Origin of the sequence: Amphritea balenae (assembly GCF_003858655.1) — a bacterium.
Lineage (GTDB): Bacteria > Pseudomonadota > Gammaproteobacteria > Pseudomonadales > Balneatricaceae > Amphritea > Amphritea balenae.
In genome coordinates this window covers 57,672-115,342 of record NZ_RQXV01000010.1, presented here as the reverse complement: position 1 = coordinate 115,342, position 57,671 = coordinate 57,672, and the positions used below count along the sequence as shown (strand labels likewise).

The following is a 57,671-nucleotide window of genomic DNA, read 5'->3' as shown; positions in this document are numbered from 1 at the left end:
CAGGTGAGTCGCAGTATCCTGTCCGTGGGATTCAAGCTGGTTGAGTAGCATTGCTTTGGAACTGTCGGACATCAGATACACCGTTCCCGATACCAGTCCTATGAGGACGGCTAACACGGCGGCCATTAACTGATTTACGATAGACATGCTTGATTCCTCATTACTATTTTTTCAGGATTAGTAATCCTGATTTACCATTCTTGATTGCAGTTGCACCCAGGGCTTAAGCTGATCAGATGTACCTACCAGGGTGCTACGTTTGCCTTTTTTCGAAAGCCACAGGTTGTCGGCATTAAAGCTGTATACGTGTTGTAGATCGGTTCGGCGGTTAGCGGGTTTTATTTCACCTATCAGGTTGTCTAAAACCAGTGGTGTAGCGCTTGGTTTAGGGTAATAGGTTAGTACCATATGCGCCTGATTGAGCCTTAGGGCTTTTACGTAGGCGATGCTCAGCTTCTCGATGGGGATGCCGACCTGACGCAGGGTGTAGTACTTGGCAATGGAGAAGTCCTCGCAATCGCCGCCGTTGGTAATTAAAAATTCAACCGGGCTGGCCCAGTAGTCTTTTTTGCCCCAGTGTTTAATATCGTCAACAAAAAGTAACTGATTAAAAAATTTGTTTACCCGGTGAAGCTTCTCGTCCTCATCAAAGTGTTGGATGTCCTGAATAAGATTCTGCCAGGCTCTTAAACGTCGTTCTGCCATCGCGCCATACTTCTTGCCCAGTTTGACTATCTGAGCTTCAGACATTTTCACACTTAAGCCGGGAGCAGCAACAATAGAGACCGCAAGGCTGGCCGTTGCAATAAACAATAACACTCCCAGGCTGTTAGCTGTACGGCCTGTGCTTAAAGGGTGTCGTTTAATTGATCTGGCTTTTGTCAAAGTAGCAGTTTGATTGATAATGATTACTAGTCATTGTTTCATAGCCATATCGGCTCTGCTTTTATTCATTACCCAAAATGGTGCTAACTTTGGGTTAAGTTAACGAATACCTGAATTGTTTTGTTAGATTGCGGTAATCAGGAAGGCGGGCTGGGAATTAGCGTTTAGGCATTAATCCACACTGGCGTAGTAAGTTCTGCCAGGCTTTAGTGTGCTGGTTTCGCGCTTCAAGGTAGTTGTGCCAAAGCTGGGAGGTTTCAGGGTCTATAACCCTGGTGTAATAATTTTTCGTGCTGGCAGGCGTTACAGTAAACTGGTTGATAAGCTGGGTGTTGATTCTGAGCCAGATTTTACCTTGCTGATCCAGGCGAGCCATGTAGGGCTGTAGTTGTGAAATATAGTATTTCTGAAAAACATTTTTAACAATATTCGCTTTAGATGTCGCTGTCTGGTTATAGCATAAGGGTCTTTGCTGTAGTCGATGCTGAATGAGTTCTGCGTTGAACCTCAGGGTCTGAGTAACCAGATACAAAGAGCGCAGCCAGCGGCTTCCATAGCGGTGGTTATAGAGTGTTTGATACTGCTGTTCCATTTGATCAAGCGCCTCAGGGCGGGTCCAGTCTCTGTTGCCTTTGTTCAGTGCTGCTATCTGATCCAGCACCTCCAGTGCCCGTACACTTTGTTGGAAACCGTCTTCTCCATCAAGGGAGAGGGCAGGTTCAGACAGAGAAAAATTCCGTTCGACCGCTTCACTGATGAAGATGCCGTTCCAGAGAGCCTTCTCAAAATTATCAGATTTAATCCTGAATATTGACTCTACCTGGGTGATTAGTTCTGGCTCAGCATTGGCCATCTTTAGTTGCTGCAGGCAGTCTCTGAGTCCGATAAACAGCTCTATCTCATAAACCAGCTGCTTCGATGGTGGCATCACTTTACCCAGAGAGCTATTTCGTTCTGCAACCAGATGAATAAGGCGGCAATGACGCAGGTTGAATACTTCTAACAGGCCCTGACGTAGGTCTTTTACAGGGAGTATTCTATCCCGACGTCGAGGAAAGACGGGAATCTTTAACGGGCTGCTCAGGTCTAGTTGTTTATCGCTGTTGAGACTGTTTGCAAGACGGCTACTATAAGTCTCCATCATGGTTTCTGGTCGCCCTTGGTCGCACCCGCTTAATATTAGCGCGATCAGGAGTACTAAGATGTGTGCACAGCGTGTCTGCATTTTATAGTTATTGTCCGGTAGCGAAGTAGTAACAGTATAGCGCCTACACAAAGGCCTATAACTAATCCGTACCAGAAACCTGCAGCTCCCATGGCGGGCAGCAGATAATCAGTCAGTGAAAGTAGGTATCCGGTTGGTAGTCCGATGACCCAGTAGGCGATAAAAACGATGAGTAGTGGGATCCGGGTATCTTTGTAGCCTCTAAGTATTCCGGCACTTGAAACCTGTATGGCGTCCGGTATCTGGAAGATTGCAGCGATGATGATCAGATGGCTGGCCATTTTGATAATAATAAGGTTGTCGGTGTAAAGGCCTGCGATAGGTACGGCGAATAAACTGATCAGAGTACATGAGAGCAGGGCGCCGGTGCCGGTAATCATAAAGCCGGTCTGGGCGGCTATTTTTGCCTCATAAAACTGTTGGCTACCCGCCAGGTGGCCGATTCGTATAGTCAGTGCCATCGCTATACTAAGAGGAATCATAAATACCATGCCGGTAAAGCTTAAGGTTATCTGATGCGCTGCGATCACGGTCTCACCCAGTCTGGCTAGCATGAGGGCAATAACGGAAAACATGCTGACCTCGATTAACAGCGTGATACCAATAGGCAGACCAAGACTTATCAGGGTGATCAGAGGTTTAGTGACAATGCGTGGCAAATTGATCAGTTTCAATTTATGAAAGTGGCTGGATAGGTGGAGATAGAAAACGGCGATGATAGCCATAATCCACATCACGATACTGGTTGCCCAGCCGCAACCTACGCCACCCATAGCCGGTATACCCAGTTTGCCGTAGATGAAAATATAGTTAAGCGGAATATTGCACAGCAGTGCCAGGATGCCAATTTTCATCAAAGGTTTGGTTTTACCAAATCCTTCACAGTAACTCCTGCAGCATTGATAGAGCATCATCCCTGGCACGCCCCATGACAGTGCATCAAGGTAGGCGAGTGTTTTTAATTTGAGGTTGCCTGACACCTGCATGTAATCAAGTAGCATGCCGGTGTTGCGTAGCGTAAACCATGCGATGAATGAGGCGATAGCTGCGATATATAAGCCTTGATTAAAGGTGATTCGAGTGCGTAATAGCTGATTAGCACCCACCTGATGAGCGACGATAGGGGTGATAGCCATCAATACGCCGCCTAATGAAAGCATGATCGGCAACCAGATACCGGCACCCAGCGCGACAGCTGCGAGGTCTTCGGCGCCATAGCGTCCTGCCATCAGAGTATCGACAAAGCCCATGGCTGTTTGAGATAACTGGGCGATCATGATGGGAACGGCTAGCGTGAGAATGGTGCGGGCTTCAGAAAAAGAGATAAAACGAGCTGCTTTCAAAGTGATAGTCTGTTCAGGTGAGTATGGAAACAAAAAAGCCGGAGCATAGCTCGGCTTTATTATCAGCAGTTCAGCAGATTAGTCAACGCGGGTCGCTACATAACGGCCTGGCGCAGGCTCAATCTCTTTAAAGGTTTTATTGCCATAGGTTTTTGGCGCATCAACCTTCTTGCCGGCCTTAGGCTTAATCCACTTGGACCAGTTTGGCCACCAGCTGCCTTCCTGACGTTCAGCTGTCTCTAGCCAATGGTCGGCACCCTGGCCAAGTTCACCACCAGTCCAGTAGTTACGACGATTCTTGGAAGCTGGGTTGATGACACCGGCAACGTGGCCGCTGGCACCCAGAACGAATTCGATCTTGCCCTGCATCATCTCAGTACCTTTGAAGGTACCTTTCCATGGCGCGATGTGATCTTCAATGGTGGACAGGAAGTAAACCGGGATAGTGATATCACGCAGGTTGATTTTCTCACCACAGATAGTCAGAGCGTCTGGCTTTGAGAGCTTGTTATTAATGTACATCTCATTGATATAGAAGTTGTACATCTTAGCTGGCAGGTTAGTTGAATCACCATTCCAGTACAGGATATCGAATGGTGCCGGATTCTGACCTTTCAGGTAGTTGTTAACCACATAGGACCAAACCAGATCGTTTGAACGAAGCATATTAAAGGCGGTCGCCAGATTACGACCGTTCAGCAGGCCTTCATCATCAACTTTCTGAGTCAGCTGTTTAACCTGCTGCTCATCAATGAATACACACAGGTCACCCGGATCAGTAAAGTCTGTCAGCGTGGTCAGGAAAGTTGCAGAGGCAACGCTCTCATCTTTACGCTTCGCCATTACGGCAAGGGTAGAGGACAGAATAGTACCGCCAATACACCAGGATACAGCGTTGATCTTTTCTTGCTCGGTAATCTGTTTAACGGCATCAATGGCTTTCAGGGTGCCGTTTCCAACGTAATCATCCCAGCTGATGTCGCGCTGATCGATGGTTGGGTTGACCCAGGATACCAGGAATACGGTCTGACCCTGATCAACACAGTACTTAACGTAGGAGTTATGCTCCTGAAGATCCATGATGTAAAACTTGTTGATACATGGCGGTACGATCAGCGTCGGACGGCTATACACTTGTTCAGTGGTAGGCTTGTACTGAATCAGCTGTAACATCTCGTTTTCAAATACCACAGCACCCTCTGTGGTAGCGATGTTTTCACCCAGAGTGAAAGCGGATTCATCGGTCATGGTGATGCGGCCTTTCTCCACATCGCCTAACAGGTTTTGCAGGCCATCGATCAGGCTCTGACCTTTAGTCTCTAATGCCTGTTGTAAAACTTCCGGGTTGGTTACCGCAAAGTTTGTTGGCGACATCGCATCGATATACTGTTTGGTATAAAACTCGAGTTTCTTCTGCTCGTTTTCGCTCAGATTGGCATTTGAAGCCATCTCATTCAGCAGGTTAGAACTCAGCAGGTATGACTGCTTGATGTAAGAGAAAACCGGGTTCTGGCTCCACTCTTCAGCAGCGAAACGGCGATCACCTTTAAGTGGCTGTGCAACAGGTGACTCAGCGGACTTACCGGAGAATATATTTTGCCAAAGATTCATTTGCGCTTGCTGATAATCAGTAATGGCGCGTACCCATACGGTTGGATCTTCGAAAGAGCGAGACGCAAGATCAGTCCATGATTGGGTAAATTGCTTGAAAATATCTTCACTGCCAGCAGAAGAATACATATCAAGAACTTTCTGGCTTTCCTGGTTCAGATAGTTAATGAATTCTTGAGGGTTGGAGAGAATATTGCTGTTGTTTTCCATAAAACTGCCTTCTTTCTGAAGCCTACCTAGGATGCGATGCCAGCTTCTAAAGGCGGCTATCGTATCTGGATATCTGGCTGAGAATCGGATTCTGTTTGTACACCCTGATTATCTATTGATGCTCATATATTGGTTACTTATCAAACAGAGCTGTTGAGCATAGACAATTTGATGCGCCGCAGCAAGTCATTGTGGCGCTACTTTAGTTAGATGTTTGGGGTTCTTTCGATCATATTCGTCCATCATATCATCGATACATTGAAGGATCTTATTGCTCTCATGTTCAGCGTTGTCCATAGCTGAGACAATTTTCTGCCGAACATCAGTGCTGTTTTTCCAGTCTTCTTCGCTTAGTCTTACTGCCTCCTGGACCGACTGATGTACCTGAGCATGAGGAGATTCAATTTGTGCATATGCACTGGTCTGGCTGAACTCTTTAGCGCCTTCCCCCTCATAATACCATTTACCCAGCCGGCACTGTTTATGAGAGGTGCAAATTGCCGCGGTTTCAGTTTCGTGCTGATTGGTATGATCCAGTGCTATATAGCCGTTCTGTTTGAAGATTATGTGATCGACTTTCGCCAGCGTACCAAAGGTGCGGTTTTTCGCCCGGGTGATATACCCCAGTGTCTGTTGAGCAGCCATTGAAAAGTTTTCAAACCTATCAGTAAAACTGGTTACCAGTTCGGATAGGTCAGCGCTACGTTGCTGAGAGGCTGTGGTAAGTTCCGCCATATCATTAACACGATTGCTGAAATGGTTGATGGTCGCTGTGATATCGGCGGCAGCGCCTTTAGTCCGGTTGGAAAGGGCTTTTACCTCATCCGCTACAATAGCAAAACCACGACCATGCTCGCCGGCCCGGGCAGCTTCAATCGATGCGTTGAGGGCTAACAGATTGGTTTGATCTGCGATGTCGGTAATAGTGCTCAGGCTTTCCTGTACCCGCTTACTGTCTTCGCCCATTGATAGTACAACGTCGGCAACAGAGTTGATTGTGTTGCTGACCTGATCTAAAAGGTGGGTGAGATCATTTACCGACTGTTGGCTGAGTATTGCTGCCTCATCATTTTTTGCGGCAATGCTCTCAATGTTGATCATTTCATCACTAATTTGCAGCAGGTCCTGCTGATTTCGCTTAAGATTTGCGATCAGATTGCGGGTGTTCAGGCTGTGTAGCTCTGATTGAAGAGCGTTGCTCGAGATGAATTCCGCACCTTCACCCATAATGGAGATGGAGCGGTTAATCTGATTTAAAGACTTCTGTAGGATGCCGGGCATGCCTATGGTTTGTGCCGGGCGATCATACTTACCTTCGGCAGTACGGCTGAAACATGCATCTACCTCTTTAAAATAGCACTCAATATAATCGAGTAATTCATTTAACTCCCAGGCTATTTTGCCAGCCTCACCCAGCTTTTTAACTTTGGTAATACGCTGATGGTATTCACCGCTATTAGCATTGCGCAGGGTGCTGTGAATTTTGTTAAGAGCGGCAATGACAGGAGTGCTTTTTATCCAGATATAGATCGATAGAACAATAATTAAGAGGGTTGGTAGTAGAAGGGTTGGGTGAAAAAAGCCTAGTAAGGCGCACAGAATGAGCTGCGACAGGGCAACCAGAATCAGGGTGCTGCAGAGCATGGTGATTCGGGTTGAAAGAAAAGGGCTGCCAGCGCTGACATGTTGTTCAGTTTTCATATTAGCATTCACCCTGATCCAGATTTAGAATGAACTCCTGATAACTCAGGTTGGTATGCGCTATCTGTTCGATTAAATAATGTTGGGCGCGTTGCATGCCCGTATCAGCAGAGGATTGTTGCTCAATTTCTAACATTTTTTGATATATAGGAATGATTTTATTAATTGCCTCTCTGGTTGGCGCCCTGCGAACTGAGTAGTAACCCAGCAGTTCACCAGATGCAGAGTAGTCAGGGGTAATATTGGCCAGCACCCAATAGAAATCGCCGTTATTGCAACGATTAATCACATAGGCGAAGAACTCGTTGCCGGTCTGAATGGTGTCCCATAAAAGCTTGAAGCAAGTCCTGGGCATATCCGGATGGCGAATGAAATTATGCGGGCAACCGATTATCTGGTCCTCTCTGTAACCCGATATTTTCATAAAAGTCCGATTGGCATAAGTTACTATGCCCTTTTGATCGGTTTTGCTAATAATCAGCTCTTGCCTGCTTAGTAGTTGTTCCCGGGAGGGTGCAGGTGAGGATGAAATGTTGCTCAATACTGTATCTCCACTTCTCAGATTATTTCATTAAGTTACAATTGGTTTGGGATTGCCAGTGATACTTGCCTAATTTGGGTAAGCCTACGAAGGAGTAGCAGTGAGAAATTTCTTATTAATGAGCAGTGTTGGTTGTCATTTATGCGAACAGGCAATCGATATTCTGGTGCAGAATATGAACCCGGAGTTACATCAGTTGGAAGAGGTTGATATCGCTTTCGATGATGCTCTGATGGATAAATACTCGATTCGAATTCCCGTGCTAGTGGATGAGCAGTCAGGCGCTGAACTTGGCTGGCCATTTGATGCGGACCAGCTTCATCATTTTATTCAGCAGCTTATTTAGCTAGCAGCTTTGAGGCTAAACAAGCGCTCACAGTTGTTCTCACACTGATCGGCCAGCTGATACGGATCAATTGCGCGGCTAAGGGCAGCCTGTTCAAGAATATAAGGCAGGTATTGCGGCAGGTTGCGGCGGCTTTTGGGTTTTGGGCGCATGCTCCGGGGAAGCAGATAAGGGGCATCTGTTTCCAGTAGCAGTCTATCTGCGGGAATATCTGGCAATAGGTTGAATAGCTCGGACCCCCGACGTTCATCACAGATCCAGCCTGTGATACCAATATAGAGATCAAGGTCCAGATAGTTGTACAGCTCTTCTCTGGTGCCGGTAAAGCAGTGGGCTACACCACCCTGAAGATGGTCTCTGAAGTGCGTTAACATCTCTGTTTGTTTCTTGTGAGCATCCCGTTCGTGCAGAAAAAGTGGCAGGCTGGTTTCTGCTGCTATTTCTAATTGTTGCTCAAATGCGAAAACCTGCTGCTCGGGCGTAGAAAAATTACGATTAAAATCCAGGCCTGTTTCACCGATGGCAATAACGTGCTTGCTTTGACTCAGTGCTGACAGCATTGAACGGGTTGAAGAGGTAAATTGACTGCTGTAATGGGGGTGAACACCGGCTGTGCAATAAAGTGTTGAAAGCTGTTGTGTGCAGAGTTCAACAGCTTGCTCTGATTCTTGTTCAGTGGTGCCGGTTATAATGAGGCGCTCTACGCCTGCTTTGAAGGCATTTTCAATTACCTGCTGACGGTCTTTTTCAAATACGCTATCGGATAGGTTTACGCCAATGTCGGTTAATTTGTAAGCTTGTTGATCGGTCATTGGGTCAGTGTGGCTTTACTGTTTAGCTGAATGAAGTCCCGTAATTGTTTTGCCTGCTGGGCTCCGGTTGAATTTTTCATTGCCAGCCGGAAGGCTGTCTTATTGTTCAGCAGGTGCGCAGGCTGGCCTGCCAACGTTCGGTAAATAGCATGATAAGCCATAACGCTCATGACATATTTGCGGGTTTCATTGAAAGGTATGGTTTCAATCCAGATGTCGATAGGCAGATCTCCCCTAGCTTTAAGCCAGTTTTTTACCCGGTGAGGACCCGCATTGTAAGCCGCGGTGGCATATACCTGATTTTCCTTGAAGCGTTTCTGCATCTCGGCAAGATAGGCAACACCCAGGCTGATATTGGTTGCAGGTATATACAGATCTGCAGTGTTTTTGTAATTGATTTTGTTTTTTCGGGCAGTATCTCGCGCTGTTTTAGGCATTAACTGCATTAGCCCTCGCGCACCAACGTGGGATCGAGCGTAAGGCTGATAAGCACTTTCCTGCCGTGCGACCGCTCTGGCCCAGTTCGTATCAATAGCGAATTTACCCGCCCGTTGTTCAAAGAGTTTCTCGTAAGGCATAGGGAAACGCAGGCTGATGTCATCCCAGTGACGGGCTTTTGCGATCCCTCTGATTGCAAGACTATGCCAACCCCAGCTATGTACTGTTGTTGCCGCAATTCTTAACTGGTCAGTATCCATTGCCTGGGTTAATTGATTCCACTCGCGTCTGCCAAGGTAGAGCTCATTTTGCCAGTACAGTTCCTGCATTCGTTTTACGGCAGCCTGATCAGCAAACTCACTAAGTAGAGCGTCATCGGGTTTGTCTTGCGCCGGATTTAGTCTGAAGCGGGTTTTAAGTACCTGGGCTGCCAACAGACCGTAGTAGCTACGGGCCTTGCTTAGTTTTAAAAATGCATCTGAGTATTCAGGTTTCAGGCCGCTTAAATGGCTGGCGGCAATCGTTTTCCAATAAACCCAGTTTTCATTTTGCTGGATGTCATCAGGCAGTTTATCGATCAGGTTATATATCTTTTTCCAGTTTTGTTGCACTAATGCGAGTTTGAATCTTCGGCTCTGGATCTCTTCATCAAGCGGACTGTTTACCTGATCGATCAGCGCATCGGTATGTTTATCGTTTTTACTGGCTAAACGGCGGGCAAGTGTCTGATTTAATTTCAGTTGCTGGTTGTTACCAATGCTGAGTTGTGGGCGAACCTTTAACCATATTTTTGTAGCTGTCTGTGGGCTTTTGCGAGACAGGCGTTCAATCCCGTAAAGGTAGCTCGAACGACTGGCGATATTATCGCCGTGCAGAATGTCTGTGTTCTTAATAAGCGCAGGATTGTTACGTATCTGAAGGAATTTTGCAGTCGCTTGTTTCTGGTCTTTTTTTGTAATAAAGCGTCGTAGATATTTAGCCAGCGAGATGCTGTTTTTATCAACGGCTTTCCAGAAACGTTGATATGCAAGGTCACTGTCCGGGCCTTTATGTTTTGAGATCCAGTGATCGAACACCGGATTACAGGCATCCGAGATTGAATGGCCCTTGTTCCAGAGTGTTTCAATGTTTTTAAGTGCTTCGGCCTTCTTGCCTGTTTTTAATAAGGCGGTGCGGTAATGGCACTGGTAGCGTTCTTTACTGATAGCCGCGTTGTTATACGCAGTCAGATACTGTTGCCAACGTTGTTTACCTGCCAGGTAACCTAACCATCGTTGCTGTAGCAGATAGTTGGTCGGTATGTCTTGATACTGTTTTGCATAAAGATCGATCTGGTGTTGGCTAACCTTATCAAAATTGTGTTCCAACTCACGTTGTTCCAGGTAGGGATACAGCGGATAGTCGGTGAGTCTGGCCTTAGTTTGGAAATACTGTTCAAGCTGATCTGCTTTCAGCTGTTTACCGGCTTGTTGATATAGCTTGCGTTGTTGCTCCAGACTCTGGCTGGCATAGCTATTAGCGGACAACGTAGCGCTGAGCAGGAGGGGGAAGAAAAGAAACAGGCTTTTGAGTATTCGGTTGCAGTGAGTCATTATCCATAACATCTGTAATCGGCAGTAACCACATCATAGCTGGAAAGCCGGACTAAGTTCGAGAAAAAACATCAGATTTGAATAATTTTTCATGAATTTTGATTACCGCTAACTACTGTTTCTATCTGAGTTGCCACCGAAAACCAGCGGTTGGAATAATTAGCAGCTATTTAACCCCTCCTGAAGCAAATTTTTCTGTAGAATATGCCTCCAATATTTCAGGTGGAATGAATCATGGCTTTGATCAGGCTGGACAAGGTTTCTGTCGCATTTGGCGACAAACAGTTGCTGGATAAAATCGACTTTCAGTTGGATAAAGGTGAACGGGTCGCTTTGGTAGGGCTTAATGGTGCCGGAAAATCAACCTTGCTAAGGGTTATTGCACGTCATCAGGTAACCGATGAAGGTGAAATCTGGCAAGACGGTGGTGCCAGAATTGCAGAGCTACAACAGGTATTGCCCGCAGCGGATGAACGGCTTGTCAGAGATGTTGTTGCTTCGGGCTGCGCGTCTGTGGTTGCAATGCTTGAACGGTATGAGGCACTAGCTGTCAGCCATGAAACTGCAGATATGGCAGAGTTGGAACGGCTACAGCATAAGATTGAAGATGTTAATGGCTGGCACTTACAGCAGAAAATTCAGGCCGTACTCGACCGTCTTGAACTGGATGGCGACCAAAAAATGTCAGCCTTGTCAGGCGGTTGGCGTCGACGCGCGGCATTAGGTGCCGCTCTGGTGCAGGAGCCTGATATTCTGTTGCTGGATGAGCCAACCAACCACCTGGATATCGAAACTATTGAGTGGTTAGAAAAACAGGTGATGGATTTCCGGGGCGGTGTACTGTTTATTTCCCACGACCGTTCCCTGGTTGAAAAGCTAGCGACCCGAATAGTAGAGCTGGACCGTGGTCATCTGACCTCTTTTCCTGGCAATTATGCCGCGTACCTGACGCAAAAAGAGAAAATGCTGGAAGAGGAAGCTCGTCATAATGCGTTGTTCGATAAGCGTTTGGCAGAAGAAGAGCGCTGGATAAGGCAAGGTATTAAGGCACGTCGAACCCGTAACGAGGGGCGGGTAAGAGCGCTGAAAGCGTTACGTGTTGAGCGAACTGAAAGACGTGAACAGCAAGGTAAAGCTAAGTTTCAGATGGACAAGGCTGACCGTTCCGGCAAATTGGTTATTGAGGCTGAGAATATCGGTCATGCGTTTGCCGGCGACCTGATTATCAAAGACCTGACGGTTTCTATACAGCGCGGCGATCGAATCGGTTTGATAGGCCCTAACGGTGTAGGTAAGAGTACCCTGTTACAAATCCTGTTGGGGCAGTTGACGCCGGAAAAAGGCAATGTGAAGCTGGGAACCAGCCTGAATGTTGCCTATTTTGATCAGCTGCGAGGCAAGCTTCAGCCTGAAAAAACCATCATTGATAATATTTCTGAAGGTCGTGAAAGCATTACCATAAACGGTAAGTCCCGGCATATTATCAGCTACCTGGGGGACTTCCTGTTTTCTCCCGAGCGGGCCAGAACACCGGTTAAAGCACTTTCAGGTGGCGAATGTAACCGGGTGATGTTGGCAAAATTATTTAGTCAGCCGGCTAATCTTCTGGTACTAGATGAGCCAACCAATGATCTTGATATCGAGACTCTCGAGCTCCTTGAAGAGATTCTGCTTGAGTATCAGGGAACCTTGTTGTTGGTCAGCCACGACCGTGCCTTTCTTGATAATGTTGTTACTTCGACTCTGGTGTTTGAGGGTGAAGGCAAAATTCAGGAATATGTCGGTGGATACAACGACTGGTTGAGGCAGCGCCCTGGTGTAGGTGTTAAAACGGTTTCTGCAAAGTCAAAACAAGAGCTGCCTAAGGCTGTTGAAGCTGAGCCGCCTAAACCTGCGAAGAAAAAATTGAGCTATAAACTGCAAAGGGAGCTCGATTTGTTACCAGAGCAGTTGGAAAAAGCTGAGGCTGAGCTGGAACAGTTAACGGAAGAGACCGGCGCGGCAGATTTTTACACTAAAGACCATGCTTTAGTGGCTGAGAAACTGGCGGCGCTGGAGGCGATTGAGCAGCAGGTAGAAGTGTTGATGGATCGTTGGGTTGAGCTGGAGGCGATGCAGTAACGGTGAGGCTAATGCTGATCAGGCAAGGCCTTAAAGCTAAGCCTGTTCAGTTAGAACAGTGCAGTAGCAGGGCGCTACTGCATTAGCTTAAGCACTGAAAGCTGAAGTAGCGCTGCTACTCTTCACTAACCCTGATAGCCAGTACATCGCACTTCGCACCGTGGAGAACGCCGTTAGCTGTTGAACCTAGCAGTAGAGCCAGACCATGTCGTCCATGGCTGCCAACAATGATCAGATCACAGTTTTGCTCTTCAGCAAGGCGGTGAATCTCAGTTTCAGTGTGGCCGGATACGACATGTCGCTGGTGTACTGGGTAATCCAATAGTTCACAGTAACGTTTCATCTTACTTTGAGCATGTTCATCCAATTGTTCCTGAATGGCTGTCAGGTCCATAGGGACATCACCGCCATAAGCAAAGCTTAGTGGTTCGATAACATGCACCAGCGATAGTTGAGCATTGCAGTTTTCTGCCAGCTGTTTAACTTTGCTGGCAAGCTGATCAGATTCATCTGACAGGTCGACCGCGACCAGAATATGTTTGTAAAGGGACATCCGGAATATCTCCTGTTGTTTCCTGTCTATGAGAGTAGCATAGAGAATCCGGTTTTAAATCTGACCAGGATCAAAATAGTTAATTGAGGTAATTCAATGAAGTGGGCCATTATTGTTGTGATTATGATGTCACTGCTCGGGTCAATGATGTGGGTGATGCCAAGCCCTCGTCAGCGTTTTCTGGCGACGCTTAGGCTGCAGGCTTCACGAATGGGGTTTCATGTACAGATTGTCAGAATGACGCCTCCCCGTGCTGCCGGCCAGGTTGAGCCTGAAACGCTTAATTCGACGGCGTATCGTTTGCCGCGTTTTAATATAGAAAAAAAGCAACGGGAAAATTTTTCTGAATGGCAGGTGTTTCGTCAAAGCGCAATTGCAAATGAAGGCTTACCGGTAGGCTGGAGTTGGGGCGCTGGGGAACGGGCGCTATCTGAAGTTCAGCTTGAGACATTGAATAATTTCATTGCTGAATTGCCTGATGGGGTTGTATCAATCGAATCCACTCCGGTGCATTTTTCGTTGTTCTGGGACGAAAAAGGTGATGAAAATACACTTCAGCAGTTGCACGATCTGATGCAGCCTATGCTGGAACAACAGTTTTGATGGAGGTTTGGATGGAACCGTTACAGGTCGGTATTTACCGGCACTATAAAGGCGCTGAGTACCGCGTATTGCATACTGTGCGTCATTCTGAAACTGAAGAGTGGCTGGTGGTTTATCAGCAGTGTTATGGCGATGAGGGGCTCTGGGCAAGGCCGCTGGCGATGTTTAGTGAAACTGTAACTGATGCCGAAGGGAAGGTTGTTCCCAGGTTCCGTCTGGTAGCAGAAGCTTAAGCGTTTTCTGTCTCTGTGTTTAGGGGCTGAATCTAAGGGCTGAGTTTAGGCGCCAGATCTGTTGGCGATCTATATGGCTACTGTTCTTCCTTACTACTCTTTTCCTCCAGTTGCGACAGTGAGGCGGCCAGATTGCCTGCCGCCATTGCGCTGCTTGGGCGGGCTTTGTTAAGTAGTGCTCTTATTTTGTCTATATAGTCCTGTTTTTTCTTCTGGGGTACGTTGGTTCGGGCAATAATCGCCTTAGCATGCTTGTAATGTGACATCGCTATCAGCTTTTCGTCACGGCTAAGATAGTGATTGCCCTGCTCGATATGAGCATCGGCAAATACACAAACGTGTAACCAGTACAGGTCTTGTTGGTACTGTTTCGCTTTTATTACACTCAACTTACCCAGTCGGGTCATCTCAACCAGTAATTTTTCTGCATGTTGAATGTGTATCTGAGCTTTTTTCAGGGCTCTGTCGTTAGTAAAACCGCCCGGCATGGGCGCTGCCCGGTCAACTGTCTCTTTTTGGGCACTGATATCAGCTAATAAGTCGGAGCCAGGTGCTAATGAAGTGATCTCTTCAATCATGGAAACAATGTAGCTACTGAGCGTGTCAGAAATTTCATTACGACAGTTGGCTTCTTTCAGGATAGTTAAGGTCACCAGCGCTTCATCTGACTTCTTACGCAGCTCCTTCAAACGCTTAGTTCGGTACTCATGTCTTTGTTCCCTTGAGGAAATAAAGTAATTCACCAACAGGGCGATCAGACCTATTGCGAGTAAAGAAAAAATAAGAATCAGGTTGTCTTGCAGCATAATCTCAGGTAGTTGTAATTAATAAGAGAGTGATAATGGATGGCAGCTTACTGTATTTACGCTACCAGAAATATACCTTTATTAGCCATTTTTCTTAAAAAAACAGTGTGTTTTCTATCTTAAGCTTGACCCTGCATGTTACAGACCTTATATATGCACGCTGTTTGTATTGCTACATCTGTTCCGAAGGATTGTGTAAATATGGGTAAATCCCTTGTTATTGTAGAGTCACCTGCTAAAGCGAAGACCATAAATAAGTATCTTGGTAGTCAGTTTGTGGTTAAATCAAGTGTGGGTCACATTCGTGACTTGCCTACCAGCGGCTCTGGCAGCGCAGCTAAATCTGATCCTAAAGAGCGTGCCCGTCAGGCAGCTCTGACACGGAAAATGTCGCCTGAAGCTAAGGTTAAGCATAAAGCGAAGAAGGCTAAAACTCAGTTGATCGCTCGAATGGGTGTTAACCCTGAGAAGGACTGGGAAGCGCAGTATGAAATTCTGCCGGGCAAAGAAAAGGTCGTTGATGAACTCAGACGATTAGCCAAAGACGCCGACACTATCTATCTCGCGACCGATTTGGATAGAGAGGGGGAGGCGATTGCCTGGCATCTGCGTGAAGCGATCGGTGGTGATGATGACCGATATCGTCGGGTAGTCTTTAATGAGATCACCAAAAAGGCGATACAGGAAGCATTTGAGCAGCCTAGTGATCTGGATCTGAACCGGGTTAATGCTCAGCAGGCCAGACGTTTTCTGGACCGTATTGTTGGCTATATGGTTTCGCCCCTGTTGTGGGAGAAAGTTGCCCGTGGTTTGTCTGCCGGCCGGGTTCAGTCGGTTGCTGTGCGTCTGCTGGTGGAACGGGAAAAAGAGATCCGTAGTTTTATTCCGGAAGAGTTCTGGGAAATTCATGCTGACACCCAAACGCCTGATAATAAGGCGATTCGTTTTCAGGTAGAAAAATACCAGGGAGAAGCATTTCGTCCGGTGAGTGAGGCGGAAGTAAAGTCGCACCTGGATCAGTTAGCTAAGCTGGAATTGAAAGTTGCCAGTCGTCAGGACCGGCCGACCAGCAGTAAGCCTTCGGCTCCGTTTATTACTTCGACACTGCAGCAGGCCGCAAGTACCCGGCTTAGTTTCGGCGTAAAGAAGACCATGATGCTGGCTCAGCGCCTTTATGAAGCGGGTTATATTACTTACATGCGAACCGACTCGACCAACTTGAGTGGCGAGGCTGTAGCAGCATGTAGAGATTATATTCAGGAAAACTTCGGTTCTAAGTATCTCCCTGAGAATGCCAATCTATATAGCAGTAAAGAGGGCGCGCAGGAGGCTCACGAGGCGATTCGTCCTTCTGATGTGACTATTGAGGCGACTTCGTTAAAAGGTATGGAGCGTGATGCTGAGCGACTGTACGAGCTTATTCGCCGTCAGTTCCTTGCCTGTCAGATGATGCCAGCTCTGTATACCAGTAGCCGGATTACTGTAAATGCCGGTGAATTTGAGTTGCGCACCAAGGGTCGCATTTTACGCTTTGATGGTTACACCAAAGTGATGGCTGCCCAGGGCAAAAATGATGATGTTATTTTGCCAGAAGTTAAATCCGGTGATCTGCTAACACTTGATCAGTTTGATCCCAAGCAACATTTTACTAAGCCTGCGCCGCGTTTTACGGAGGCAAGCCTGGTACGAGAACTTGAAAAACGGGGTATCGGTCGACCATCTACCTATGCTTCGATTATCTCGACCATTCAGGATCGGGGTTATGTTGAAGTTCAGAATCGACGTTTTTATGCTCAGAAGATGGGCGATATTGTGACGGAGCGTCTGGTTGAAAACTTTACTGACCTGATGGATTTTGGCTTTACTGCGCGAATGGAAGAGTCGCTTGATGATATTGCGACGGGTAGTGCCGAGTGGAAAGAGCTTTTGAATCAGTTCTATGGCGGTTTTATCAATCGTCTTGAGCTGGCTCAGCATCCAGAAACGGGTATGCGACTGAATGCACCGACGGCAACGGATATTCCTTGCCCTAGTTGTGGCCGGGAGATGATGATTCGTACGGGTACAACCGGCGTATTCCTGGGTTGTTCCGGTTATGCCTTACCCCCAAAAGAGCGCTGCAAGAGCACAATGAACCTTGTTCATGGTGATGAAGTTGTGAGTGTTGATGGTGATGAGGAAGAGGAATCACGGATTCTTCGCAATAAGCATCGCTGCAAAATTTGTGACACAGCGATGGACAGTTACCTTATTGATGAACAGCGTAAACTACATATCTGCGGCAATAACCCTGACTGTTCAGGTTTTGAAGTTGAACAGGGTACGTTCAAAATCAAAGGTTATGACGGTCCGGTAATCGACTGTGATAAATGCGGCGCTCAAATGCAGCTTAAAACGGGCCGCTTTGGTAAGTTCTTTGGTTGTACTGCGGATGAGTGTAAGAACACCCGTAAGCTTCTGAAAAGTGGTGAGGCAGCGCCGCCGAAGATGGATCCGGTGCCTATGCCTGAACTGGAATGTGAAAAAGTTGAAGATACTTATATCCTTCGGGATGGGGCATCCGGACTCTTTCTTGCTGCGAGTCAGTTCCCGCGTAAGCGTGAAACCCGCGCACCCAAAGTCGCTGAGCTATTACCGCATCAGAAAGAGATAGATCCGAAGTACAGCTTTCTGTTTAGTGCGCCGGTGAAAGATGATGACGGTAATCCGACGATTGTGCGTTACAGTCGTAAGACCAAAGAACAGTATGTAATGACAGAAGTTGATGGCAAAGCGACCGGATGGCGGGCATTCTATCAGGGTGGTAGCTGGGTGGCTGAAAGTGCGAAGGCTAAAGCTAAAGCAAAAAAGCCCGCTAAGAAGAAATAACTGACGGAGAGCCTGAATGAGTGGCGTGTATCTGACCAGAACTAATCAGAAGCTAAACTTTACACGGATTCACCTGGATGCGTTGAAAGATGCTCAAGACTCAACCGGATGGAGTAAGCACGCTCTTATTGAGTCCTACAATGAATCGGTGCTGTTCCATATGGTATCAGCATATAGTTCGTTGTTACGTGAGATCGCAGAGCAATACAGTTTTGAAGCAGATAAAATTTCAAAGCTAAGTCAGCTGGTTGCGCAGATGGAGAGTCAGGGGTTGGAAGCGCCAGAGGTGTCAGAGCTTCAGTTGCTGCATAACAACCCGCAAAGCTGGCTACATCATCTGTTAGCTGCATATAAGGCTTGCTGGAGAGCGGAAGATCATCAGCAGTCTGCGGCTCAGGCAGAAAGTGTTTCTGAAATTCATGTAATGCAGATAAACCCTGATCACTCAGAAGATGCCGATATTGTGCGTGAGTATCAGGACTGGTTTGCTGAGTTTAAGTTGCTTGTTGAGCGGCTGAGAGCCGGTATGCAGGAATGGTAGCAGTAAGACTTGTAAAATATTAAAGCCGAGAATGTTATGTCTGATATGTTTCTGGAAATTATTGAGTTAGATGACGGGCAGATAGCGCTGCGCAGGGCCGACTCCGATGATGAACCGATCATGAAAATCAGTTTTTCTGATGATGTTCGCGAGCAAATGGACGGTGACTGTATCGATATAGCTAAAGTAATGCTGACAGCGGGTATTCATATGATCTCTGATCTCAATGTTAAAGCAGCATCTGAGATAGAAACAAATGAAGAGCCTGCTGAAGAAGCGCCGCGAACTATTCATTAGTTAATATCGGATACTTAAATAAAAAAACAGCGCATTAAGCGCTGTTTTTTTATTTACAGAGGGTTGCCAGGTGTTGTGATTGCGAGGTCCTGATTATGAAGCTTAGGAAAGTTGTCGGTCACGAATTACAATGCCATGACTTTGTCCGTTGCTGGCAGCGGCTTCCAGTCCGTGTAGTTGCTCATTTGTCAGGCTGCCCGGCCAACTGATAACCGCATGGCAAGTGCCTGCTGTTAGCGCCTGGCAGGCTAGCTGATAGGTCGAGTGGCTCTGATCTGGCTGCAATAGCATAATTTTGTTCAGGTCAATGCCGGCAGCCTCGAGCAGGTCCTTTGGCAGAGTTGCCGGCGGGGCTATCCATGCGAACCAGCGGTCATCTTTACTTAGTTGTGCAAGCAGTGGCAGTAGCATAGTCATCTGTTCAAAGTTGCTACTTTGCAGAACTATTTCTGTTACTTTCCCTGCTAATCCGGCTGGATCAGACTGGGGCGGTGCAACAGGGCGAATCAGGCCGGGTAGCGTTGGTTCTGAATGATTATATCTGTTTGCTGCTTGCAACATGATTACTGTCCTCTTCTGATAACCCCGACACTGAGGCCTTCAATTGAGAGTTCCTGTTCCTTCAGGTCGACTATGATCGGCTCGAACTCTTCGTTTTCTGCGATCAGGTAAACAATATTACCTTCACGTTTAAAGCGCTTAACGGTGACATCATTGTCTATACGCGCAACGACAATCTCACCATCCTTGGCGGTTTGGCATTGATGTACAGCCAGTAAATCGCCATCCATAATGCCTATATCTTTCATACTGGAGCCACGTACCCGTAACAGATAATCGGCAGGTGGATTAAAAAAGTCTGAGGCTATGGTGATCCTGTCCTCAACATTCTCGTCTGCCAGGATCGGTTCACCTGCAGCCACCTGACCAACAATAGGCAAGCCCTGTTCTTCGTCGAAGCCGGGAATACGTATACCCCTTGAAGTGCCGGGAATCATCTCAATGGCCCCTTTACGGGCCAGGGCTTTGAGGTGTTCTTCGGCAGCATTAGCTGATTTAAAACCCAACTCTCGGGCAATATCAGCGCGGGTTGGCGGATAACCGGTGGAGGTGATGCATTTTTTTATGCAATCCAGAACATCTGTTTGGCGTTGTGTCAGTTTCATGATGTACTCTGTGTTTATATCCAGTACCTGTAACTATATACAGTAATTCAGGTTTGTAAACATTTTTATGTTTATATATCCAGTATTATTGCTAGAATAGCCGGGCCATAAGAGATGCAGAGCTATCAATGTTATCGGATGAGATTAAAAAAGAGATTCAGGGGAGTTATAGTCAGTTCCTTGAAAGTCGGAAGTTAAAGCCCCGTTTAGGGCAGAAACAGATGATTGCCGAGATCGCTAAAGTGCTTGGTGGAATCCTGCAGGATGACAAATCTCATCGGCTGGGCGAGAAGCACGTCAGTGTTATAGAAGCGGGTACCGGTACGGGCAAAACCATCGGCTATCTGTTGGCCGTTCTGCCTATAGCAAAAGCCCAGGGTAAAAAGGTGGTGTTGTCGACGGCGACAGTTGCTCTGCAGGAACAGCTGCTCAACAAAGACCTTCCTGAGGTGGCGGAACACGCATCGCTATCGGTAACCTTTGGTCTGGCTAAAGGCCGTGGCCGCTATTTTTGTATCAGTAAGGCAGAGCAGCATCTTGATGCCCACGGTGCGACTGGTCAGCAGGCGCTTTACGAAGATGAGGCGTCACTGCGGCTGGATACTGAAACGCTGGAGTTTTATAAAAGCTTACTTAATGAGTTTGCTTCAGGCCGCTGGGATGGTGACCGGGATAATCTGACCCAGGATATTGATGATCAGGACTGGCAGCCCTTAACCAGTGATCACCACCAGTGTACTAATCGTCGTTGTAGCAACTTTGGTGCTTGTAGTTTCTTTAAAGCGCGCAAAGACCTTGATCAGGTGGAATGTGTGATCGCTAATCACGATATTGTTCTGTCCGATCTTGCCTTAGGTGGCGGTGCTATTTTGCCTGATCCTGCTGAAACTATTTATATCTTTGATGAGGGCCACCATCTGGCTGATAAGGCCAGCAATCACTTTTCTTTTAATCTGCGTCTTAAATCAACCGAGCGATGGCTAAACAGTACGGCTAAGCAGCTGACAAAAATGCTGGAACAAACCGGTACGCCGCAGCTGTTAAGTGATTATGTGAAACAGTTACAAAAACCGGGCGAAGATCTTCAGGTGGTGGTGAATAACTGGGCTGAACTATTACGCCCTGTGCTGATGGATGATTCCTTCAAACGGCCGAAGGAACGTTATCGCTATCCGGGTGGCGTGGTTCCCGATGAAGTCAAACAGTTTGGTCTTCAGGTAGAACATCTGGCCGCGCGTATGGCGACTAAGCTGGAGATGATTCTTGATCTGTTAAAAGAGTCCCTCGATGGTGAGGGTGGCATTGATAAGCAGCCAGCAGAGCTCTGGTTTCCCCGTGTCGGCATGATGGTAGCGAGAATGCAGGGTATTACCGGATTAGGACGTTCAATGGGGCATCCTGATGCAGAAAATGGTACCCCTACAGCACGATGGATTTCATTGGTTGAAACCGCTCAGGGTTATGACTTTGAGTGTCGCACAGCGCCGGTTTCAGCTGCAGAGATGTTAAGGATGAACCTTTGGCAGCATTGCTATGCCGCTGTAGTGACATCAGCCACACTGACCGCACTTGGGCGGTTTGACCGGTTGCTTGATGACTTAGGCCTGCCGGCAGAAACCCCTTGTTTCACACTGGCCAGTCCTTTCGATCATTACAACGCTGCTGAGCTGTATATTCCACCAATGAAAGTAGAGGCAAATGATGTTGAATTGCATACTCAGGCGGTGGTCGACTACCTGAATTCAGAGCTTAATATCGCTTCCGGTACGCTGGTTTTGTTCAGTTCCTGGCGACAGATGCGATCAGTGCTTGCCAGTCTGGACGAAAAGCTCAACAATAGGGTGCTTTCTCAAGGTGATTTCAGTAAAAATGAAATTCTGAAACGCCACAAAAAGCGCATAGATGAGGGCGAGGGGAGTATTATTTTCGGTCTTGCTTCCTTTACCGAGGGAGTTGATCTCCCCGGTGATTACCTCACAGAAGTAATTATCACTAAAATACCTTTTAGTGTGCCGGATGATCCGGTTGATGCCACCATGGCTGAGTGGATTGAACAGCATGGGGGTAACCCATTTATGGAGTGGTCGGTGCCGATGGCATCGGTACGTCTTACCCAGGCCGCAGGACGGCTGCTGCGAACTGAGCAGGATAGGGGGCGTATCGTATTGTTGGATCGACGGGTAGTAACCCGACGCTATGGACGTCAGTTATTGGATTCATTACCACCGTTCCGAAGGAATATTAGCTAAGGAACTTGCGAACAAGTCCGAAACGGATCTTCGCAGGTTCCCTAACCGTTCGCGCTGCGAATAAGGTAACGTTTTGTTAAAAAAATTATTTAATCGTTCGGCAGGCAATGAGTCTGCGAATACGAATCAAACCACTGTACCGGCTCAGGATGCTAAGCCGGCTAACGATAACGCTACGAAGCGGAGCAGTAACTCAAATGCTTCAGGTAGTACTGGCCGTGATAAAAAAGCGGCTAAGCCAAAAGCAAAGTCTCCGGCTAACAAAACAGTTAAGGCTGAAGCAAAAAAACAGGTTAAACCATGGAGTCTTGCTGATTTTCCGGTTGTGCCGGAAGAGGGCAAAAAGCGCTTTCATGATTTCAAACTGCCCGATGTGGTCATGCATGCAATAGCCGATCTTAACTTCAGGTATTGTTCTGATATTCAAGCGGCTACTCTGAGCTTGTCCCTTGAAGGTAAGGACATGATTGGTAAAGCCCAGACAGGTACCGGTAAAACGGCAGCGTTTCTGATCAGTATTATTACTGATCTGGTGGACTATCCACTTGAATATAAACCAGCCCGGGGCGTACCCAGAGCGTTGATTATTGCACCGACGCGAGAGTTGGCCTTGCAGATAGCGTCGGATGCTGAAGAGACCGGTAAATATTGCGACCTGAGTGTGGTGGCTCTGGTTGGCGGCATGGATTATGAAAAGCAGCGCAGACAGCTGGCTGCCCGTCCGGTTGATATTTTAGTAGCAACCCCCGGGCGACTGATCGATTTTGTTCGCTCTAAAGATGTTGATCTGGGTGATGTTGAAGTACTGGTGCTGGACGAAGCTGACCGGATGTTGAGTATGGGGTTCATTCCAGATGTCCGTACCATTATCCGACATACTCCGCGTAAAGGTGACCGGCAAACACTGCTTTACAGTGCTACGTTCACCGACGATATTATGAGCCTTGCCCAACAATGGACAGTTGATGCTGAAGTTGTAGAGATTGCACCGGAGCAGAAAAGTACTGATTCGGTGGAACAGCTGGTTTATCTGGTGTCCCGCCAGGACAAATACCGCTTACTGCGTAATTTTATGCAGATCAATCAACTGGAGCGGGTTATTGTGTTTGGTAATCGTCGGGATGAAACCCGCCGTCTGGCCGAGCGTCTTCAGAAAGATGGCCTTGCCGCAGCACTGATGTCCGGTGAAATTACCCAGCAGAAACGTCTGAAAACCCTGGAAGATTTCCGCAGCGGTAAAATTAATATTCTGGTTGCTACCGATGTGGCAGGCCGGGGTATTCACGTTGAAGGGGTCAGCCATGTTATTAACTATGCGCTGCCGGAAGATGCCGACGATTATGTACACCGTATTGGTCGTACGGGGCGGGCGGGTTCTACCGGTACCTCTATCAGTTTTGCGACCGAAGATGATGCATTCTTGCTACCAGAGATCGAAGAGGTTGCTGGCGTGAAGATGGAATGTGTGTATCCCGATCCTAACCTGCTGGAGCCGGTTTAACCGGTCGCATGGCATAGCCGATGCAGCTTGTCGGTCCTGATCGGCTACTGTTGCAGTGCCGACACCTGGCGCTGCCGCCGGATTCTGGTACAGCAGTCCAGCCTGTTCCTTTAAAGGATCCACGGCTGGTCGCCTTCAGCACCAGCGCTGCTCAATTAATCGGACTTGATCCCTGTCTGTGCCAAGCCAAAAATTTAACTGAGCTGTTTTCCGGCCATTCTATGCCGCAGGGAAGTCAGCCACTTGCTACCGTCTATGCGGGCCATCAGTTTGGTAGCTATACGGCTGAGCTGGGGGATGGTCGGGCTTTACTGTTGGGCGATCTGCAAGCTTCGGATGGTCAGCAGTGGGAATTACAGCTTAAAGGCAGTGGTAAAACACCATACTCCCGTCATGGTGATGGCCGCGCTGCACTGCGTTCAGTTATCAGAGAATACCTGGCTAGCGAAGCGATGGCAGCGCTGGGAATTCCTACCACCCGTGCGCTTTGTATTATCGGTAGTGATACTCAGATCTACCGGGAATCTATAGAGCTTGCCGCGACCATGGTACGGCTCAGCCCCAGCCATATTCGCTTTGGTCACTTTGAATACTTCTATTACAGTCGTCAGTCTGAAACCGTTAAGCAGTTAGCTGACATTGTGATTCGTCAGCACTATCCCCACTGTCTGGCGACTGCACACCCTTATCTGGCCTTTTTTACTGCGGTTGTGGAGTCGACTGCACGGCTGGTTGCGCAGTGGCAGGCGATCGGATTTTGTCATGGTGTAATGAACACCGACAATATGTCGATAGCAGGCGTGACCCTAGATTACGGGCCTTTCGCGTTCCTCAATGATTATCAGCCGGGTTTTGTCTGTAATCTTTCTGATGAGCGGGGTCGTTATGCTTTTAATCAGCAGCCCTCAATCGCGCTGTGGAACTGTGTTTGTCTGGCTCAGACACTGAGTGGTCTGGTCGAGAAAAGTGAGCTGGAGGCGGCGCTGAGTCGGTTTGAGCCGGTCTATGCGGTGAAGTATACGGAATTGATGTGTGCCAAGCTGGGAATGGCCGGATCTCAGGCCGGTGATGCCGCCCTGATTGAGCAGTATCTGGCATTACTTGAGCAATGCAATGTCGATTACAGTCTGTCATTTAATTTGTTAGGACAAGCGTTAACTGAATCAACAGAGCCCTTTTTTAGTCTGTTTAATCGCTCTTCGGAAATGCAGTGTTGGTTTGATCAGTTGCTTAATCGCATTGATAGTGATGCAGTTTCAATTATGAAACAGAGCAACCCCCGGATAGTTTTGCGTAGTTATCTGATCCAGCAGGTGATTGATGCCGCTGAACAAGGGGATTATCGTAAGCTAGGTGAGTTACACTCAGTCTTACAAAGACCCTATCAAAAAAACGATTTCGGGATATACTCTGAACCCACCCCATTGTGGGGTAAAAACCTGTCGATCAGCTGTTCCTCCTGAGAACATGGTTACAAATATTCAGGTTTTTCTGAGAGTTTTGAAGGCGTTGTTGAAAGCATTAAGGATATTAGATGGATAAGCATAATACCGGCCGAATCAGTCAGATACTGGCGATTGTCGTCAGTCTGTTTTTTTTGTTTATTGCGGTGACCGGTTATCAGAAAACCGGTGATATAAGCGTCGCTTTATTATTCGGATTGCTGGCCGTGCTGGGTTACTTTATTGTTAAGTTATTGTTTTTGGGCGTCAATAAGTTACTTGATTCTCTGGAAAACAGTCGAAAAGACAGTGCAGAATAAGTCTGACCAGTAGTATTGGTTAATATTATTTTTTATAAGGATTCACTGATGACAAACGGCGCAAAGGTTGCAGTGCTGGGTGGTGGTAGTTTTGGTACCGTAATAGCTAATCTGATAGGTACTAAAGGTGAGGCAGTAAACCTGTGGATGCGGGATGTACAGCGGGCTGAAGAGATTAATGAAACGGGCGAAAACAGTCGCTACCTGCCGGGTCGCCAACTTGCTGAATCAATTACAGCGACGGCGGATATGCAAGCTGCTCTCGCTGATGTCGATATCATCTTTGTTTCGATACCCAGCTCGTCATTTCGTAGCGTAATTGCTCAGGCTAAGGTTTATCTTAAACCCGATCAGATTGTTGTGAGTACGACCAAAGGTATTGAAGCCGATACGTTCAGTCTGATGAGTCAGATACTTGCAGATGAGTTGCCTGAAAACCCTATCGGTGTGTTGAGTGGTCCTAATCTGGCCAAAGAGATAGTGCAGCAACAGCTGACTGCAACTGTTATCGCCAGCGAAAGCGAAAAGGTGCGTAAAGCGGTGCAGGATATATTGCACTGCGCCTACTTCAGAATCTATGCCAGTACCGATATGTATGGCGTGGAACTGGGCGGTACACTGAAAAACATCTATGCCATCGCCTCAGGCCTGAGTGCTGCGCTGGGCATGGGGGAAAATACTAAGAGTATGCTGATGACCCGAAGCCTGGCTGAGATGAGCCGTTTTGCGGTACAGCTGGGTGCTAACCCTATGACGTTTCTGGGGCTGGCGGGGGTGGGGGATCTTATTGTTACCTGTTCCTCGCCATTAAGTCGTAATTACCGGGTTGGTTTCGCTCTGGGTGAGGGTAAAAGTCTGGTTGAAGCGGTTGAATCGCTGGGTGAAGTTGCAGAGGGTGTTAATACCCTGCGTTACGTTAAAGAGAAGGCCGATGAGCTGGGGATCTATATGCCTCTGGTGCGTGGTCTGTTTGAAGTGGTATTCAACGGTGCACCGGTGTCTCAGGTAGCAAAAATGATGATGCTGAACACCCAAAGTAGCGATGTAGAATTTATTTTGCCAAGAGATTAGGGCAAGTAAACGGCTTTTGGATTTAAGATCTATTTGATCTGATTTTTAATTCGGGATTGTATCTGGGACCGCCAAATGAAATTAGTTCTGTTAAGGCACGGTGAAGCTGGCTTTGATGCCATCAGCGACGAACAGCGCAGCCTCACGGCTAACGGTAGGTTGCGTTTAGAGCAGATGCTTGAGCAACACTGTGGTCTTTTGGATGATGTTGAGCGGGCTGTACACAGCCCTTACCTGCGTACCTGTCAGACGGCGGAGCTGGTCAATCAGTATCGCGAGACGGAGCTGCAGGCATTGTCTCTGTTAACCCCTGAGTCTTCAGCGGCGGCGGTGATTGAATGGTTGGCTCTGCAGCCGGATCAGGCATTGTTACTCGTCACGCATCAGCCATTGATTGGCAATCTGGTGTCGCTCCTCTGTGAAGGGGATCTGTCACGCCCGGAGCCTATGTTACCGGGCGCAATGGCGGTTATTGAGCTTGAGTTTCTGGCAGCAGGCCTGGGTCGCTTGCAGATGCAGGTGCGCTAATCAGATTTTCTATTTGCTTTGCTGCTGAAGCTATCTCGGGCAGTGCCGGATAATAACGCTGTCCTTTTCTGATTGTCTGCAGGGCTTGTTCAGGCTGTCCAACCGCCAGATAGGCTCTGGCAAGGTCGATATAAAGCTGTGTAATAGGCTTATATTCGATAACCGGCTCAGCCCAGCTGATAAACTGCGGCGCAAAGCTTCCCTGACCCGCATTTAGTTCCCGTAACAGTAGAGTGCGCATCAGGTGAATCTCTGCAGTATCCCTGAATACAGGGCTTTGTAATGCCGATTCAAGGAGCGCGGGTTCGGCCATTCTTCCCTGTAAAAAGCGCACTATACTCGTGTTTGCCTGGATCGCTTGTAGCATTACTACAGTGGTACCGACCAATAACAGGCTGGCGGCGGCGCCTGAAGTGAGTTCGGCTGAGCGACTTAGTCTTATTTTGCGCTGCTTCGTGTGATGTCGAACAACAATAAAGATAAGAAAGAGCAGCATAAACCAGGAGATGTTGCTGATATAAAAAGGCAGTTCAACCTGTGTATGCAAGCCAATAGGTAGTAGCAGTGCCAGATAAGCAGTACCGCGGCGCCAGCCGCAGCTTAATGCTGCATAAAGGATCGCTATCAGGGTAATAAGAATACCTGTGATAGCAATTAATCCCCCCTCCACCAGCCAGAACATAAATTCATTATGAGGATGGCTTAAACGCTCTTTAGGAAAAAGAGCGTCTGGATGTTTATCCAGATAAGTGGCTTTTTCATCGAGCCAGACCTTTTGAAAGCTACCAATACCATACCCGGTAAATGGCTCTTGTTTGAAAAGGCTGAGTGCTACCGCGTAAATGTTCACCCGGGAGCTGGCACCTGAGACTGCGATCCCTTCACTATTGGTGGTGGCCAGTGCGTCCAATTTAGCGGCACTGCGATTTATTCCCTGGCTGCCTAACAGGGTGGCGCTGATAACAGCGATGATGATCAGAGCCATCAATGGCTTACGGGTCAGATAGATCCGCCAGAAACATAGCAGCATGATAATAACGCCAACAGTGGCCGATAACAGTCCTACGCGGGAGCCTGAGTAAGCCACAATAAAGCTGCTGAGAAACACAGTGCTTAAGATGATGAGCAGACTGGCAGGTCGTGTTTTTAAGGCTGAAAATCGGCACAGCGGACGACTTAACAGGTACAGGCTGACTAATAAGGCTGTCGCCTGAAAACTGGCGTGGAGATTGATCTGTTGAAAGATACTGTAGGGTGTGCCATTACTGGGGGTACGCAATGTTGGTATTATTTTGGGCCAGTAGATCTGGCTGATGCCATAAAGAGCGTGAACTATGGCTGCAACGAGGAAGATCAGCAGGGCGGTTTCAATATTGCGGGGGCTAAAGTTAAACTGAAACAGCGCCAGAAGAAACAGAAAGCCTCCCAGAATATAGAGTTGGCGGAATAACCACTCTCCCGGCAGGAAGGAATCTACAATAAAACCCAACAAAATCAGGCTGACAGGCACTGCAGCCAATGCCAGCAACATCTTGGGGTAGTAGAGTATTTGCTGTTTCAGTATCAGCAGTGTTGCAGAAGATATGGTCAGCACTGCAGCTATCCATACGGTAATGTTGTGAGAGATCGAAAGACCTTCACCGCCGAGGTTAGGCTGGAAGAAAAATGATGCAGGTAGAAATAGTAGCGCGATTAGCAGCAAGCCGGTTGTTTGTGGTGTTATAGCTGTACTGGTTTTACTGGATTGCATAATATGTCCGGGCATCCCTGCATAACTCTATGTGATAAAAGAAAAAACAGTGGAGATACTAGCGTATTTTTGTATGCTGAGATACGCGACTACTAAAAATAAGGTGTAGATCAATTGGAGCAAAATCAAAGCATGTCTGATGAGCCGAAACCGGAGCATACTCAAGAGCCTTCCCATGAGCATTATCAAGAGCTTAGATTTGAGGTTAATGGACACCTGATTGCGGCAAAAGCCTGGGGGGCTGAAAATGCCCGGCCGATGATAGCCCTGCATGGCTGGCTGGATAATGCTGCTACCTTCAATCGATTAGCACCGTTGCTCAAAGATGTGCGGCTGATAGCACTGGATCTGATGGGGCATGGCTACTCTGATCACAGGCCACAGTCGATGCCTTACTATATCTGGGATAATGTACTGGATGTTCTGGGCGTAGCGGATCAGTCAGGCTTTGATAGTTTTGATATTCTGGGCCACTCCATGGGTGCCAGTATCGCTACGCTGATCGCAGGGGCTTTTCCGCAACGGATAAACAAACTGATACTGATTGAAGGTATTGCTCCTCTGGTCACTGAACCTGACGATGTTGCTGAACAGCTAGCCCAGGCGATTAATCGTCGTAATCGTATCCAGGGCAGGCTTCAGAAGGCCTATCCTGATCTGGATGCGGCGGTTGAAGCCCGAATGAATGGCCGCTGGCCGGTTGATATCGAAGCGGCTCGCTGGCTGGTAGAGCGGGGTATTATTCAACGTAGTGGCGGTTTTTACTGGCGCAGCGACCCCAGTTTGGTTCTGCCTTCGATCATGCGTATGTCAGAGCCACAAGTTGAAAGTTTTATTCAAAGAGTGACTGCTCAAGCCCTATTGATATTGGGCGATAAGGGAATTGCTCAGAGTGAGCGGCGGATTGAGTTATTCCATGAAATTCAGACAGAAAAGTTGGAAGGAGGCCATCATCTGCATTTAGAGAAGCACGCAGCGCAACAGATTGCTACACTGATAAACAGATTCATTGATGGCTGATTATTAACAATATCAAAGGGTTGTATATGCGAAACCGTATTCTGATCGCCTTCTCCTTATTATTTTGTCTGAATAGTTCCGCCTTTGCTGAGCGGGATATCCGCGGCAGTAGTGACCCGCAACTGTTACCCCGTTTCCCCCAGGCCTGGATTGTAAATTTTAATACTGCAAAGGTGCCGGAATATCGCTTAGCGTCAGGTCCTATGAAGAAGTTGGAAGGCGTGATCGCCCCGGAAAGTATTATTTTATCGCGCGGTTTTCTGACCCGGGTGACTTATCGGGTACCCGACAGTCATAAGCCTGAAGAAGTGTTTAATTTTTATCTGAAAAAGCTACAAGCATTAGATGCGACGATTCTGTTTCAATGTAGCAGTCGTCAATGCGGTAGCAGTAATCAGTGGGCTAACAACTACTTTAAGGTCTCAGAGTTATATGGGGTGGATCGAAGCCAGTCATTTTTGTCAGCTAAGTTACCTGATCAACAGGTTGCTTTGTACGCTGTTAAGCGAGGCAACAGACGGGTTTATGTGCATCTGGATATTTTAAGCCTGGCAGAAGCTGAGGTTGATAAAAAACCGTCAGAGTCGGCACCAGAAGTCAGCCTCGAAATACTTAAACAGCAGGGTTTTAGCTGGTGGAATGAAAATGAAAGTACCGAATCTCTGGTGCAGTTTATGCAAAATGAAGCCGACTTCAGGTTAATGATTGTTGGCTATCGCCAGTTGCCAGACCAGAGTCTGGAAGGGCTGAATGATGAGGAGTATAGCGAGTTAGTTCACTTATCTTCACTTAAAGCCCAGGCATTGGCAGATCGGCTGGTAGAACAGGGTATTAATCCGCAACGAATCAGAGTGGTAGGTGTGGGGCCTGCAGTAGCCGTTGCAAACCTTCCTGCTCTGGAAGGGGTGTGGCTGCAAAGACACTGATTAACAGGGGTGAAGGGGGCTGACCGATGAAAACCACAGTATCGTTAGTTCTGGGTAGCGGTGGCGCGCGGGGATATAGCCATATAGGTGTGATCGAAGAGTTGGAGCGGCGTGGCTATGAGATCGTGTGCGTTGCTGGTAGTTCGATGGGGGCTTTAGTTGGCGGTGTATATGCAGCAGGTCGGTTGCAGGAATACCGGCAATGGGTAACCGGCCTTTCATGGGTGTCCGTGTTTAAACTGATGGATCTTACGCTCAGGGGGGAGGGGACAATCCGAGGGGAACGCTTGTTAAAGCGTCTGACAGAAATTCTGGGCAACCCTCTTATTGAAGAGCTTGCCATTCCTTATACTGCGGTAGCTACTGATCTTACCCATCAGAAAGAGGTGTGGTTTCAGAACGGTTCTTTACTCGATGCGATTCGGGCGTCCATTGCTGTTCCTGGATTTTTTACACCGGTTATCGAAGAAGAGCGCATGCTGGTGGATGGGGGGGTGCTTAATCCTATTCCTATTATTCCGACAGTAGCGGCCCATGCTGATCTGATTATTGCAGTGGACCTGAACTCAGACGTTAAAATGCCTCAGGTGAGCCTGCCGGATACTCAGTATCTGAATCGTTCCGGGTTTAGTGATGAGTGGCACCTGGATGGTAGTCCGCAGGGGGAGGGCGAGACTGAAGAGGTGTCCTTACCCAATAAAGGGGCGGGGCGTATCGATGTCTTGTTGAATGCTGTGGAAGTGATGCAGGAATCGCTGGGTAAATATAAAGTGGCTGGCTATCCTCCCGATCTGTTGATTCAGATACCTAAGGACGCTTGTAGTTTTTATGACTTTCACCGGGCATCAGAGATGATTGAATTGGGCCGCTGCATTTCTGAAAGAAGCCTTGAGTCGATGGAAGTCTCGATGCGTTGAAAGAAACAGGCAGTAAAAAGGAGCCATTTGGCTCCTTTGTATTTATAAGTCGAATTTAGTGATGCGTGGGATCATTCTTAATGAATTAATGCCAAAAATTCGGTACGGGTAGCCTGACTCTTACGGAAAGACCCCAGCATCATCGATGTTTTCATGCTGCTGTTTTGCTTCTCGACACCACGCATCATCATGCACATATGTTGTGCTTCGATCACTACACCAACACCCGCAGCTCCGGTCGCATGCATAATGGCATCGGCAACCTGTTTAGTCATGTTTTCCTGAATCTGCAGGCGGCGGGCAAACATATCGACAATACGTGCGATTTTTGACAGACCGATAACCTGGCCATTCGGGATATAACCCACATGGCATTTGCCGATAAACGGCAACATGTGATGTTCGCACATCGAATACAGCTCGATATCTTTTACGATAACCATTTCGCTGTTTTCAGTCGGGAACAGGGCGCCATTGATTACTTCATCAAGGTCCTGCTGATAGCCACGGGTCAGGAACTGCATCGCTTTGGCGGCACGTTTAGGGGTATCGACCAGGCCTTCGCGGGTGAGGTCTTCACCCAGCTGTTCGATTATGCTGGCAAATTCTTTTTCCATTACAGTGAAAATCCTGTTTAGGTCTGTCTGAATCCTGCTCCTTTGGGAACGGGATTATTAAAAAGGGGGCTAACTTACGTTATTCGCCCACCGAGGTAAAGGGTTGTATCCGACTATTTCGCACGTTTGAGAAGTACGTAAAGCGCGCCGGTTCCGCCATCTTTAGGTTGTGCCGATGAAAAAGCGATAACTTGCGGCATCTGACGCAACCAGTCATTCACGTAAGATTTCATCAGCGGTAGCTGTCCTTCGCCACTATATGCTTTGCCATGGACAACCATCACACAGCGAAGCTGACGAATGCTGCACTCACGGATAAAGCCGCTCAGTTCATTACGGGCATCATCCAGGGTGTAGCCGTGCAGGTCTAAGCCCGCATCCCAGGGTACGTGCCCCTGTTTTAATCGTTTCATCAATTTAAGTTGAATGCCGGGCGTTGCATAGATCAGCTCATCCTCAGACTCGACTAAATTAACGATTTCAGATGATAAACCGTCGACTAATGATTCTTCATTTTGAGAAGCAACCATGCGTTTGTAGCGCGAGGTTTCATCATCCGCCGCACGCAGTTTCTTTGGCGGAGTGTGTAAATCCGCTTTATCATTTTTATGACGGGTGACGCCCTGCATGGCAGCAGAAAAATCAAACTCAGGGCTTTCATCAGTCTCGTTTTCAGGCAGATCGTTTTCAGGCATAGCGTTCGCAGACAATATTCATTAACATACGGCAGAATTTCAATTAGCCGAATTATCCATCCAGATATGACCATCAATCAAGTACAGATATGTAAAGAACTGCACACGATTCGGGATTTTATCCGTTTCAGTATGAGCCGCTTCTATGAATACGACCTCTATTTTGGTCATGGCACGGATAATCCCTGGGATGAAGCAGTGCAGCTGGTGTTAGGTGCACTACACCTGCCCTGGAATTCTGATCCTGCCTTGCTGGATGCACGGCTGACCGGTGATGAAAAAGCGCGGGTGCTGGATTTTGTCGAGCAGCGGGTTATTCAGCGCCGGCCATTGCCCTACATTATAGGCGAAGCATGGTATGCCGGTATGCCGTTTTGTGTCGATGAGCGGGTATTGATTCCGCGCTCCCCGGTTCAGGAGCTGATTGAGCAGCACTTCAGTCCCTGGCTACGCGAAGGCCCGGTAGAACGCATTCTGGACCTTTGTACGGGCAGTGGTTGTATCGGTATTGTCTGCGCTTATGCCTTTGAAGAGGCCGAGGTGGATCTGGCCGATATTTCTACCGATGCGCTTGACGTAGCGCAGAAAAATATCGCCCGACATGAGCTAGGTGAGCGGGTTACCGCGATTGAAAGTGACCTGTTCAGTAATCTGCAGGGCCGTAAATATGATCTGATTATCAGTAATCCTCCGTATGTAGATCAGGCGGATCTGAGTAGCATGCCCGATGAATACCAGCATGAACCTGATCTGGCACTGGGTTCGGGTCCCGATGGGTTGGATATTACTAAACAGATTTTACGTCAGGCAACGCAGTTCCTTGCTGATGATGGACTATTGGTGGTTGAAGTCGGCAACAGTGAAGTACACCTGCAGCAACAGTACCCGCAGATCCCTTTTACCTGGTTAGAGCTGGAGCAGGGCGGCAATGGGATTTTTTTACTGACTGCACAGGAAGTTAAACAGTATTGCGGCACTGTTTGAGTCGCTGGAGTTTGTCTGGTTTGACCGTTCGTAGCGAGATTAGTCAGACTTGAGGTCTGTTTTTTGTCCTTTTGCGGCGAATAGTAAGTTGTTTTTAAAAAGAAAGTAAAAACAGGGCCGAAATCAGAGCTTTCGTAATAGATTAGCGTTAAGCCTGACCGACTCCTGAGGTATAATTCGTTTTAATTAATTGATTGGTATGGAATCGGGAACAGACGATGTCAGGAAATACTTACGGTAAGCTTTTTACAGTCACCACCTTTGGTGAGAGTCATGGTCCGGCACTCGGCTGTATCATCGATGGCTGCCCTCCGGGCATTGAGCTGACTGTTGCTGATCTGCAGCGAGACCTCGATCGCCGTAAACCAGGCACGTCCCGTCATACTACGCAGCGTCGCGAAGCCGATGAAGTGAAGATTCTCTCAGGTGTGTTTGAAGGTAAAACCACAGGAACACCGATCGGTCTGTTGATCGAAAATACCGATCAACGCTCTAAAGACTACTCAAACATTGCTGAAACCTTCCGTCCAGCTCACGCCGATTATGTCTATACCCATAAATATGGTTTTCGTGACTACCGTGGTGGTGGTCGTTCATCGGCCCGCGAAACTGCTATGCGGGTCGCTGCCGGTGCGGTAGCCAAAAAATATCTGGCACAGAAAGGTATCGAAGTCCGTGGCTACCTGTCGCAGCTGGGACCGATCAAAATTGAAACCTTTGACTGGGATCAGGTAGAACAGAACCCGTTTTTCTGTCCCGATGTTAATAAGGTCGTCGAGATGGAAGACTATATGGATGCCCTGCGCAAAGAGGGTAACTCCATCGGCGCTAAAATCAGTGTCAATGCCAGCGGTGTACCTGTGGGTCTGGGTGAGCCTATATTTGATCGTCTGGATGCGGATCTGGCCCATGCGCTGATGAGTATTAATGCGGTTAAAGGGGTTGAGATCGGTGATGGTTTTGCTTGTATCGAGCAAAAAGGCACCGAGCATCGGGATGAGATGACACCTGAAGGTTTTCTGTCAAATCATGCTGGCGGTATTCTTGGCGGTATATCTACCGGTCAGGATGTGACAGCCCATATTGCCCTGAAACCGACATCTAGTCTGCGTTTACCGGGTCGCAGTATTAATGACAAAGGTGAAGCGATAGAAGTGGTCACTCAGGGACGTCACGATCCTTGTGTGGGGATTCGTGCGACACCTATTGCTGAAGCGATGATGGCGATTGTACTGATGGATCACCTGTTGCGTCATCGTGCACAAAATGCCGATGTTGATTGTGCAACTCCTGTACTGCCAGGCTAAAACCGCACAGCAAAGTAAGTTATTTTAGTAAGACCCTTTCCGTAAGGAAGGGGTTTCTGTTTTTAACCCTGGCGAATAATCGCCTGTAGTTGTGGTGTACCTGCTATGACAGTTTATAAAGAAACCCTTTACGATGGCTACGGCCAGGCCTTCGATGTAGAAGAAGTTTTGTTTGAACAGCAAACTGATTCCTGGCATCTGATTATCTTCCGTAATCCGCAGTTTGGTACGGTCATGGCGTTGGACGGTATCATTCAGACCACTGAAAAAGATGAGTTTGTATACCATGAGATGCTCACCCATGTGCCTCTGCTGGCACATGGTAATGCGAAGAAAGTGCTGATCATCGGTGGTGGTGATGGCGGCATGCTGCGCGAAGTACTGAAGCATGATTCGGTTGAATCTGTGACTCAGGTTGAAATTGATCAGGCGGTTATCGATATGTGTATCGAGTATCTGCCAAATCATTCTCAGGGTGCTTACGAAAACCCACGTACGAATATCGTTATCGGTGATGGTATCGATTATGTCTGTCAGACCGATGAAAAATACGATGTGATAATTTCTGATTGCACCGATCCTGTTGGCCCGGGTGAAGTCCTGTTCAGCAGTAAGTTTTATGAAGGTTGTAAGCGCTGCCTGAGCGAGGGTGGTGTTTTTGTTGCACAGAACGGTGTGGTTTATATGCAGCCTGACGAAGTGCTGACTACCCGTCAGCGTCTGAGTCCTTACTTCAAAGACCAGTCCTTTTATACGGCAGCAGTACCGACTTACATCGGTGGCGCTATGACCTTTGCCTGGGGTTGCGATGACGAAGCGATACGTCAGCAATCGGTAGAACTGATTAGTGAACGCTATAAGGCGAGTGATATCAAAACCCGCTACTATAACCCTGCTATTCATACCGGTAGTTTCGCCTTGCCACAGTATGTACTGGAAGTGCTGGGTGATGACTGAAAAGTTGATATCTGAATGATCGATAGGGAGACGTTAGTCTCCCTTTTTTATTTGTGCTAGCGTAGCTTTATTAGACCTGTCTGGCTGCTAAGGACTCTGCAAACAGCGATGAATCTGAATACCTATACCCGGTTGTCCGGTTTCTATTTCTTTTACTTCTCTCTGCTGGGGGCGTTGGTGCCGTACTGGAGTCTGTATCTGAAATCATTTGGCTTCAATGCTGAAACCATCGGTATGCTCATGGCTATTCTGATGGCATCCAGAATTATTGCTCCCAATATCTGGGGCTGGCTGGCGGATCGTACCGGTCAGCGTCTACGTATTGTGCGCTATGGATCATTTATTACCTGTCTGATCTTTATTTTAATATTCTGGCAGGAGGACGCGCTGGGTATTGCGCTGGTAATGGCTGGTTTCAGTTTTTTCTGGAATGCGGTGCTACCGCAGTTTGAAGTGCTGACTCTAAGCCATCTGGGGGCTCGTAGCGAGCTTTATAGTCGGATAAGGCTGTGGGGGTCGATAGGTTTTATCATTGCGGTACTGGCTATTGGTTGGCTGCTGGATCTGGTTGATATCCGCTGGCTACCCTGGATGATGCTGGGGCTGATGGTAATGATCTGGCTGGCGTCACTCTGTGTTACTGGCAAGCCGGTAGATCGTAGTAGTGATGAGAGTGGCTTTATACAGCAATTGTTGCGTCCTCAGGTTATTGCGTTCTTTGTTATATGCTTGCTGATACAGCTGAGTCACGGCCCATACTACACTTTCTATTCCGTATTGATGGATAGTCTGGGCTATAGCCGGGTTGAGATAGGTCTCTTGTGGGCGATCGGGGTGATCGCAGAAGTGATCATTTTTATCTATATGCACCATATTATCGGTCGGTTTGGTTTGCGGCGGGTGATGATTATTAGTTTGCTGCTCTGTGTGCTACGTTGGATGCTAATTGGGCTGGTGCCTGAAAACCAGCCGTTGATGCTGTTTGCTCAAACATTGCACGCGGTGAGCTTTGGCGCGTTACATGCGGTAGGTATCGCATTGGTGCATCATTATTTCAGTCCAGCAAATCATGGTCAGGGGCAGGCGATGTTCAGTAGCTTTGGTTTCGGCTTAGGAGGTGCGTTAGGGGCGTTGGGTAGTGGCTTGTTGTGGGATAGCTTTGGTGCAACCGCAACATTTTTACTGGCAGCAGTCGCAGTGTTTATTGCGGCTTTGTGCGCAACTATATGGATAAAACCAGAAAATTGTGCAGTTTCGAATCGCTGAATTTGTTTTGCACTGCAGTTGGTATAGTATTAGATTAAGTTATTGAATGAGTTTGTGCGGCTTGTTGCAGCACATCTGTGTCCCATAGGGCTCCGTAAGGCAGCCTGATCTTTATCGGTGGGGCGTGACTCAACATAAATACTGGCCTGACCGAAAATATGAGGTGCGTATGAATTTCAAAGTAGATGTTGAAATGACACCCGAAGAACTCCGTAAGGTGTTAGGACTGCCCGATGTTGAGTCCTTTCAGAAAGAGATGATGGATAAGATTCAGGAACGAATGGACGCGGGTGCTGATGGTTATGATCCGTTAACGCTGTTCCAGCCTTATATGGCCAGTGGCCTGGGTTCTATGGAATCTATTCAGAAAATGTTACTGGGTATGATGACCAGTTATACCAGTGGCAGTAAAAGCTCAGAAAAATAGCCCTGATTAAATCAGGTTGTTAATTGCATAGCTAAATTAGCTGGCAAAGAAAAATAAACATATATCCGTAACCTGATTAAAGAAACTTCAGGCCAGGGACGGACGCGGTAAAGAGAGAGATACCTTTGCGAATTTTAAGAAAATATACCAATCGTCGTTTATACGATACCTCTCGTAGCTGCTATATCACGCTGGAAGATGTAAAGCAGTTGGTTCTGAGTCAGGAAAATTTTCAGGTGCAGGACTCTAAGACCGGTGCCGATCTGACCCGTAATATATTGCTACAAATCATTAGTGAGCAAGAAGCGCTTGGACATGGCACCTTACTGACCAATCAGGTATTGCAACAGCTGATCCGCTTCTACGGTGATAGTATGCAGGGCATGATGAGCCAGTATCTGGAGCAAAGTATCGCCACTTTTATCGATCAGCAGGAGCGTATTCGCGAGCAGATGCAGAATATGATCGGGGCCACAAATCCACTGAATATGATGAATAAAATTGCCGATCAGAATATGGCAATGTGGAACATCTTTACGCCACCGGGTAGTGAAAATCCGGCTGAAGCGGCCAATCAGGATGCCGCCAAAGAGAAACCAAAAGAAGATGAATAAGTAGTTGACAGCATCACAAATAAAAACCCGTACTGTTTATTTAATAGTGCGGGTTTTTTTATGTGTACTTGAAACAGTTTTGATCAGAGTGTTTGGCTTCGTGATACATGAATTTATGAATATCCCTATTTTGAGTAATGCTATGTGGCTAGAAAAGGCTATAACTGTAAAACTGATGTGAGCTGGAAATTGAATAGCCATTTGAATAATAAAAAAGGTATGGATATGAGCTTTTACAGTATTGTCGAATATGATCAGGCGAGCCCTGATGTGCAAGAGATATACGATGACGTAAAGAACACGTTGGGGGTCACTGAGCTGCCCAACTGGATCAAATGTATGGGAGAGAATGCTAACTTGCTGCGGGGAAACTGGGAGAAAGTTAAGCATACAGAGATACAAGGTCTGCTGCCTAATGTGATTAAAGAGTTAATTATCTTCTGTATCTCAGTAAAGCGGGGTTCAAAGTACTGTAGTAGCGCCCACGCCCATAGCGCCTTACAACTGGATTCCTCACTAACCTATGAAGATCTGGATGCCATAGCCCATGATGATAACTATGAGATATTGCCTAAGCAGTATCATGTGGCGATAAAAAAAGGCATCAAGTGCGCGCTGGAGCCAACAGAACTGAGTAATGAAGATATCGAAGAGCTCCGCGACCAGGGGTTTACTAATGTTGAAATTCAGGAAATTTTTGCCTTAGCTGATCTGTCGGTGATGTTTAATACCATCACTATGGCAGCGGATCTTGAGGTGGATGATGAATTTAGTGAAACCTTCGAAAGCGTGTGGAAAGAGGCGGGTTAAAGGTTTTCTTAAAAAGCATCGTGCAAGAAAAAGCCCACACTGTTAGGAAGCAGTGCGGGCTTTTTGGTTTCTGACGAACTTAGTTAGTGCATATGTTCGGCTTAGGTGTGGCTTGCATTAAAAAGACAGCAGCCCGGCCATCTTTATCCTCTTAACAAGGTGCGCGTTATGATCGATTTCTGATAAAGGTATTCAGGAATTTTATCAGCGATGCTGGCGTGTAATTCCGGTAGTCTGGACCAGTGGACGCCTTGTTTATGATGATGGGCGGTATGGTAGCCCAGGTTGCCGGTTAAGCGGTTGAACATCGGATTGAGATTATTGTATGAGGCTTCAAACTCGTTTTCTGTATCGAGACCTGAATGATGCTCGTATGTTACATAGGCTGTAAAGAGCAGGCTGGTTATCATCGGTAATACAAACAGCAGCAGAGCAGGGACAGGCTTATACCAGACCAGCAATGCAACAACGAGGAAGGTAATCAGGCTGTAAATTAGAAAGGGTTTTAACTGTTTCGGATGGCGTTTGCCTACCGTATAGCCGCGCGGATAAGCGGTAATGGCAACATCCCAGGTGTATTCAATAACCCCCATCTTAGAGCCATCTTTACGCATCCAGCGGCTTTCGTCTTTTTCCTGATCAAGAAAATTCAGGTGGTGTCCCAGCACATGATGCAGACGCCAAAGATGTGTAGTTACGCCGGTGTGCAGCGCGTAGAAAAATTCCAGACTACGGTTTAGTGCGTTATTACGAAAGGTAAACAGGTGCTGGTGATGATGATTCCAGGCGCAAATAGTGCCTTTAGGAATTATCATCAGCAGATAGTAGGCTGACAATTGCAGTAGATCATCAACGGTAAAGTACAGCACAAAATCGATAACGGTCAGCATTAAAATAATGGCCACCGGCCAGCGATCTTCTTTGTAGCGAAATACACCCAATCCCTTAGGCTTTTGAATATCGGTCTGCATACGGGCCCTTAATGATAATCTGACAAAAATAAATCGGCGCAATAGTATTGCATTGCCAGCTAGTTATCCAGTTTGTGGTTAGTTAGCGACAGCGATATATGACGAAGGTAGCAATTCATTGATCTGAAGTCGGTTGGGCGCTGTTTTTTGGTAGTCAGTACTTTGTTAGTTGGTTTTTTTATTTGGGGCTTTTTTAATGGAAGATAAGTCCGACGCTAAGCTGAACGACAGAGTAGCGGTTATCTGTTTTCTGGCCACGCAAATGATGGGCTAATAAAGAGTGTTGCCGGATAACAAAAAAGCCCGCGCTCTTTTGCAAGAGTGCGGGCTTTTCTGTGATTTGAACAGGTAATTATTTAGTGCTCATGTCCGGCATATTACGACCGTAGAAGATCTCATTCATCTCCTTGTACAGGCGGTCAGTAATCTCTGTTACTTCACGGCCAGTCAGATCGGCGGTAGTGGTGCCGAACAGGTAGGTATCCAGATTGAAGTCGTTAAGCAGCATCTTGGTATGGAAGATGTTTTCCTGATAAACGTTTACATCAACCATCTGATACTGGTCGCGAATATCCTGACTGATAAAGTTCTGGATCGAATTAATATCATGGTCGATATAATGCTTCACTCCATGGACATCACGGGTGAAGCCTCTTACGCGATAATCCATAGTTACAATATCGGATTCCAGTTTATGGATCAGATAGTTCAGAGCCTTCAGTGGCGAGATAATACCGCAGGTTGAGACTTCGATGTCGGCACGGAAGGTGCAAATACCGTGATCAGGGTGTGCTTCAGGATAGGTATGTACACAGATATGGCTCTTATCCAGGTGAGCAACGACCGAGTCCGGTAGCGGGCCGGGCTTTTCGGTGGTATCGACATTGTCTGAATCTTTTACCGGTTCTTCAGCGACCAGAATAGTAACACTGGCCCCTTGTGGTTCGTAATCCTGACGGGCGACGTTAAGGACATTGGCACCGATAATCTCGCAAGCCTCGGTGAGGATCTCGGTCAGACGGTCGGCGTTGTACTGCTCATCAATATATTCGATGTACTCCGCTTTTTGCTCGGCGGTTTTGGCATAACAAACATCGTAGATGCAGAAGCTCAGGCTTTTGGTGAGATTGTTAAAGCCTTGTAGCTTGATTTTTCTGTTAGTAGGCAACTTTGTAACTCCACAAAACAAAGCTGTGTGAAACCTGTTGCGCCTGGCTATAAAGCAGTCAAAAATTACTCATAATGCTCAGTGATAGCTAGCCGTGACAGTATTCCTGGTCAGGGCTATTCAGCTGAGCGGTGCGAATATTTACAACAGTAAACCCGCTTGTCGGTAATGTTTTGCCTTCTATAGCCTGCGCTTGTGATGGTTCACGAAGCTTCTAAACAGCCATTGGAAATAATTGGCCGGATTTTAGATGAGATTGGCGCTGGAAAAAAGTGAAATCTTATATAGTTGTAACTAAAAAGATGCTTAGAGAAGCCTGTTAACCCCTCCTGAAATGAAGTGTTAAAAAAAAGGGGGCGCTAATTCGACTTTCTGCTTGGTCAGGCCCCATATGTATAGCTTGCCTTTTCGCGTTATTACTTTGTTCGCCTGGGTCTATTTACTGGCCATTGTGAAAGGCTGGCACTTATTTTCAGGTTCACTGATCATGCTGCTTCAGCCAGTCACTGATAGCGGGAGCGACCTCTTTCTGTGATTTGCCGGAAACGAACACGCCGATATGTCCGGACGTAACTTCATACTCAGTGTAATCTGAGCTGGCTGTCAGCCCCTTGAGGGCCCGGGAAGCATCGGGTGGAACTAAGTGATCGAAACTGCCAAAGACATTCAGAATGGGTTGCTTAATTTGTTTCAGGTCGACCGTTTTATCGCCGGCACAGATTTGCTGGTGGATAAAACCATTCTGTTTGAAGAACAGTTGCACAAATTGACGAAACATCTCGCCAGCCTGGTCCGGGCTGTCGTAGATCCATTTCTCCATCCGCAGGAAACTCAGTGCCGAAGCCTGATCTTTGAGTTGCTGTGGAATATTGAGATTCTTCTGAATACCCAGGCGCATCGGCATCAGTGAGTTGTACGCGTCGTTAAGCATGGCGCCTGGTATATTGCCGTAGGTTTCTACTGCAAGATCGACGTCGATCTGCTGGGCAAGGTGGCTTAGCATGTTATCAGGGGTTTGGAAGTCCACCGGGGTGACCATAGTGATGAGATTTTTAATCTTATCCGGATTGAGTGCGGTGTAGCATAAGCTCAGCGCGCCTCCCTGGCAGATGCCGAGTAAGTTGATCTGCTGCTTGTCACTGTGTTGGCGAACCTGATCAACACAGTTACTGATGTAGCAGTTGATATAGTCGTCCATATCCAGATAGCGGTCTGCGGCATCCGGGTAGCCCCAGTCAATCAGATAGACGTCGATGCCCAGTTCTAATAATCGTTTTACAAACGAGCGCTCCGGATCCAGGTCGACCATGTAGGGGCGGTTAACCAGTGCATAGCAGATTAATAGCGGGGTTTTGCAGCGTTTCCGGCCTGGGGTTTTCTCTGCATGATAATGGTACAGCTGCAGTTTATCTTCGCTATAGATAATGTCCTTGGCGGTCTGTCCGACCTGAATCTCCCCCAGATCCTGCAAGGTGTTATAGCTTTGCACCAGTTTTTCGTTGAACTGACTAAGCTCTGCGGCGAGGTTTTCCGGGCTGAATTTGATGCTGCTCACAGGCCTACTTCCCTTGTCTGGTGGATTTCTTTTTAGCCGGGGGCGCTAACTGTTGTTGCAGGTCACCCACTAACTGCTTAAGCGCTTCTATTTCCTGCTGCTGTTGGCGTAGTTGTTTGCGCATCCGGTGTTGCTTCTTCAGGGTGCTGTTGAGTTCTTCCCGTGTAACAAAACCAAATTCCTGTAGCTTTTTGTCGCGGCTGTTAAATGCCTGTTTACGAACCTGCATTAAACTATTGCTGATGCGTCCATGGCTGGACTGGTAGCTATCGGTAAAGACGGTCTCTTTATAGGCTGTTTCATAACAGTCGACCCAGAGATTGTGCAGGGCTTTGACGCTCTCTATCCGGGTCTCTTCCTGCGCTAAAATCTGTTTTAACTTTGCACCGGTTTGATTAAATATCTGGTCATAATGCTCCAGATACCCCCCCAGGGCATCCTGGTAATCGAGCATGGCCTGGGAGATGTCGCGCATTTGTGTGGCGTTGTAGGGGCCGGTGGCGATATCAGGTGACTGAGCCAGTTTTTCTAATAACTCCCTGAGCGGGAGTTTTTTAATAGATTCAGCCGTCAGGGGCGTGCTTTTAATCAGTGAGGTGAAAGGCTCTGGCAGGTTCCATTGCTGGCCCAGCATTTCGTTACATTGTTGCTGCATGTAGTGCTGGAATTGCTCGCTTAACTGTTCTGGGTCGAAGGCGGAAGCGTCTGGGTTCAGTAACGTTTCGCTAAAGGTGGTGTAATGATCAGACTGACGTTTAACCAGGTCGAGCAGTCCGGCCTGCTGTTCCGACAGGTCAGGAAAGCTTTGGCTGTCAAAGCTATTAATAAAATTGTGCCACTGTTCATTGCTGCCGGGCGTGCCCCCCTGAGCGATGTCCTGCCACCGCTGTAGCTGTTCCTTCAGCCAGTTATCAGTGTCTGTACCGGAGTAATCGGCCATGCTCTGTTCCTTAACCACCTTATTCGTTAAACCATATTAAAGAACTGTGCCAGCTTTATGAACCCCCTTTTTTAGGTTTAAAGGCATGTCAGGTCCTGACGCTCTAGCGGCTCGATAAAAAGCGGGTTTGTGAACTTATTCCTTAATTTCGGAGAATTACCGGTCCTGACGTTGTAGCAGGTCGATAAAGTAGCGGGCGGCGTTACTCAGGGTTCGCTCTTTATGGACAATGTAGCCTAGGTCCCGGGTCATGGGGGGCGTGTTCGTGTTTAATACCTTAAGTGGCTGAGTCATGGTTTCGGGTAGCAGAGACCAGCCTAAACCTATCTCAACCATCATGCGGATAGTATCCAGATAGTTGGTCGACATGGCGATATCCGGGCTTAGCCCCAACTCGGAGAATTGATGTTGTGCAATCTGGCGGGTGAACGTTGTGCTGCCGGGTAATATTGCCGGATAGCGGGTGAGTTGTTCAAGTGAGACACTGTCGAGTTGAGCCAGGGGATGGTCCGGGGCGATAACGTATCGGAGCTTATCCTGCCAGATAGTCTGTGCCAGAATATTTTCATCAGGGTGGGGCGATAGAGTTATCAGCGCGATCTCCAGATTACCCTTTAATACATTGTCGTAGGCGATCTCTGATTCATCGAAACGCAGGTCCAGAGTCACATTGGGGCAATCATTAGCAAACTGCCGCAAGATGGGTGGTAAGCGGTGCAGGCTGATGTGATGGCTGGCGGCGATCGAAAGAGTACCTGCGACTTCGCCACTCAGGCTTTCTAATGAGCGACGTGCATCGGCCAGTTCCATCAGAATACGGCGCGCACGGGGTAGTAGATTCTGTCCCGCTTCAGTGAGATTGATGCGTCGGCCGATACGATCAAACAGTCGGCTATTGAGTTGTTGCTCCAATAACGAGATACGTTTACTGATGGCGGACTGGGTCAGAAACAGCTGTTCGGCTGCTCTTGAAAAAGAGCCTGCTTCAGCAACGGCAACAAAGGCCTGTAAGGCATTAGTATCCATCTGAGGTCACCTGTTATTGATAAGTTATTCCTGAATAGAATCGTATTAGCTTATCTATTCCTATTTGGAATGCAAAGTATAAAAAATATGAATTTGTTTTCTGACGACGTCTGGCATAGGATGGCGGCATATAAAAAGGCTGTGCCAAAACAGCTGTATAGATACGTAGTGAGGTAAGTTCCCATGGCTGGACAAACGTTATACGACAAACTTTTTGAATCGCACTTAGTGCGAACCAATGAAGACGGTAGTTCCCTGATCTATATCGATCGTCAGGTGCTGCATGAAGTTACCTCACCACAGGCGTTTGAAGGTCTGCGGATAGCCGGTCGTAAGCCGTGGCGTATCGATGCCAATATCGCAACGCCGGATCATAACGTACCTACGACCGAGCGTTCCGGTGGTGTTGACCAGATTGTTGATCCGGTATCTAAAATCCAGGTAAAAACCCTGGACGAAAACTGCGATGAGTTTGGCATTCTGGAATTCAAGATGAATGATCATAACCAGGGCATCGTACACGTGATGGCGCCTGAGCAGGGTGCTGTATTACCCGGCTGCACTGCAGTATGTGGTGATTCTCACACGGCTACACTGGGTGCTTTGGGTGCGCTGGCGCATGGTGTTGGTACTTCGGAGGTTGAGCACGTACTGGCAACTCAGTGCCTGATCACCAAAAAAATGAAGAACATGCTGGTGCGTGTTGATGGTGAGCTGGGTGTGGGTGTTACACCTAAAGATGTCGTATTGCATGTTATCGGTGTGATCGGTACGGCCGGTGGTACGGGTTATGCGATCGAGTTTGGCGGTGAAGTATTCCGTGCGATGTCGATGGAAGGTCGTATGACCGTTTGTAATATGGCGATTGAAGCGGGTGCGCGTGTTGGTCTGGTGTCGGTTGATCAGATCACTATTGATTACTTTGAAGGTCGTCCGTTTGCGCCTAAAGGGGAGCAGTGGGATACGGCTGTTGCCCAGTGGCAGGGTTTGGTATCTGATACTGATGCTGAATTTGATGAAGTGGTTGTGATTCAGGCTGCTGATATTGAACCTCAGGTTACCTGGGGTACTTCGCCAGAGATGGTCGTAGGCGTTTCTTCGCAGGTACCTAATCCGGCCAATGAAACTGATCAGGTGAAGATCGACGGTATTAACCGTGCTCTTCAATATATGGGGCTGAATGCGGATCAGAAAATCACAGATATCAAACTGGACCGGGTATTTATCGGTTCTTGTACCAACTCCCGTATTGAAGATCTTCGCGATGCCGCGAAGATAGTTGAAGGTCGCCAGGTTGCAGACAACATTATTCAGGCGTTGGTGGTACCGGGCTCAGGTCTGGTGAAAACCCAGGCGGAAGAGGAAGGTCTGGATAAGATCTTTACCGCAGCAGGGCTGGAATGGCGTGAGCCGGGTTGCTCTATGTGTTTGGCGATGAACCCGGATAAGCTGGGTAATGGTGAGCATTGTGCTTCAACCTCTAACCGCAACTTCGAAGGTCGTCAGGGTTTTGGTGGTCGTACGCATCTGGTGAGCCCGGCGATGGCAGCTGCAGCAGCGGTGACCGGCCATTTCATCGATGTTCGTGAATTGATTAAGCCTGAGCTGGTTAAATAAGATACCTGAGGAGAGCGACATGAATAAATTTACATTGCATACAGGTATTGCCGCGCCGATGGATCGGGCTAATATCGATACCGATATGATTATCCCTAAGCAGTTCCTGAAGTCGATTAAACGTTCAGGTTTTGGTAAAAACCTGTTTGATGAGCTGCGCTATTTGGATGAAGGTCAACCGGATCAGGATTGTGTCGGTCGTCCATTGAATCAAGAGTTTGTTTTGAATCAGGCCCGTTATCAGGGAGCCAGTGTTTTGCTTGCCCGTGAGAACTTTGGTTGTGGTTCAAGCCGTGAGCATGCGCCATGGGCGCTGGATGATTATGGCTTCCGCTCGGTTATCGCGCCGAGCTTTGCTGAGATCTTCTACAATAACTGCTTCAAGAATGGCTTGTTGCCAATCGTATTAAGTGATGAACAGGTTGAGCAGCTGTTTGCTGAAACTGCAGCAACGGAAGGCTATGAGCTTAGCGTAGATCTGCAGCGTCAGGTTGTTGTGACGCCATCCGGTCAGGAAATTGCGTTTGAAATAGACGATTTCCGTAAGCACTGCCTGTTGAATGGTCTGGATGATATCGGCCTGACTTTGCAACATGCCGATGATATCCGTGCTTATGAAGAAAAACGTCGCCAGAGCTCACCCTGGTTGTTTGACGCTATTAAGTAGTTGCAAATAAGTAATCGCACAAAAAATGAATTTATGAGGGCAGTCTGGCCGGTAACGGTTTCAGACTGCCGCTCAGGTTAAAGGAACAGAGTAATGTCTAAGAATGTATTGATTTTGCCGGGTGACGGTATTGGTCCTGAAATTGTAACTCAGGCGCAGCGGGTGCTGGAACTAGTAAACCAGCAAGATAGCCTGGGGTTGGAATTTTCAGAAGCTAAGGTAGGTGGAGCTGCAATCGATGCGGATGGTGTTCCGCTGCCTGCAGCAACCCTGGAAGCAGCTCATGCCGCTGACGCAATCCTGCTGGGCGCTGTTGGTGGGCCTAAATGGGATACTAATCCTGATTTTCAGATTCGTCCTGAAAAAGGCCTGCTGGGTATCCGTTCTAACCTGGGCTTGTTCGGTAACTTACGTCCAGCCATTCTCTATCCGCAGCTGGCTCATGCTTCAACACTTAAGCCTGAAGTAGTATCCGGCCTGGATATTCTGATCGTCCGTGAACTGACCGGTGGTATCTATTTTGGTCAGCCTCGTGGTGTACGTGAAAAAGAGGGTGGTATCCGGGAAGGTTACAATACTTATGTTTATGACGAGAATGAGATTCGTCGTATCGGGCGGGTAGCCTTTGAAGCGGCAATGGCCCGCGACAAGCGTTTGTGTTCTGTCGATAAAGCCAACGTACTGGAAGTGACAGTGCTCTGGCGTGAAGTTATGGAAGAGCTGTCGAAAGAGTATCCGGAAGTTGAGCTGAGCCACATGTACGTGGATAACGCAGCGATGCAGCTGGTACGTGCGCCTAAACAGTTTGATGTAATGGTTACCGGTAATATGTTTGGCGATATTTTGTCCGATGCAGCAGCAATGCTGACCGGTTCAATCGGTATGTTGCCATCGGCGTCTTTGGATGTGAATGGTAAGGGTATGTATGAGCCTTGTCATGGTTCAGCGCCAGACATTGCTGGACAAAACCTGGCAAACCCACTGGCAACCATTATCTCTGCTGCCATGATGCTGCGGTATTCCTTTGGGGCTGGCGATACGGCTGCGCGTATCGAAGCGGCGGTCAGTAATGTGCTGGATCAGAACCTGCGTACTGGTGATATCTGGTCTGAAGGTATGCAGAAAGTTAGCTGTACCGAGATGGGCGATGCGGTTATGGCTGCTTTGCAGGCATAATTCTCGGCGATAAGTGCAACTATCTCCGGATGTCGGGGGTATATTCGCTTGTTGGCGATAGTCTAAACAGGCGAAATGTTGCATAATTAAAGCGCTCCGGGTAGTCCGGAGCCATAACAAGCTACTACAGATGAATGTAGTGGCTTTGTTGTTTCTAATTTCTAAGTTTTTGGTGGAACAAATGAAGCGTGTAGGTTTTGTAGGTTGGCGCGGAATGGTGGGTTCCGTGCTGATGCAGCGCATGATGGAAGAACGTGATTTCGATTATATCGATGAGCCGGTCTTTTTCACAACATCCCAGGTAGGTCAGGCAGGTCCGGATATTGGTAAAGATATTCCGACCTTGAAAGATGCAACATCCATTGATGAATTGAAACAGATGGATGCCATTATTTCCTGTCAGGGTGGCGACTACACGAAACAGGTTTACGGATCGCTACGCGAAGCCGGCTGGAACGGCTACTGGATTGATGCTGCTTCTTCGCTACGGATGGAAGATGATGCCATCATCGTACTTGATCCTGTAAACATGAATGTCATCAAAGATGGTCTGTCTAAAGGTGTAAAAACCTATGTCGGCGGTAACTGCACAGTATCTCTGATGCTGATGGGTCTTGGTGGCCTGTTTAATGCGGGCGTGATTGAGTGGATGACATCCATGACCTATCAGGCTGCATCCGGCGGCGGTGCGCGCCATATGCGTGAACTGATCTCGCAGATGGGTGTGATCAAAGAATCGGTTGCCGCAGATCTGGCTAATCCTGCCAGCGCTATTCTGAATATTGATCGTCAGGTAGCAGATACTATTCGTTCTGATGCGATGCCAACGGATAACTTTGGCGTGCCGCTGGCCGGCTCTCTGATCCCATGGATCGACACTAAGCTGGAAAACGGCCAGAGCCGTGAAGAGTGGAAGGCTTACGCTGAGACCAACAAAATTCTGGGGCTGGATAACAATCCGATTCCTATTGATGGTACTTGTGTGCGTATCGGTGCCATGCGTTGTCACAGTCAGGCGTTCACTATCAAGCTGAAACAAAATGTGCCTATGGATGAAATTGAATCCATGATCGCTGAAGCGAATGATTGGGCTAGTGTAGTTCCGAATGATCGTGATATCACTGCGCAGGAGTTAACCCCTGCTAAGATCACCGGAACATTGAATGTGCCTGTGGGACGTTTGCGTAAAATGAACCTGGGTGATGAGTATCTGAATGCATTCAGTGTTGGCGATCAGTTACTCTGGGGTGCTGCTGAGCCATTGCGTCGTATGCTACGCATTCTGCTGCAGGACTGATCAAAAAAGCTTAAAACAAAACCGGCTCTCGTAGTCGGTTTTTTTCTGTTCATAAGTTACTGATTCAAGTCAAAAAAGACTCTTTTTTGTTGTCGCTGAAATAAGTAATCCGATAACAGTCCCCAACTTAGGTAATCAAGGCTAGGTACTTGATACTGTTTCGTACTAAGTTGGTATAAGTCGTGAAAATGTTAAATAAGTTACTAAAAAGTAAGCGATTTGTTGCTGGTGGGTCTGGGTTTGCTCTGCTTGATACGCTATTGATGTGCCAGTAAGTCAGAAATGAATGACAGATTAGAGGGGTTTGTAGGCCTTTGAGTTGTTGATTAAACAGTAGTTTTAATGAATACTTTGTCGAACAATACTGGATACGTAACTTTCTGAATATTGACGATTTTTATCAGATTCAGAAACCGGGGAAATAAGGAAGCGAAAATATGCTGCGCAAATTAGCCCTAAGCTTGGCAATTGCAGGTGCTCTAGGAACCTCAAATGCAAATGCGCTTGGTCTCGGTGAAATAAAAATTACTTCAGCGCTGAATGAACCATTACAGGCTGAGATTCAACTGTTGCAGATGAGGGATGTTGATCCGCAACAGATTCAACCCAGAATGGCAAATATTGATGAATTTGCCCTGGCAGGTATTGAGAAGTTACGTTTTCTCTCAGATGTACAGTTTCAGGTAAAGCCGGGCCCCGGTGGTCGCGGTATTATCACTATGTCGTCCGCGGTACCGGTTAACGAACCTTTCCTGAACTTTCTGGTAGAGGTTAACTGGCCAAGTGGTCGACTGGTTCGAGAATATACCGTTCTGCTTGATCCACCTGTTTATGATCCTACGCCTGCACCTAAGGCGATTCAGCCTGCTAGTGCGGGTGCAGTAATAGCACCAGCACCGGTTACATCGACGGCAATGGCTGATGCTAAACCGGTTGATAATATCCGTACCCGGATGACAGGTTCTCAGATCTACGTTGATGTGAACGATACGCTTTGGAATATAGCTAAGCGTCATAAGCCTGCAGCATCAGTTTCTGAAGCGCAGATGATGTTGGCATTACAGCGTAAAAACCCCACTGCCTTTGCACAGAACAATGTAAACCGTTTAAAGGCGGGAGTCGTTCTCGATCTGCCAACTCTTGAAGAAGCTAAAGCGTTATCGCAGAAACAGGCTAACGAAGAGTTCTGGCGTCAGACCAATCTTTGGAAGCAGGGTGGCTCCGCAGTAGCCGCTGAAGCTGAGCAGATGGATGCCAGCGCTGCTGACAAAAAGGACGCTGCTTCTGTAAAAAAGGATGATGAAGTTGCCGTTAAGTCCGCCGACGGTCAACTAAAAATTGTCTCTCCTGCAAAACAGGATAAAGACACTGATACAGGGAAGGTGTCAGACCAGGCGGCCGATACGGATGTTAGCCAGTCAGATTCAGCTCTGCTAGAGCGAAATAAAGAGTTAGAAACCGAATTAGCGACAGCGCTAGAGAGTGTTGATCAGATTCAGCGTGAAAACGAAGAGCTTACCGGACGTGTTGATGCATTGGCTCAACAGATGGAAAGTCTACAGCGTTTACTCGAACTTAAAGATCAGCAGTTGGCTGAGTTGCAGGCCGAGTTGGATCAGGCTAAGAGCCAGCCGGTAGTAGCGCCCGTTGCACCAGCGCCCCAGCCTAAAGGGCTGATGGACGAGTTTGGTATGTATATTTACGGTGCGGGTGCAGCGGTAGTTGCACTGCTGGCGGGCCTGTTGGTCATGATGCGTCGCCGTAAAAAAGATGAACCTGAAGCCGGTGAAGAGCCAGCTCCGGTTGCGATTGCAGATGAAATAGACGACGCGGTCACTGAAGAGGTGGTTGAAGAGGCTGCTGAAGAAGTGGCTGATGACGCAGTGGAAGAGGTTGTTGATGCTGTTGCGGAAGAAGAAGATATCTCTGATGCAGATCTTGATGATCTTGATCTTGATATGGACCTGGATGAGCTTGAAAGTCCGGATTCAACTATCGAAGATGATGAGTTTGATCTGGGTCTTGATGACGCCTTTGGTGATGAAGACTCAGTTGCTGAAGAGTCGCTCGATATAACAGATGAACAACCCGAAGTAGAACTGCCTCAGGAAGAAGAGGTTGATGATGCGCTAGATTCCATCCTGGGTGAAGATACCGAATCTATGGATCTGGATGATCTCTCTATTGATGACGTTGATTCATCGCTTGCTGATCTGGCGGACGATGAAGTTGAAAGCCTTGAGGACCTGCTGGCAGGTACTGAAGACGATAGCGCTGACGATGACGAGCTAGAGTTTGATGTGCAGTCGCTTGAGGCAGAGTCAGATGCAGCGGTTGAAGAAGAGCTCGAGTTAGATAACATCGATGACGCATTAGCTGATGATGATCTCGAACTGGACTTCAATCTTGATGAGCCTGAAGCAGAAGATGATAGTTCGGATGGCCTGGCGATAGCGGCAGCCGCTACAGCAACTGCCGCCGCTGCAGCTACAGCAGCCACTGCTTTTGAAACCGATAGCGCAGACGCATCGGATATCGCTGAAGATGATCAGGCTTTGGGCGATATGCTGGCAGAGGATGATAGTGATCTTGAAGATCTGGAATCACTGCTGGGAGGTAATGCTGAAGAGAACGATGAGCTGGATGATGATTCAGACGAATTCGCTGATCTTGAAGATCTGATTAATGATTCAGGTAGTGATGACGATGATTTCGAAACCGGAGACTCTGATCTGGATGAGTTGCTGGCAGGTGTTGCAGATAGTGACATTGAAGAGATCGCAGGTTCTGAGTTAGAAGTTGAATTGGCAGCAGAGGTAGAAGAGGCAGCGGTTGCGGATAGCTCTGAGCTGCATCCTGAGCTTGAAGAGTTGCTCGAGAGCGCGGTTGCTGATGATGTGGTTCTTGAGGAGCAAGATCTTTCAGCAGATGTTGATGATCTTGAAGCTTCGATTAATCATGATCTTGACGCTGAGCTGGACTCTGAACTTGAAGAGCTACTGGGCGGAGCGGGTAATGATGATCTGAGCCTGGAATCAATCGACGATTCAGACGATGAAGCTTTTGATAGCCTTAACCTGTTGGAGGGGGCTGATGAAGTTGAAACTAAGCTGGATCTCGCGCGTGCCTATATTGATATGGAAGATGTGGATGGCGCCAAGGATATTCTTGATGAAATTCTTAAAGAAGGCAGTGATGCCCAGCAGCAAGAAGCAAATACTTTGCTGGAAACTATTAACAGTTAAATAAGATCATACAATGCAAGAGCGGGATAAAACCCAGAGTAACAATCAGCAAGAGGCGACTTCGGTCGCCTCTGTTGATTTAGAGCCTGGCAGTTCAGAAAACTCAGAAAAGACTAAGGTTAAACTTCGTCGTTATGCGCTTTGTGTTGAGTATGCCGGTGGCAATTATCGCGGTTGGCAGACTCAAAAAGAGAAAGATGTGCCTACTGTTCAAGAGACAGTCGAACAAGCGTTATCAAAAATCGCCAACCATCCTGTTTCTGTCGTTTGTGCCGGCAGAACGGATGCCTGTGTCAGCGGTACTTATCAGATTATTCATTTTGATACCCATGCAGAGCGTTCTGAACGCGGTTGGGTGATGGGTACAAATACCAAGTTGCCTGATGAAATTGCTATCCGCTGGGCTAAACCGGTAGATGATAGTTTTCATGCCCGATTCTCTGCTTTGGAGCGCCGCTATCGGTATCTGATCTACAGCTCGCCGGTAAAGCCTGCCCTGTTGGCTAAAGGTGTAACATGGACGCATAAAAGGTTAAATCTTGAAGCGATGCAAGAAGCTTCTGGCTATCTTGTGGGTGAGCATGATTTCAGCTCTTACCGGGCGATTGCCTGTCAGGCTAATAGCCCGATACGTGAAGTCAGAGCGATGGATATCTACCGGTCGGGTGAATTGATTATCATTGATGTGCGTGCAAATGCTTTTCTGCACCATATGATCCGTAATTTTGCCGGTGTATTGATGACTATTGGTGCTGGAGAGGCTAGTCCCGTCTGGGCAAAAGAAGTGCTGGATGCAAAAGATCGTGCTAAAGGTGGTGTAACAGCGCCGCCTTACGGGCTCTATTTTGTCGATGTGAAGTACCCGTCTGAGTATGAGTTGCCAAAATCTTCGCTAGGGCCGTATTTCCTGACGCAAAACGGTTAACGGGGCTCCGTGCAATCTGTTACTATTAAGCTCCTTTTAATTTGTCTGATCTAAGTGATGCGAACCCGCGTAAAAATCTGTGGTATAACCCGATATGAAGATGCACTGGCGGCAGTAGAAGCTGGTGCTGATGCGCTGGGTTTTGTTTTTTATCCGCCTAGTCCCCGCTATGTTACGCCGGAAGTGGCTGCACAGATTATCGCGCAGCTACCACCTTTGGTAACGACGGTAGCGCTGTTTGTAAATGAAACAGCAGATCAGGTTGAAAATATAATTAAAACGGCAGGTATTGATCTGCTGCAGTTCCATGGTGATGAAGCGCCGGAGTACTGTGAGCAGTTTAGCAGGCCATATTTTAAAGCACTGCGTATGTCGCCTGACATTGATGTAGTGGCAGAATCTGAACGTTTCACTAAAGCTCGGGCCATTTTGCTCGATGCTTATCGTCCCGGCGTGCCGGGGGGGACTGGAGAGGCGTTCGACTGGGACCGCATCCCGGCAAATCTGAGCAAGCCCCTGATTCTGGCGGGTGGCTTGGATGACAAAAATGTGGCGCAGGCAATTAGTCGGGTTCAGCCCTTCGCTGTAGATGTCAGCGGAGGCGTCGAAGCGTCTAAAGGCCTGAAAGACAGATCAAAAATAACACTATTTATGAAAGAGGTGGCTTGTGCCAACTAAAGAAGATCTCGCGATTGCGAAGCAGATGCCCGATGCAGGTGGCCATTTTGGCGACTTCGGTGGCCGTTATGTGTCTGAAACTCTTATGGCAGCTCTACAGCAGCTGGAACAGACCTACGAAAAGCTTTGGCGGGATCCACAGTTTCAGGCGGAGTTCGATTATGACCTAGCGCATTATGTAGGTCGTCCGTCACCTCTGTACCATGCTGAACGTCTGTCTGCAGAGCTCGGTGGCGCACAGATCTACCTGAAACGTGAAGATCTGAACCATACCGGTGCTCACAAGGTGAATAACACCATTGGGCAGGCATTGCTGGCAAAGCATACCGGTAAACCTCGCGTTATCGCTGAGACTGGTGCCGGTCAGCACGGTGTTGCAACCGCAACGGTAGCTGCACGTCTGGGGCTTGAGTGCCAGGTATATATGGGTATCGAAGATGTTCGTCGTCAGGCGCTTAATGTCTACCGTATGAAATTGTTAGGTGCTGAAGTTATCGCCGTTGAATCGGGTACCCGTACTCTGAAAGATGCGATGAATGAAGCGATGCGTGACTGGGTAACCAATGTCGATAATACCTTTTATATTATCGGTACAGCGGCAGGCCCGCACCCTTACCCTAAGCTGGTACGTGATTTTCAGGCGATTATTGGTCGTGAAGCGCGTCAGCAGTGTCTGGCCCAGACAGGCAAACTGCCGGATGCATTGATCGCTTGTGTTGGCGGTGGTTCAAATGCTATCGGTCTGTTCCATCCCTTTATTGAAGATGCGGATGTGCGCATGATCGGTGTTGAAGCTGGCGGTTACGGTATTGAAACCGGACAGCATGCGGCGCCTTTGAGCGCCGGTGAGCCGGGTGTGTTGCATGGTAACCGAACTTATCTGATGTCCGATGATGCGGGTCAGATTATCGGTACTCATTCGGTATCAGCCGGTCTGGATTATCCTGGTGTTGGTCCTGAGCATTCCTACCTGAAAGATATCGGGCGTGCAGAGTATGTTGCTATCAATGATGATGAAGCGCTGGATGCTTTCCGTCGCCTGACTCAGGTTGAAGGTATTATGCCGGCACTTGAATCAAGCCATGCGGTAGCTGAAGCGATTAAAATGGCGCCGACCATGGATAAGGACCAGATCTTGCTGGTTAACCTGTCCGGGCGTGGGGATAAAGATATCCATACCGTTGCAGAAATTGATGGCATTGTCGTATAACTGCCCTGACTGAGTGAGCAAAAATGAGTCGTATTACTGAGTGTTTTGATAAGCTTAAAAGCCAGGGTCGTAAAGCGCTGATTCCTTATGTGACAGCGGGCGATCCCGGACCGAAAGTAACCTTGCCGTTGATGCATGCAATGGTAGAGTCTGGCGCGGATATCCTTGAGCTGGGTATTCCTTTTTCTGATCCGATGGCCGATGGCCCGGTGATTCAGCTGGCGTGTGAACGTGCTTTACTGCACGGCACGCGTCTGGTTGATGTGCTGGATATTGTTGCGCAGTTCCGTGAAACTGATAAAACGACGCCTGTTGTTTTGATGGGGTATCTGAATCCTATTGAGGTGATGGGTTACGCTGTGTTTGCAGAAAAAGCGTCTGCAGCAGGTGTTGACGGCGTTCTGACGGTGGATCTTCCACCTGAAGAGGCGGTAGAATTCAACCAGTTGATGAAAGCCGCTAATATTGATGTGATCTATCTGCTGGCTCCGACTACTGAAGAGGAGCGGGTTAAGCAGGTATGTGCGGCCGGCAGTGGTTATGTTTACTACGTTTCAGTAAAAGGTGTGACCGGTTCAGCATCGTTGAATGTAGCCGAAGTCGCTGAAAAGCTTGAGATGATTCGTCGCCATACCGACCTGCCTGTTGGTGTTGGTTTTGGTATCCGTGATGATGAGTCTGCCCGGGCGGTGTCCGAAGTTGCAGATGGCGTTATCGTCGGTAGCGTACTGGTTAATAAGATTGCCGAGTTATCTGGCAATCAGGAACAGATCCCTGAGGCAGTTGCGGCTATTACTGCAAGCATGCGTCAGGCAATGGATAAATAAGGCTGTCACTGTAGACAGTAGCTGGAGTAATAATGAGTAACTGGCTGGATAAAATTGTTCCTTCCCTGGTTCGCTCTGAGAAGAAGCGTACCAACATCCCTGAAGGACTATGGAAGAAGTGTCCTAAATGTGAAAACGTTCTGTATCGTCCAGAATTGGAAAAGAATCTGAACGTTTGTCCTAAGTGCGATCATCATATGCGACTGACTGCGCGAAAGCGTCTGAATGCGTTTCTCGATGAAGGTACAACCCGTGAGATTGGTGCTGAGGTCGAGCCGGTTGATCGTCTGAAGTTTAAGGATTCTAAAAAGTATAAAGATCGTTTGGTTGCAGCGCAGAAAGCGACGGGTGAGAAAGACGCCCTGATCGCTATGCGTGGTGAAGTTAATGGTCTGCCTTGTGTTGCTGTGGCTTATGAATTTAAGTTTATGGGTGGCTCAATGGGTGCTGTTGTTGGTGAGCGTTTTGTGCGTGCAGCCAATGTTGCCCTGGAAGAAGGTATTCCGATGATCTGTTTCTCCGCCAGCGGTGGCGCGCGGATGCAGGAAGCCTTGTTCTCGCTGATGCAGATGGCTAAAACAAGCGCGGCTCTGGAAAAATTAAAGAATGCCGGTATCCCTTATATCTCAGTGCTGACTGATCCGGTTTATGGTGGCGTTTCAGCATCACTGGCTATGTTGGGTGATCTGAATATTGGTGAGCCAGGCGCATTGGTTGGTTTTGCCGGACCGCGTGTTATTGAGCAGACCGTGCGTGAAAAGTTGCCAGAAGGCTTCCAGCGTAGTGAATTCCTGTTGGAGCATGGTCAGATTGATATGATCATTTCCCGTGGCGAACTGCGTGAGCGGTTGTCTTCTGTGTTACGCATGATGCAGGGTTTGCCTGCGGCTTAACATTCGACTGATACGTTAAAGGCTGCTGGAAAGGCGGCCTTTTTTCTGTCTTATGCTAGCAATTTATTAATGCAGGCTTGATGTATTAACATTAAGTTTGTGCTTCAAGCTCTTGTTTTATATTGTCTTTATAGGCGAAGTTATTCTTATGTCGACTACTAACTTTGAAACACTGGATCAATG

Annotated in this window: 55 protein-coding genes (2 of these 55 cut by a window edge); 34 read left to right on the top strand and 21 right to left on the bottom strand. The window is 47.7% G+C overall.

Going from position 1 to position 57,671, the window contains the following annotated elements; genetic code table 11:
* The 7 genes from EHS89_RS16605 to EHS89_RS16575 all read right to left on the bottom strand — a co-directional run.
* On the bottom strand, window positions 1-147 hold the 5' portion of the coding sequence (locus tag EHS89_RS16605; protein ID WP_124927289.1) for a bifunctional diguanylate cyclase/phosphodiesterase. Its footprint begins 1,791 nt before the window's first position; only the first 147 of its 1,938 coding nucleotides appear in the window; its start codon is at window positions 145-147; its stop codon lies beyond the left edge, outside the window.
* A 30-nt stretch (window positions 148-177) separates the two neighbouring features.
* Window positions 178-819 carry a transglutaminase-like cysteine peptidase gene (locus EHS89_RS16600; protein WP_373290109.1) on the bottom strand — a complete coding sequence of 214 codons (642 nt, stop codon included), beginning with the start codon at window positions 817-819 and terminating at the stop codon, window positions 178-180.
* Window positions 820-1,042: 223 nt separating this feature from the next.
* Entirely contained in the window at window positions 1,043-2,029 is a 987-nt protein-coding gene (locus EHS89_RS16595; protein ID WP_170167533.1) for a DUF3080 family protein, read from the bottom strand.
* A 53-nt stretch (window positions 2,030-2,082) separates the two neighbouring features.
* Window positions 2,083-3,453, bottom strand: coding sequence for an MATE family efflux transporter (locus EHS89_RS16590; RefSeq protein WP_229753780.1), 1,371 nt, complete (start codon window positions 3,451-3,453; stop codon window positions 2,083-2,085).
* 78 nt (window positions 3,454-3,531) lie between these two features.
* Window positions 3,532-5,274: a PHA/PHB synthase family protein gene (locus tag EHS89_RS16585; protein WP_124927287.1), complete on the bottom strand. Its 1,743-nt coding sequence runs from the start codon at window positions 5,272-5,274 to the stop codon at window positions 3,532-3,534.
* A gap of 186 nt (window positions 5,275-5,460) precedes the next feature.
* Window positions 5,461-6,975: a methyl-accepting chemotaxis protein gene (locus EHS89_RS16580; RefSeq protein ID WP_124927286.1), complete on the bottom strand. Its 1,515-nt coding sequence runs from the start codon at window positions 6,973-6,975 to the stop codon at window positions 5,461-5,463.
* A gap of 1 nt (window position 6,976) precedes the next feature.
* Entirely contained in the window at window positions 6,977-7,516 is a 540-nt protein-coding gene (locus tag EHS89_RS16575) for a PAS domain-containing protein (protein WP_170167532.1), read from the bottom strand.
* Window positions 7,517-7,616: 100 nt separating this feature from the next.
* On the opposite strand from EHS89_RS16575, the gene EHS89_RS16570 reads away from it, so the two are divergent.
* Complete coding sequence (locus tag EHS89_RS16570; protein ID WP_229753779.1) at window positions 7,617-7,862, top strand: glutaredoxin family protein; 246 nt, start codon at window positions 7,617-7,619, stop codon at window positions 7,860-7,862.
* Here the strand turns inward: EHS89_RS16570 and EHS89_RS16565 are convergent.
* Both EHS89_RS16565 and EHS89_RS16560 read right to left on the bottom strand, forming a co-directional pair.
* Window positions 7,859-8,674 carry a TatD family hydrolase gene (locus EHS89_RS16565; protein WP_124927284.1) on the bottom strand — a complete coding sequence of 272 codons (816 nt, stop codon included), beginning with the start codon at window positions 8,672-8,674 and terminating at the stop codon, window positions 7,859-7,861. The genes EHS89_RS16570 and EHS89_RS16565 overlap by 4 nt on opposite strands.
* Window positions 8,671-10,704 carry a transglycosylase SLT domain-containing protein gene (locus EHS89_RS16560; protein WP_170167531.1) on the bottom strand — a complete coding sequence of 678 codons (2,034 nt, stop codon included), beginning with the start codon at window positions 10,702-10,704 and terminating at the stop codon, window positions 8,671-8,673. Before EHS89_RS16560 ends, EHS89_RS16565 begins: the two co-directional genes overlap by 4 nt.
* 234 nt (window positions 10,705-10,938) lie before the next feature.
* Here EHS89_RS16560 and abc-f point away from each other — a divergent pair, with 234 nt between their 5' ends.
* Entirely contained in the window at window positions 10,939-12,825 is a 1,887-nt protein-coding gene (gene abc-f, locus EHS89_RS16555) for a ribosomal protection-like ABC-F family protein (RefSeq protein WP_124927282.1), read from the top strand.
* Window positions 12,826-12,940: 115 nt separating this feature from the next.
* On the opposite strand, the gene EHS89_RS16550 is transcribed toward abc-f, so the two are convergent.
* Entirely contained in the window at window positions 12,941-13,378 is a 438-nt protein-coding gene (locus EHS89_RS16550) for a universal stress protein (RefSeq protein WP_124927281.1), read from the bottom strand.
* Window positions 13,379-13,474: 96 nt separating this feature from the next.
* Here EHS89_RS16550 and EHS89_RS16545 point away from each other — a divergent pair, with 96 nt between their 5' ends.
* Together EHS89_RS16545 and EHS89_RS16540 are read left to right on the top strand one after the other, a co-directional pair.
* On the top strand, window positions 13,475-13,981 hold the full coding sequence (locus EHS89_RS16545; protein WP_124927280.1) for a hypothetical protein: 507 nt from the start codon (window positions 13,475-13,477) through the stop codon (window positions 13,979-13,981).
* Between the two features lie 11 nt (window positions 13,982-13,992).
* Complete coding sequence (locus tag EHS89_RS16540) at window positions 13,993-14,214, top strand: DUF1653 domain-containing protein (protein WP_124927279.1); 222 nt, start codon at window positions 13,993-13,995, stop codon at window positions 14,212-14,214.
* Between the two features lie 77 nt (window positions 14,215-14,291).
* Here EHS89_RS16540 and EHS89_RS16535 read toward each other — a convergent pair whose 3' ends face one another.
* On the bottom strand, window positions 14,292-15,020 hold the full coding sequence (locus tag EHS89_RS16535) for a DNA topoisomerase I (protein WP_124927278.1): 729 nt from the start codon (window positions 15,018-15,020) through the stop codon (window positions 14,292-14,294).
* Window positions 15,021-15,221: 201 nt separating this feature from the next.
* Between EHS89_RS16535 and topA the strand changes: the two genes are divergently transcribed.
* From topA to EHS89_RS16520, 3 genes are read left to right on the top strand one after another with little or no spacing between them, the layout of a single operon-like run.
* On the top strand, window positions 15,222-17,888 hold the full coding sequence (gene topA, locus EHS89_RS16530) for a type I DNA topoisomerase (protein ID WP_124927277.1): 2,667 nt from the start codon (window positions 15,222-15,224) through the stop codon (window positions 17,886-17,888).
* 16 nt (window positions 17,889-17,904) lie between these two features.
* On the top strand, window positions 17,905-18,429 hold the full coding sequence (locus tag EHS89_RS16525) for a DUF6586 family protein (RefSeq protein WP_124927276.1): 525 nt from the start codon (window positions 17,905-17,907) through the stop codon (window positions 18,427-18,429).
* 36 nt (window positions 18,430-18,465) lie between these two features.
* Window positions 18,466-18,726 carry a hypothetical protein gene (locus EHS89_RS16520; RefSeq protein WP_124927275.1) on the top strand — a complete coding sequence of 87 codons (261 nt, stop codon included), beginning with the start codon at window positions 18,466-18,468 and terminating at the stop codon, window positions 18,724-18,726.
* 102 nt (window positions 18,727-18,828) lie between these two features.
* Here the strand turns inward: EHS89_RS16520 and EHS89_RS16515 are convergent, their stop codons facing one another.
* Together EHS89_RS16515 and lexA are read right to left on the bottom strand one after the other, a co-directional pair.
* Window positions 18,829-19,287 carry a cell division inhibitor SulA gene (locus EHS89_RS16515; protein ID WP_124927274.1) on the bottom strand — a complete coding sequence of 153 codons (459 nt, stop codon included), beginning with the start codon at window positions 19,285-19,287 and terminating at the stop codon, window positions 18,829-18,831.
* A 2-nt stretch (window positions 19,288-19,289) separates the two neighbouring features.
* Window positions 19,290-19,892, bottom strand: a complete 603-nt coding sequence (gene lexA, locus EHS89_RS16510; protein ID WP_124927273.1) for a transcriptional repressor LexA — start codon at window positions 19,890-19,892, stop codon at window positions 19,290-19,292.
* Window positions 19,893-20,020: 128 nt separating this feature from the next.
* Between lexA and dinG the strand changes: the two genes are divergently transcribed.
* The 6 genes from dinG (at window position 20,021) to sixA (ending at window position 27,003) form a co-directional block, all read left to right on the top strand.
* Window positions 20,021-22,141 (top strand): ATP-dependent DNA helicase DinG, encoded by a 2,121-nt coding sequence (gene dinG / locus EHS89_RS16505; protein WP_124927272.1) that lies wholly within the window; start codon window positions 20,021-20,023, stop codon window positions 22,139-22,141.
* 73 nt (window positions 22,142-22,214) lie between these two features.
* On the top strand, window positions 22,215-23,642 hold the full coding sequence (gene rhlB, locus EHS89_RS16500) for an ATP-dependent RNA helicase RhlB (protein WP_124927271.1): 1,428 nt from the start codon (window positions 22,215-22,217) through the stop codon (window positions 23,640-23,642).
* 20 nt (window positions 23,643-23,662) lie between these two features.
* Complete coding sequence (locus EHS89_RS16495) at window positions 23,663-25,105, top strand: protein adenylyltransferase SelO (protein WP_124927270.1); 1,443 nt, start codon at window positions 23,663-23,665, stop codon at window positions 25,103-25,105.
* Between the two features lie 71 nt (window positions 25,106-25,176).
* Window positions 25,177-25,404 carry a hypothetical protein gene (locus tag EHS89_RS16490; RefSeq protein WP_124927269.1) on the top strand — a complete coding sequence of 76 codons (228 nt, stop codon included), beginning with the start codon at window positions 25,177-25,179 and terminating at the stop codon, window positions 25,402-25,404.
* 48 nt (window positions 25,405-25,452) lie between these two features.
* Window positions 25,453-26,475 carry an NAD(P)H-dependent glycerol-3-phosphate dehydrogenase gene (locus EHS89_RS16485; RefSeq protein ID WP_124927268.1) on the top strand — a complete coding sequence of 341 codons (1,023 nt, stop codon included), beginning with the start codon at window positions 25,453-25,455 and terminating at the stop codon, window positions 26,473-26,475.
* A gap of 75 nt (window positions 26,476-26,550) precedes the next feature.
* Window positions 26,551-27,003 (top strand): phosphohistidine phosphatase SixA, encoded by a 453-nt coding sequence (gene sixA / locus EHS89_RS16480; protein WP_124927267.1) that lies wholly within the window; start codon window positions 26,551-26,553, stop codon window positions 27,001-27,003.
* On the opposite strand, the gene EHS89_RS16475 is transcribed toward sixA, so the two are convergent.
* Window positions 26,945-28,753, bottom strand: coding sequence for a PglL family O-oligosaccharyltransferase (locus EHS89_RS16475; protein ID WP_170167530.1), 1,809 nt, complete (start codon window positions 28,751-28,753; stop codon window positions 26,945-26,947). The two genes, sixA and EHS89_RS16475, sit on opposite strands and share 59 nt — an antisense overlap.
* 132 nt (window positions 28,754-28,885) lie before the next feature.
* Between EHS89_RS16475 and EHS89_RS16470 the strand changes: the two genes are divergently transcribed.
* Genes EHS89_RS16470 through EHS89_RS16460 form a run of 3 tightly spaced genes read left to right on the top strand, consistent with a single transcriptional unit; the run spans window position 28,886 to window position 31,616 of the window.
* Window positions 28,886-29,773 carry an alpha/beta fold hydrolase gene (locus EHS89_RS16470; RefSeq protein ID WP_124927265.1) on the top strand — a complete coding sequence of 296 codons (888 nt, stop codon included), beginning with the start codon at window positions 28,886-28,888 and terminating at the stop codon, window positions 29,771-29,773.
* A gap of 26 nt (window positions 29,774-29,799) precedes the next feature.
* On the top strand, window positions 29,800-30,699 hold the full coding sequence (locus EHS89_RS16465) for a DUF4892 domain-containing protein (protein WP_124927264.1): 900 nt from the start codon (window positions 29,800-29,802) through the stop codon (window positions 30,697-30,699).
* Between the two features lie 26 nt (window positions 30,700-30,725).
* A complete protein-coding gene (locus tag EHS89_RS16460) occupies window positions 30,726-31,616 on the top strand; it encodes a patatin-like phospholipase family protein (RefSeq protein ID WP_124927263.1) in 891 nt (296 codons plus the stop codon).
* Window positions 31,617-31,693: 77 nt separating this feature from the next.
* Here EHS89_RS16460 and folE read toward each other — a convergent pair whose 3' ends face one another.
* Together folE and EHS89_RS16450 are read right to left on the bottom strand one after the other, a co-directional pair.
* On the bottom strand, window positions 31,694-32,233 hold the full coding sequence (folE, locus tag EHS89_RS16455) for a GTP cyclohydrolase I FolE (RefSeq protein WP_124927262.1): 540 nt from the start codon (window positions 32,231-32,233) through the stop codon (window positions 31,694-31,696).
* Window positions 32,234-32,346: 113 nt separating this feature from the next.
* A complete protein-coding gene (locus EHS89_RS16450; RefSeq protein ID WP_124927261.1) occupies window positions 32,347-32,928 on the bottom strand; it encodes a Smr/MutS family protein in 582 nt (193 codons plus the stop codon).
* Window positions 32,929-32,994: 66 nt separating this feature from the next.
* On the opposite strand from EHS89_RS16450, the gene prmB reads away from it, so the two are divergent.
* From prmB to EHS89_RS16415, 7 genes are all read left to right on the top strand, one after another.
* Entirely contained in the window at window positions 32,995-33,912 is a 918-nt protein-coding gene (gene prmB, locus EHS89_RS16445; protein WP_124927260.1) for a 50S ribosomal protein L3 N(5)-glutamine methyltransferase, read from the top strand.
* A gap of 218 nt (window positions 33,913-34,130) precedes the next feature.
* Complete coding sequence (gene aroC, locus EHS89_RS16440) at window positions 34,131-35,219, top strand: chorismate synthase (protein WP_124927259.1); 1,089 nt, start codon at window positions 34,131-34,133, stop codon at window positions 35,217-35,219.
* Window positions 35,220-35,324: 105 nt separating this feature from the next.
* Window positions 35,325-36,176 (top strand): polyamine aminopropyltransferase, encoded by an 852-nt coding sequence (gene speE / locus EHS89_RS16435; RefSeq protein ID WP_124927258.1) that lies wholly within the window; start codon window positions 35,325-35,327, stop codon window positions 36,174-36,176.
* A 108-nt stretch (window positions 36,177-36,284) separates the two neighbouring features.
* Window positions 36,285-37,442 (top strand): MFS transporter, encoded by a 1,158-nt coding sequence (locus EHS89_RS16430; RefSeq protein ID WP_124927257.1) that lies wholly within the window; start codon window positions 36,285-36,287, stop codon window positions 37,440-37,442.
* A gap of 169 nt (window positions 37,443-37,611) precedes the next feature.
* The gene (locus EHS89_RS16425; RefSeq protein ID WP_124927256.1) at window positions 37,612-37,869 is read left to right on the top strand and encodes a DUF6489 family protein; all 258 of its coding nucleotides are present in this window, start codon (window positions 37,612-37,614) and stop codon (window positions 37,867-37,869) included.
* A gap of 125 nt (window positions 37,870-37,994) precedes the next feature.
* Complete coding sequence (gene phaR / locus EHS89_RS16420) at window positions 37,995-38,483, top strand: polyhydroxyalkanoate synthesis repressor PhaR (RefSeq protein ID WP_124927255.1); 489 nt, start codon at window positions 37,995-37,997, stop codon at window positions 38,481-38,483.
* Between the two features lie 225 nt (window positions 38,484-38,708).
* Window positions 38,709-39,293 (top strand): carboxymuconolactone decarboxylase family protein, encoded by a 585-nt coding sequence (locus tag EHS89_RS16415; RefSeq protein ID WP_124927254.1) that lies wholly within the window; start codon window positions 38,709-38,711, stop codon window positions 39,291-39,293.
* 143 nt (window positions 39,294-39,436) lie between these two features.
* Here EHS89_RS16415 and EHS89_RS16410 read toward each other — a convergent pair whose 3' ends face one another.
* The 5 genes from EHS89_RS16410 to EHS89_RS16390 all read right to left on the bottom strand — a co-directional run bounded on the left by EHS89_RS16410 (window position 39,437) and on the right by EHS89_RS16390 (window position 44,953).
* The gene (locus EHS89_RS16410; protein WP_124927253.1) at window positions 39,437-40,264 is read right to left on the bottom strand and encodes a fatty acid desaturase; all 828 of its coding nucleotides are present in this window, start codon (window positions 40,262-40,264) and stop codon (window positions 39,437-39,439) included.
* Between the two features lie 352 nt (window positions 40,265-40,616).
* Entirely contained in the window at window positions 40,617-41,432 is an 816-nt protein-coding gene (speD, locus tag EHS89_RS16405; protein WP_124927252.1) for an adenosylmethionine decarboxylase, read from the bottom strand.
* Window positions 41,433-41,910: 478 nt separating this feature from the next.
* The gene (gene phaC / locus EHS89_RS16400) at window positions 41,911-42,987 is read right to left on the bottom strand and encodes a class III poly(R)-hydroxyalkanoic acid synthase subunit PhaC (RefSeq protein ID WP_124927251.1); all 1,077 of its coding nucleotides are present in this window, start codon (window positions 42,985-42,987) and stop codon (window positions 41,911-41,913) included.
* A gap of 4 nt (window positions 42,988-42,991) precedes the next feature.
* Window positions 42,992-43,927, bottom strand: coding sequence for a poly(R)-hydroxyalkanoic acid synthase subunit PhaE (locus EHS89_RS16395; protein ID WP_124927250.1), 936 nt, complete (start codon window positions 43,925-43,927; stop codon window positions 42,992-42,994).
* A 156-nt stretch (window positions 43,928-44,083) separates the two neighbouring features.
* On the bottom strand, window positions 44,084-44,953 hold the full coding sequence (locus EHS89_RS16390) for a LysR family transcriptional regulator (RefSeq protein ID WP_124927249.1): 870 nt from the start codon (window positions 44,951-44,953) through the stop codon (window positions 44,084-44,086).
* Window positions 44,954-45,136: 183 nt separating this feature from the next.
* On the opposite strand from EHS89_RS16390, the gene leuC reads away from it, so the two are divergent.
* The 11 genes from leuC to folC form a co-directional block, all read left to right on the top strand.
* Window positions 45,137-46,570, top strand: a complete 1,434-nt coding sequence (gene leuC, locus EHS89_RS16385) for a 3-isopropylmalate dehydratase large subunit (RefSeq protein ID WP_124927248.1) — start codon at window positions 45,137-45,139, stop codon at window positions 46,568-46,570.
* A gap of 19 nt (window positions 46,571-46,589) precedes the next feature.
* Window positions 46,590-47,237, top strand: a complete 648-nt coding sequence (gene leuD, locus EHS89_RS16380) for a 3-isopropylmalate dehydratase small subunit (RefSeq protein WP_124927247.1) — start codon at window positions 46,590-46,592, stop codon at window positions 47,235-47,237.
* 93 nt (window positions 47,238-47,330) lie between these two features.
* Complete coding sequence (gene leuB, locus EHS89_RS16375) at window positions 47,331-48,413, top strand: 3-isopropylmalate dehydrogenase (protein WP_124927246.1); 1,083 nt, start codon at window positions 47,331-47,333, stop codon at window positions 48,411-48,413.
* Window positions 48,414-48,594: 181 nt separating this feature from the next.
* Window positions 48,595-49,710 carry an aspartate-semialdehyde dehydrogenase gene (gene asd, locus EHS89_RS16370; RefSeq protein WP_124927245.1) on the top strand — a complete coding sequence of 372 codons (1,116 nt, stop codon included), beginning with the start codon at window positions 48,595-48,597 and terminating at the stop codon, window positions 49,708-49,710.
* A gap of 437 nt (window positions 49,711-50,147) precedes the next feature.
* Window positions 50,148-52,955 (top strand): FimV/HubP family polar landmark protein, encoded by a 2,808-nt coding sequence (locus EHS89_RS16365; protein WP_124927244.1) that lies wholly within the window; start codon window positions 50,148-50,150, stop codon window positions 52,953-52,955.
* A gap of 13 nt (window positions 52,956-52,968) precedes the next feature.
* Complete coding sequence (truA, locus tag EHS89_RS16360) at window positions 52,969-53,880, top strand: tRNA pseudouridine(38-40) synthase TruA (RefSeq protein WP_124927243.1); 912 nt, start codon at window positions 52,969-52,971, stop codon at window positions 53,878-53,880.
* A gap of 57 nt (window positions 53,881-53,937) precedes the next feature.
* A complete protein-coding gene (locus EHS89_RS16355; protein WP_211340360.1) occupies window positions 53,938-54,558 on the top strand; it encodes a phosphoribosylanthranilate isomerase in 621 nt (206 codons plus the stop codon).
* A gap of 25 nt (window positions 54,559-54,583) precedes the next feature.
* Window positions 54,584-55,768, top strand: coding sequence for a tryptophan synthase subunit beta (gene trpB / locus EHS89_RS16350; RefSeq protein WP_124927329.1), 1,185 nt, complete (start codon window positions 54,584-54,586; stop codon window positions 55,766-55,768).
* 23 nt (window positions 55,769-55,791) lie between these two features.
* Window positions 55,792-56,595 (top strand): tryptophan synthase subunit alpha, encoded by an 804-nt coding sequence (gene trpA / locus EHS89_RS16345; RefSeq protein ID WP_124927241.1) that lies wholly within the window; start codon window positions 55,792-55,794, stop codon window positions 56,593-56,595.
* 32 nt (window positions 56,596-56,627) lie between these two features.
* Window positions 56,628-57,488, top strand: coding sequence for an acetyl-CoA carboxylase, carboxyltransferase subunit beta (gene accD, locus EHS89_RS16340; RefSeq protein WP_124927240.1), 861 nt, complete (start codon window positions 56,628-56,630; stop codon window positions 57,486-57,488).
* A gap of 148 nt (window positions 57,489-57,636) precedes the next feature.
* Window positions 57,637-57,671, top strand: the 5' portion of a protein-coding gene (folC, locus tag EHS89_RS16335; RefSeq protein WP_124927239.1) for a bifunctional tetrahydrofolate synthase/dihydrofolate synthase. It continues 1,282 nt past the right edge of the window; only the first 35 of its 1,317 coding nucleotides appear in the window; the start codon lies at window positions 57,637-57,639; its stop codon lies beyond the right edge, outside the window.

Excerpts from the sequence above, each read along its gene's own strand:
- leuB (WP_124927246.1), top strand. The coding sequence starts at position 47,331 with ATGTCTAAGAATGTATTGATTTTGCCGGGTGACGGTATTGGTCCTGAA.
- abc-f (WP_124927282.1), top strand. The coding sequence starts at position 10,939 with ATGGCTTTGATCAGGCTGGACAAGGTTTCTGTCGCATTTGGCGACAAA.
- EHS89_RS16470 (WP_124927265.1), top strand. The coding sequence starts at position 28,886 with ATGTCTGATGAGCCGAAACCGGAGCATACTCAAGAGCCTTCCCATGAG.
- EHS89_RS16520 (WP_124927275.1), top strand. The coding sequence starts at position 18,466 with ATGTCTGATATGTTTCTGGAAATTATTGAGTTAGATGACGGGCAGATA.
- leuC (WP_124927248.1), top strand. The coding sequence starts at position 45,137 with ATGGCTGGACAAACGTTATACGACAAACTTTTTGAATCGCACTTAGTG.
- prmB (WP_124927260.1), top strand. The coding sequence starts at position 32,995 with ATGACCATCAATCAAGTACAGATATGTAAAGAACTGCACACGATTCGG.
- EHS89_RS16475 (WP_170167530.1), bottom strand. The coding sequence starts at position 28,753 with ATGCAATCCAGTAAAACCAGTACAGCTATAACACCACAAACAACCGGC.
- leuD (WP_124927247.1), top strand. The coding sequence starts at position 46,590 with ATGAATAAATTTACATTGCATACAGGTATTGCCGCGCCGATGGATCGG.
- EHS89_RS16560 (WP_170167531.1), bottom strand. The coding sequence starts at position 10,704 with ATGACTCACTGCAACCGAATACTCAAAAGCCTGTTTCTTTTCTTCCCC.
- EHS89_RS16525 (WP_124927276.1), top strand. The coding sequence starts at position 17,905 with ATGAGTGGCGTGTATCTGACCAGAACTAATCAGAAGCTAAACTTTACA.
- EHS89_RS16465 (WP_124927264.1), top strand. The coding sequence starts at position 29,800 with ATGCGAAACCGTATTCTGATCGCCTTCTCCTTATTATTTTGTCTGAAT.
- lexA (WP_124927273.1), bottom strand. The coding sequence starts at position 19,892 with ATGAAACTGACACAACGCCAAACAGATGTTCTGGATTGCATAAAAAAA.
- EHS89_RS16585 (WP_124927287.1), bottom strand. The coding sequence starts at position 5,274 with ATGGAAAACAACAGCAATATTCTCTCCAACCCTCAAGAATTCATTAAC.
- EHS89_RS16490 (WP_124927269.1), top strand. The coding sequence starts at position 25,177 with ATGGATAAGCATAATACCGGCCGAATCAGTCAGATACTGGCGATTGTC.
- EHS89_RS16425 (WP_124927256.1), top strand. The coding sequence starts at position 37,612 with ATGAATTTCAAAGTAGATGTTGAAATGACACCCGAAGAACTCCGTAAG.
- EHS89_RS16545 (WP_124927280.1), top strand. The coding sequence starts at position 13,475 with ATGAAGTGGGCCATTATTGTTGTGATTATGATGTCACTGCTCGGGTCA.
- EHS89_RS16535 (WP_124927278.1), bottom strand. The coding sequence starts at position 15,020 with ATGCTGCAAGACAACCTGATTCTTATTTTTTCTTTACTCGCAATAGGT.
- EHS89_RS16515 (WP_124927274.1), bottom strand. The coding sequence starts at position 19,287 with ATGTTGCAAGCAGCAAACAGATATAATCATTCAGAACCAACGCTACCC.
- EHS89_RS16410 (WP_124927253.1), bottom strand. The coding sequence starts at position 40,264 with ATGCAGACCGATATTCAAAAGCCTAAGGGATTGGGTGTATTTCGCTAC.
- trpB (WP_124927329.1), top strand. The coding sequence starts at position 54,584 with ATGCCCGATGCAGGTGGCCATTTTGGCGACTTCGGTGGCCGTTATGTG.
- trpA (WP_124927241.1), top strand. The coding sequence starts at position 55,792 with ATGAGTCGTATTACTGAGTGTTTTGATAAGCTTAAAAGCCAGGGTCGT.
- EHS89_RS16415 (WP_124927254.1), top strand. The coding sequence starts at position 38,709 with ATGAGCTTTTACAGTATTGTCGAATATGATCAGGCGAGCCCTGATGTG.
- EHS89_RS16460 (WP_124927263.1), top strand. The coding sequence starts at position 30,726 with ATGAAAACCACAGTATCGTTAGTTCTGGGTAGCGGTGGCGCGCGGGGA.
- EHS89_RS16540 (WP_124927279.1), top strand. The coding sequence starts at position 13,993 with ATGGAACCGTTACAGGTCGGTATTTACCGGCACTATAAAGGCGCTGAG.
- EHS89_RS16355 (WP_211340360.1), top strand. The coding sequence starts at position 53,938 with ATGCGAACCCGCGTAAAAATCTGTGGTATAACCCGATATGAAGATGCA.
- EHS89_RS16550 (WP_124927281.1), bottom strand. The coding sequence starts at position 13,378 with ATGTCCCTTTACAAACATATTCTGGTCGCGGTCGACCTGTCAGATGAA.
- EHS89_RS16390 (WP_124927249.1), bottom strand. The coding sequence starts at position 44,953 with ATGGATACTAATGCCTTACAGGCCTTTGTTGCCGTTGCTGAAGCAGGC.
- EHS89_RS16595 (WP_170167533.1), bottom strand. The coding sequence starts at position 2,029 with ATGATGGAGACTTATAGTAGCCGTCTTGCAAACAGTCTCAACAGCGAT.
- topA (WP_124927277.1), top strand. The coding sequence starts at position 15,222 with ATGGGTAAATCCCTTGTTATTGTAGAGTCACCTGCTAAAGCGAAGACC.
- EHS89_RS16365 (WP_124927244.1), top strand. The coding sequence starts at position 50,148 with ATGCTGCGCAAATTAGCCCTAAGCTTGGCAATTGCAGGTGCTCTAGGA.
- asd (WP_124927245.1), top strand. The coding sequence starts at position 48,595 with ATGAAGCGTGTAGGTTTTGTAGGTTGGCGCGGAATGGTGGGTTCCGTG.
- speE (WP_124927258.1), top strand. The coding sequence starts at position 35,325 with ATGACAGTTTATAAAGAAACCCTTTACGATGGCTACGGCCAGGCCTTC.
- EHS89_RS16565 (WP_124927284.1), bottom strand. The coding sequence starts at position 8,674 with ATGACCGATCAACAAGCTTACAAATTAACCGACATTGGCGTAAACCTA.
- EHS89_RS16495 (WP_124927270.1), top strand. The coding sequence starts at position 23,663 with ATGCAGCTTGTCGGTCCTGATCGGCTACTGTTGCAGTGCCGACACCTG.
- sixA (WP_124927267.1), top strand. The coding sequence starts at position 26,551 with ATGAAATTAGTTCTGTTAAGGCACGGTGAAGCTGGCTTTGATGCCATC.
- accD (WP_124927240.1), top strand. The coding sequence starts at position 56,628 with ATGAGTAACTGGCTGGATAAAATTGTTCCTTCCCTGGTTCGCTCTGAG.
- EHS89_RS16485 (WP_124927268.1), top strand. The coding sequence starts at position 25,453 with ATGACAAACGGCGCAAAGGTTGCAGTGCTGGGTGGTGGTAGTTTTGGT.
- folE (WP_124927262.1), bottom strand. The coding sequence starts at position 32,233 with ATGGAAAAAGAATTTGCCAGCATAATCGAACAGCTGGGTGAAGACCTC.
- dinG (WP_124927272.1), top strand. The coding sequence starts at position 20,021 with ATGTTATCGGATGAGATTAAAAAAGAGATTCAGGGGAGTTATAGTCAG.
- EHS89_RS16430 (WP_124927257.1), top strand. The coding sequence starts at position 36,285 with ATGAATCTGAATACCTATACCCGGTTGTCCGGTTTCTATTTCTTTTAC.
- aroC (WP_124927259.1), top strand. The coding sequence starts at position 34,131 with ATGTCAGGAAATACTTACGGTAAGCTTTTTACAGTCACCACCTTTGGT.
- truA (WP_124927243.1), top strand. The coding sequence starts at position 52,969 with ATGCAAGAGCGGGATAAAACCCAGAGTAACAATCAGCAAGAGGCGACT.
- EHS89_RS16395 (WP_124927250.1), bottom strand. The coding sequence starts at position 43,927 with ATGGCCGATTACTCCGGTACAGACACTGATAACTGGCTGAAGGAACAG.
- EHS89_RS16580 (WP_124927286.1), bottom strand. The coding sequence starts at position 6,975 with ATGAAAACTGAACAACATGTCAGCGCTGGCAGCCCTTTTCTTTCAACC.
- EHS89_RS16450 (WP_124927261.1), bottom strand. The coding sequence starts at position 32,928 with ATGCCTGAAAACGATCTGCCTGAAAACGAGACTGATGAAAGCCCTGAG.